The sequence below is a fragment of the Pseudomonas sp. FBF18 genome, assembly GCF_024261405.1.
Classification (GTDB): Bacteria; Pseudomonadota; Gammaproteobacteria; order Pseudomonadales; family Pseudomonadaceae; genus Aquipseudomonas; species Aquipseudomonas palmensis.
Window position 1 is genome coordinate 290290 of record NZ_QKRS01000002.1, and the last position, 57671, is coordinate 347960.

At 63.4% G+C, this 57671-nt stretch carries 39 protein-coding genes and 2 pseudogenes (2 of these 41 only partly in view); 19 read left to right on the plus strand and 22 right to left on the minus strand.

Annotated features, from left to right (window positions below; translation table 11 throughout):
- Together DN387_RS05140 and DN387_RS05145 are read right to left on the minus strand one after the other, a co-directional pair.
- Nucleotides 1-4950: the 5' portion of a glucoamylase family protein gene (locus DN387_RS05140; RefSeq protein ID WP_054914508.1), read on the minus strand. Its footprint begins 3642 nt before the window's first position; 4950 of the gene's 8592 nt are visible here — the first part of the coding sequence; its start codon is at nt 4948-4950; its stop codon lies beyond the left edge, outside the window.
- Nucleotides 4951-5162: 212 nt separating this feature from the next.
- Nucleotides 5163-6059, minus strand: coding sequence for a LysR substrate-binding domain-containing protein (locus DN387_RS05145; protein ID WP_054914507.1), 897 nt, complete (start codon nt 6057-6059; stop codon nt 5163-5165).
- A 159-nt stretch (nt 6060-6218) separates the two neighbouring features.
- On the opposite strand from DN387_RS05145, the gene DN387_RS05150 reads away from it, so the two are divergent.
- From DN387_RS05150 to DN387_RS05160, 3 genes are all read left to right on the plus strand, one after another.
- Nucleotides 6219-9257, plus strand: coding sequence for an FAD-binding and (Fe-S)-binding domain-containing protein (locus DN387_RS05150; protein WP_054914506.1), 3039 nt, complete (start codon nt 6219-6221; stop codon nt 9255-9257).
- A 37-nt stretch (nt 9258-9294) separates the two neighbouring features.
- The gene (locus tag DN387_RS05155; RefSeq protein ID WP_054914505.1) at nt 9295-10014 is read left to right on the plus strand and encodes a TraX family protein; all 720 of its coding nucleotides are present in this window, start codon (nt 9295-9297) and stop codon (nt 10012-10014) included.
- 78 nt (nt 10015-10092) lie between these two features.
- Nucleotides 10093-10497, plus strand: a complete 405-nt coding sequence (locus DN387_RS05160; RefSeq protein WP_054914504.1) for a DUF2251 domain-containing protein — start codon at nt 10093-10095, stop codon at nt 10495-10497.
- Between the two features lie 174 nt (nt 10498-10671).
- Here DN387_RS05160 and DN387_RS05165 read toward each other — a convergent pair whose 3' ends face one another.
- Nucleotides 10672-11172, minus strand: coding sequence for a DUF4019 domain-containing protein (locus DN387_RS05165; protein ID WP_054914503.1), 501 nt, complete (start codon nt 11170-11172; stop codon nt 10672-10674).
- A 53-nt stretch (nt 11173-11225) separates the two neighbouring features.
- The gene (locus tag DN387_RS05170; protein WP_054914502.1) at nt 11226-11657 is read right to left on the minus strand and encodes an N-acetyltransferase; all 432 of its coding nucleotides are present in this window, start codon (nt 11655-11657) and stop codon (nt 11226-11228) included.
- Nucleotides 11658-12221: 564 nt separating this feature from the next.
- On the opposite strand from DN387_RS05170, the gene DN387_RS05175 reads away from it, so the two are divergent.
- Nucleotides 12222-12680 carry a hypothetical protein gene (locus DN387_RS05175; protein ID WP_236171769.1) on the plus strand — a complete coding sequence of 153 codons (459 nt, stop codon included), beginning with the start codon at nt 12222-12224 and terminating at the stop codon, nt 12678-12680.
- A gap of 628 nt (nt 12681-13308) precedes the next feature.
- Here the strand turns inward: DN387_RS05175 and DN387_RS05180 are convergent.
- Nucleotides 13309-17253, minus strand: coding sequence for a hypothetical protein (locus DN387_RS05180; protein ID WP_236171767.1), 3945 nt, complete (start codon nt 17251-17253; stop codon nt 13309-13311).
- 650 nt (nt 17254-17903) lie between these two features.
- Here DN387_RS05180 and DN387_RS05185 point away from each other — a divergent pair.
- The 3 genes from DN387_RS05185 (at nt 17904) to DN387_RS05195 (ending at nt 22636) form a co-directional block, all read left to right on the plus strand.
- Nucleotides 17904-18221 carry a hypothetical protein gene (locus tag DN387_RS05185; RefSeq protein ID WP_054914501.1) on the plus strand — a complete coding sequence of 106 codons (318 nt, stop codon included), beginning with the start codon at nt 17904-17906 and terminating at the stop codon, nt 18219-18221.
- Nucleotides 18222-18299: 78 nt separating this feature from the next.
- Nucleotides 18300-21827: a hypothetical protein gene (locus DN387_RS05190; RefSeq protein WP_054914500.1), complete on the plus strand. Its 3528-nt coding sequence runs from the start codon at nt 18300-18302 to the stop codon at nt 21825-21827.
- 83 nt (nt 21828-21910) lie between these two features.
- Entirely contained in the window at nt 21911-22636 is a 726-nt protein-coding gene (locus tag DN387_RS05195) for a hypothetical protein (RefSeq protein ID WP_054914499.1), read from the plus strand.
- 43 nt (nt 22637-22679) lie between these two features.
- On the opposite strand, the gene DN387_RS05200 is transcribed toward DN387_RS05195, so the two are convergent.
- Nucleotides 22680-24122 (minus strand): tetratricopeptide repeat protein, encoded by a 1443-nt coding sequence (locus DN387_RS05200; protein ID WP_054914498.1) that lies wholly within the window; start codon nt 24120-24122, stop codon nt 22680-22682.
- 318 nt (nt 24123-24440) lie between these two features.
- Nucleotides 24441-25404: pseudogene (locus tag DN387_RS05205) on the minus strand (GNAT family N-acetyltransferase).
- 120 nt (nt 25405-25524) lie between these two features.
- Here DN387_RS05205 and DN387_RS05210 point away from each other — a divergent pair.
- Together DN387_RS05210 and DN387_RS05215 are read left to right on the plus strand one after the other, a co-directional pair.
- Nucleotides 25525-26556, plus strand: a pseudogene (locus DN387_RS05210) (MFS transporter); the annotation flags it as partial.
- A 133-nt stretch (nt 26557-26689) separates the two neighbouring features.
- Nucleotides 26690-26905, plus strand: coding sequence for a TIGR02450 family Trp-rich protein (locus DN387_RS05215; protein WP_054914496.1), 216 nt, complete (start codon nt 26690-26692; stop codon nt 26903-26905).
- 25 nt (nt 26906-26930) lie between these two features.
- Here DN387_RS05215 and DN387_RS05220 read toward each other — a convergent pair whose 3' ends face one another.
- Nucleotides 26931-27563, minus strand: coding sequence for a dTMP kinase (locus DN387_RS05220; protein ID WP_054914495.1), 633 nt, complete (start codon nt 27561-27563; stop codon nt 26931-26933).
- Between the two features lie 88 nt (nt 27564-27651).
- On the opposite strand from DN387_RS05220, the gene DN387_RS05225 reads away from it, so the two are divergent.
- From DN387_RS05225 to DN387_RS05235, 3 genes are all read left to right on the plus strand, one after another.
- A complete protein-coding gene (locus tag DN387_RS05225; RefSeq protein ID WP_054914494.1) occupies nt 27652-28374 on the plus strand; it encodes a hypothetical protein in 723 nt (240 codons plus the stop codon).
- Between the two features lie 67 nt (nt 28375-28441).
- Nucleotides 28442-29128: a hypothetical protein gene (locus DN387_RS05230; RefSeq protein WP_054914493.1), complete on the plus strand. Its 687-nt coding sequence runs from the start codon at nt 28442-28444 to the stop codon at nt 29126-29128.
- Between the two features lie 140 nt (nt 29129-29268).
- On the plus strand, nt 29269-29439 hold the full coding sequence (locus DN387_RS05235) for a hypothetical protein (RefSeq protein WP_167400189.1): 171 nt from the start codon (nt 29269-29271) through the stop codon (nt 29437-29439).
- Between the two features lie 4 nt (nt 29440-29443).
- On the opposite strand, the gene betI is transcribed toward DN387_RS05235, so the two are convergent.
- From betI to DN387_RS05275, 8 genes are all read right to left on the minus strand, one after another.
- Nucleotides 29444-30091, minus strand: a complete 648-nt coding sequence (gene betI, locus DN387_RS05240) for a transcriptional regulator BetI (RefSeq protein WP_052504246.1) — start codon at nt 30089-30091, stop codon at nt 29444-29446.
- Between the two features lie 166 nt (nt 30092-30257).
- Nucleotides 30258-31700, minus strand: coding sequence for a cytosine permease (locus DN387_RS05245; RefSeq protein ID WP_043861246.1), 1443 nt, complete (start codon nt 31698-31700; stop codon nt 30258-30260).
- Between the two features lie 60 nt (nt 31701-31760).
- Nucleotides 31761-32945: an iron-containing alcohol dehydrogenase gene (locus tag DN387_RS05250; protein ID WP_054914492.1), complete on the minus strand. Its 1185-nt coding sequence runs from the start codon at nt 32943-32945 to the stop codon at nt 31761-31763.
- A 10-nt stretch (nt 32946-32955) separates the two neighbouring features.
- Nucleotides 32956-34452: an aldehyde dehydrogenase family protein gene (locus DN387_RS05255; RefSeq protein WP_054914491.1), complete on the minus strand. Its 1497-nt coding sequence runs from the start codon at nt 34450-34452 to the stop codon at nt 32956-32958.
- Between the two features lie 158 nt (nt 34453-34610).
- A complete protein-coding gene (locus DN387_RS05260) occupies nt 34611-35978 on the minus strand; it encodes an APC family permease (RefSeq protein ID WP_054914490.1) in 1368 nt (455 codons plus the stop codon).
- 268 nt (nt 35979-36246) lie between these two features.
- Nucleotides 36247-37146 (minus strand): proline iminopeptidase-family hydrolase, encoded by a 900-nt coding sequence (locus tag DN387_RS05265; RefSeq protein WP_054914489.1) that lies wholly within the window; start codon nt 37144-37146, stop codon nt 36247-36249.
- A 188-nt stretch (nt 37147-37334) separates the two neighbouring features.
- Complete coding sequence (locus DN387_RS05270) at nt 37335-38411, minus strand: hypothetical protein (RefSeq protein ID WP_196932212.1); 1077 nt, start codon at nt 38409-38411, stop codon at nt 37335-37337.
- 58 nt (nt 38412-38469) lie between these two features.
- Complete coding sequence (locus DN387_RS05275) at nt 38470-39810, minus strand: diguanylate cyclase (RefSeq protein WP_173925049.1); 1341 nt, start codon at nt 39808-39810, stop codon at nt 38470-38472.
- 259 nt (nt 39811-40069) lie between these two features.
- Between DN387_RS05275 and DN387_RS05280 the strand changes: the two genes are divergently transcribed.
- Entirely contained in the window at nt 40070-40996 is a 927-nt protein-coding gene (locus DN387_RS05280) for a bifunctional 2-polyprenyl-6-hydroxyphenol methylase/3-demethylubiquinol 3-O-methyltransferase UbiG (RefSeq protein ID WP_231390587.1), read from the plus strand.
- A gap of 30 nt (nt 40997-41026) precedes the next feature.
- Here DN387_RS05280 and DN387_RS05285 read toward each other — a convergent pair whose 3' ends face one another.
- On the minus strand, nt 41027-41800 hold the full coding sequence (locus DN387_RS05285; protein ID WP_043861240.1) for an ABC transporter ATP-binding protein: 774 nt from the start codon (nt 41798-41800) through the stop codon (nt 41027-41029).
- A 433-nt stretch (nt 41801-42233) separates the two neighbouring features.
- Here DN387_RS05285 and DN387_RS05290 point away from each other — a divergent pair, with 433 nt between their 5' ends.
- From DN387_RS05290 to DN387_RS05315, 6 genes are all read left to right on the plus strand, one after another.
- Nucleotides 42234-42788 carry a phage tail protein gene (locus DN387_RS05290; protein ID WP_054914486.1) on the plus strand — a complete coding sequence of 185 codons (555 nt, stop codon included), beginning with the start codon at nt 42234-42236 and terminating at the stop codon, nt 42786-42788.
- Nucleotides 42789-42817: 29 nt separating this feature from the next.
- Nucleotides 42818-43375, plus strand: coding sequence for a phage tail protein (locus DN387_RS05295; protein ID WP_043861238.1), 558 nt, complete (start codon nt 42818-42820; stop codon nt 43373-43375).
- A 35-nt stretch (nt 43376-43410) separates the two neighbouring features.
- Complete coding sequence (locus tag DN387_RS05300) at nt 43411-43950, plus strand: phage tail protein (protein WP_043861237.1); 540 nt, start codon at nt 43411-43413, stop codon at nt 43948-43950.
- Nucleotides 43943-44488 (plus strand): GNAT family N-acetyltransferase, encoded by a 546-nt coding sequence (locus DN387_RS05305; protein WP_054914485.1) that lies wholly within the window; start codon nt 43943-43945, stop codon nt 44486-44488. The genes DN387_RS05300 and DN387_RS05305 overlap by 8 nt, the downstream gene beginning before the upstream one ends.
- Nucleotides 44489-44608: 120 nt before the next feature.
- Complete coding sequence (locus DN387_RS05310; protein ID WP_254506021.1) at nt 44609-49879, plus strand: putative Ig domain-containing protein; 5271 nt, start codon at nt 44609-44611, stop codon at nt 49877-49879.
- Nucleotides 49880-50018: 139 nt separating this feature from the next.
- Nucleotides 50019-52016: a U32 family peptidase gene (locus DN387_RS05315; protein ID WP_054914483.1), complete on the plus strand. Its 1998-nt coding sequence runs from the start codon at nt 50019-50021 to the stop codon at nt 52014-52016.
- A gap of 56 nt (nt 52017-52072) precedes the next feature.
- Here the strand turns inward: DN387_RS05315 and DN387_RS05320 are convergent, their stop codons facing one another.
- The 5 genes from DN387_RS05320 to peaA all read right to left on the minus strand — a co-directional run.
- Nucleotides 52073-53773, minus strand: a complete 1701-nt coding sequence (locus tag DN387_RS05320; RefSeq protein ID WP_054914482.1) for an AMP-binding protein — start codon at nt 53771-53773, stop codon at nt 52073-52075.
- 56 nt (nt 53774-53829) lie between these two features.
- Nucleotides 53830-54987: a quinohemoprotein amine dehydrogenase subunit beta gene (gene peaD / locus DN387_RS05325; RefSeq protein ID WP_082405698.1), complete on the minus strand. Its 1158-nt coding sequence runs from the start codon at nt 54985-54987 to the stop codon at nt 53830-53832.
- A gap of 31 nt (nt 54988-55018) precedes the next feature.
- Complete coding sequence (gene qhpC / locus DN387_RS05330) at nt 55019-55342, minus strand: quinohemoprotein amine dehydrogenase subunit gamma (protein WP_054914481.1); 324 nt, start codon at nt 55340-55342, stop codon at nt 55019-55021.
- 1 nt (nt 55343) lies between these two features.
- A complete protein-coding gene (gene peaB / locus DN387_RS05335) occupies nt 55344-56774 on the minus strand; it encodes a quinohemoprotein amine dehydrogenase maturation protein (protein ID WP_054914480.1) in 1431 nt (476 codons plus the stop codon).
- Between the two features lie 72 nt (nt 56775-56846).
- Nucleotides 56847-57671, minus strand: partial view of a quinohemoprotein amine dehydrogenase subunit alpha gene (peaA, locus tag DN387_RS05340; protein WP_054914479.1) — the 3' portion only. The gene runs 741 nt beyond the window's last position; 825 of the gene's 1566 nt are visible here — the last part of the coding sequence; its start codon lies beyond the right edge, outside the window; the stop codon is at nt 56847-56849.

The following is a 57671-nucleotide window of genomic DNA, read 5'->3' on the forward strand; positions in this document are numbered from 1 at the left end:
GAACACGGTTTCCTGGCTGTGCGCGCGATGCTGGGTGGGCTGGTAGGTCGTGGACCAGAAATGCCCGCTGGCCACGTCGCGCAGGTAACAGAAGGTGCCAAGGCTGTCGCTGGCGATGTCTTCGCGCCAGCGCGTTACCGCCATGTCGTTGCAGCGGCTGTAGCCGCCACCGGCATTGCTGACCATGACGTGGTAGCGCCCGTTGGACAGCAGTTGCACGGCCGGCCGACGACGGTCCGGGTCGGTGAACACGCGCAGCTTGGTTTCATTGCCCTGGCTGGCATCGTCGACGGTAGGCGCCTGGGCTGCATGCAGGTATTGCGTGGCGCGTTTGGGCACGCGCTCCTGCAGCAGCAGGGCACAGGCCTGGAAGGCCGGCTCGGCGGCAAAGCGCCGCTGCATGGGCTGACCCAGCAGCAGCGAGGTCAGGGCCAGCAGGCTCATGCCCTGGTGGTGTGCCATGAACGAGCGCACCACGGCGGCATCGGAGCCAGGGGGCAGGCGTGCCGGGGTGTAGTCGACCGCCTCGTACAGCCCGAACCGCCCGGCCACCCCCTGCCTGGCCAGGCGCCGCAGGTTGTGGCAGGCGGCCGCGGGCGCGACCATCAGTGCCAGGGCACTGGCGTAGGGCGCGACCACGTTGTCCTCGCCCAGGCCACGCTTGAGGCCCAGCCCCGGCACGCCGAAGGCGCGGTACTGGTAGTTCAAGTGCGCATCGACGGTGTTGTAGCCGGACTCCGAAACGCCCCAGGGCGTGCCCAGCTGGCTGGCATGCTCGATCTGGCGGGTGACGGCCGCCTGGCAGGTCTGGTCGAGCAGGGTGCCTTCGTAGCTGGGCATCACCAGCATCGGCATCAGGTACTCGAACATCGAGCCGGACCACGACAGCAGCACCGGCACCCCGGCATTGCTGGTCAGCAGGCGCCCCAGGGCAAACCAGCTTTCCTGCGGCACCTGGCCCTGGGCGACGACCACGAAACTGGTCAGGCGAACTTCGGACGCCAGCAGGTCGTAGAAGGCGCTGTCCAGGCGTCGCTCATCGACGTTGTAGCCGATCACGAACAACTCGCGGCGGGCATCGTAGAGAAAGCCGAAGTCCATGTCGGCCATGGCCTCGACGCGCTGGGCAAGCTGGGCCGCCTGCTGCATGCGCTGGCGGGCCAGGGCCCGTACCTGCAGCACCTGCGGGCGATCGGCAGCGCACCACTGCTCGGCGTCCAGCCGCGCCAGGTCGCGCCAGCAACCGGTCGGCGGCCGCGTGCCCGGTTCGTTGGTGGCAGGCAGGGCAAAACGCAGCAGTTCGTCGCGCTGCTCGGTGCACTGACGTTGCAGGCTGTCGAACCAGAAGCGCGCATCCGGATCGTCAGCGGGCGCCGGCAGGTCGAGTGCGTCCTGCAGCAGTTGCACCAGATCGTGTGGCTGAGGTGCCTGCAGACGCCGGCATAACGCCTGTACCTCGTTGGCGGGCAGGCCGGCACTGGTCAAGGCCTGGCCGAAGACGTCCAGGGTATCGAGCAACCCCTGGGCCTGGCGCGGGTCATCCAGCGGTGTGTCGGCCAGGCCCAGCAGGCCGGGCTTCAAGGTCAGCAGCAGACCGGCGAGATTGCCGCTATCCACCGTGGAGACGTACAGCGGTGGCAGGGGTTTCAGGGTGAGGGTGTCGTACCAGTTGTAGAAGTGGCGCTGGTGACGCTCCAGCCCGTCCATGCTGTCGAGCATGGACTGCAGGCGTTCGAGCAGCCGCCCGCCGCCCAGGTAGCCGAAATCGTGGGCGGCCAGGTGGGCCAGCAAGGCCATGCCCATGTTGGTGGGCGAGGTGCGGTGGGCAATGCGGGCAACCGGCAGTTCCTGCACGTTGTCGGGGGGCAGCCAGTGGTCGTCGGGGCCGACGTATTGCTCGAAAAACGCCCAGGTCTGGCGCGCAAGGTTGTGCAGAAAGCGCAGGTCTTCGGCAGTGGGGTCGAAGTGCGCGCGCGGGGAGGGGCGGCTGATCCACCAGGCCAGTGCCGGGCTGGCCAGCCACGCCAGCAGCAAGGGCGCCGCCAGGGCCAGGGTCATGGGGCTTGGCAGCAGGCACAGGCCCACGACCAGGGCCAGTATCGGGGCGCTGCACATGCTGCGGTACAGAGCCCCCAGACGATTGACACTGGTGCGTTCGACTTCCCGTGACGGGCTCCATTGCAACAGGCGCTGCTTGCTGACCAGCATGCGCCACAGCGTACGCACGATAGCGTCAAGGCTGTAGTAGGCCTCATACGGCAGCCAGGCCAGGTGCAGGCCGGCGCGCGCGAAATGCAGGGCGCAGCCGCGCAGCGCCGCCCACAGGTGCTGCGCTAGGGGTACGTCGACAGGCTTGCGCAGCATCTCCAGCAGGGTGCCGAGCACCGCGTGGGTCAATACCAGCAACAGCGCGGCAAGGGTCCACAGCCCGGGCCGGCCCGAGGCCAGCCAGCCCCACAGCAACAGGCACAGCAATGCACCGGGCTCCAGGCTGCGGCGCAGGTTGTCGAACAGCTTCCAGCGGGCCAGGGCATCCAGCCGGTTGCGCGCATAGGTGCCGCCAGCGGTGGGCGCCCAGGGCAGCACCCACGGCAGCAGTTGCCAGTCCCCGCGAATCCAGCGGTGGCGGCGCTTGACGTCGGCGCTGTAGCGGGCCGGGTACTCTTCGAACACCTGAACATCGCTGAGCAACCCGCTGCGGGCGTAGCAGCCCTCGATCAGGTCATGGCTGAGGATGCGGTTGTCCGGCAGGCAGCCTTGCAGCGCCTGCTCGAACGCATCCACGTCGTAGATACCCTTGCCGATGAACGAGCCTTGTTCGAACAGGTCCTGGTACACGTCCGACACTGCGCGGGTGTACGGGTCGACGCCGGCGTCGCTGCCGAACAGTCGCGCATACAGCGAGCGCGCCGCGCTGGGCAGGCTGATGCCGACCCGCGGTTGCAGGATGGCGTAACCGCTGCCGGCCTGGGCGCGGTTGAGCGGGTGCTGCATGGCCCCGACGAACTGGCGGGCCGCATTGCGCGGCAGCTGGGTGTCGGTGTCCAGGGTGATGACGTAACGTACCGCCTCCAGCACCTGGACATCCCCCACCTGCAACATGAAGCGCCCCTCACCATGCCCGCGCAGCAGTGCATTGAGATCGGCCAGCTTGCCACGCTTGCGTTCCACGCCCATCCACACCTGCTCGGCGGGGTTCCAGCGCCGCGGACGGTGCAGCAGCACGAAGCGCGCATCGTTCGGGTACTTGTGGTTCAGGCCCTCGATCAGGCTGGCGGCCAGGGCCATCAGCGCGGCGTCTTCAGGCAGGGTTTCGCTGGGCGCATCGAGAAAATCGGTCAGCAGGGCAAAGTGCAGGTAATCGTCACGATTGGCCAGAAAGCGCACTTCCAGCCCCTCTGCCAACTCCTCGATATCGGCGGCATTGGCCATCAGCGTGGGCACCACCACCAAAGTACGCGCCTCAGCGGGCAGGCCCTCGCTGAAATCCAGGCGCGGCAGCAGGCGGGGCGTCACGCTCAGGGTCACCAGCCAGTTGACCAGGTCGATGGCCAGGCGGCTGGTCATCACCAGCGTGGGCAGGGCCAGCGCAAGCAACACTGCCAGTGGCCAGCCATCGCGCAGCGTGGTGTACAGCAGCGGTGCGCTCAGGCCCAGCGTGAGCAGCGCCACCGGGCCGAGGAAGAACGTGAGTGGCGCGCGATGCAGCAGGCGCCGCCAACGCTCGCCCAGCGCCACGCCGGCGTGCACGCGGCGCTCGAGCTGCGCTCGCCCGGCGCCGACCAGGTAGAACCCCACATGGGTGGTGGCGCTGGCGTGTGGCAGCGGGCTGGGTGCACCGGCGGCCAGTTCGACGGCGGCGCGGGCGATTGCCGCCTGCGACTGTGCGCTGTGCCGGGACAGGCGTTCGATGACATGCCGGTAATGATCGCGGCTGGCGAAGTCCATGGCTGGGTAGATGCCGGCAGGATCGCTGCGCAGCACCCGTTCGACGTGGCTCATGTGCTCGACGAATTCGCGCCAGTCGCTGGTGGCGAGCAGGCGCAGGCTGGCAATGCTGTTGCTGACCGAGACCTGGTCGGCTGCCTGCTGCTGGGCATCGAGCTGCACCTGACGCTCGATGCTCAGGCCGGATTCGGCGAGCATCTGCTCCACCCAGGTCAGCGGCTGGATCAGCGCGGCGCTCTGGCCTTGCAGGCGGCGTGCGAGCTCGGCGACGAAGGCGGCGGTCATCGGCGGCTGCGAGCGCGCCATGTCGGCCAGCACCAGCACCACGCTCTTGGCGTCGCGCCCGGCGGTCTCGCGCAGGCGGTCGGCCCAGTCGTTGGCCAGGTTGCGGTCGGCCCAGCTGGCCATGACCCGCGAGGCGACCCGGCGCAGGTTTTCGATCAGCGCCAGGCGCAGCATGATCGGAATGGCCCACAGCTCGCCCAGCGCCAGGGAGGTGACGCTCTGGTAGGCCTCGACGAAGTGGCTCAGGCTGTCCACGTCGACGCGTCCATCGCCATGGGCGATGGTTTCCAGGGCGATGTCATAGACCCGCGGCAGCCTGCTGGACACGCCGTTGGCCAGGCGTGGCAGCTCGCGGCTGTAGCCTTTGGGCAGGTGGGTCTTGGCGATGCGGATGTGTTCTTCGACCAGGTAGTAGTTGTCCAGCAGCCATTCGGCCGCCGGCGTGACCCGTCGCGCGGTGGGCTGTTCGGCGATCAGCACCGCGCAGCTGCTGGCCAGGGTCCGTTCGTTGTCGGCCAGCCGTGCCAGCAGGGTGTCCTTGCCGCTGCGGGGGCTGAGGGCGTGGTGCTGGGCCAGAAAGGTGCCGTGGGCGGCCATCTGCTCGGCGCTGAACAGTTCGGAGCGCAGGATGGCTTCGTATTCGAACTTGCGGGGTGTGGTGCGCCAAAGGCCTGCGTTGCGCAGGCTGGCGCGTGCACGGCTCCAGTAATTATCCATAAAGGCCTGTAGGTGCTCGCGTCGCGGGGTCTGGCCCCCAGTGTGGCGACACATGGCGCAGGCGTCTGTTCGCTAGCGAACACAGTGGGCTTTGTGCCCTGCAACCCGGTAGGCGCTGGCCTGCCAGCGAAGAGGGCAGCGCGCACCTTGTGGCAACGGCGTCGGTGCCTTCGCCGGCAAGGCCGGCTCCTACATGGCGCCGGTAACGTCGCTCAGCTGTCGGGAAACTCGACCGACAGCAGCCACTGGGTGAACGCCTGCAGCGCTGGCAACTGCTGATAGCGCGTGGCGTAGGTGAGGTAGTAGCCACGCCCGCTGTCCACCGGCTCGAACAACGCCACCAACTCGCCGCTGGCGATCTCGTCCTGCACCAGGATGCGTGGCACCAGCCCGATGCCGATACCGGCCACCGCCGCCTGGATCAGGTGGGCAGTCAGCTCGAAGCCCGGCCCCATGCGCATGGCCCGGTGCTGCAGGCCGTTCTGTTCGAACCAGTCGGCCCAGGCATGGGGGCGTGACACCACGCTGAGCAGGGCCTGCTGCGAGATGTCCGCCGGCGTCAGGCTGGCGTAGCCGGGCAGGGCGCCAGGGCTGGCCACCACCACCAGCGTCTCGGACAGCAGCCGATGCGCCACATGGCCGGGCCAATTCCCGGTGCCGACACTGATGAAGGCGTGCATCTGATCCTTGTCCTGCTCGGCCGGGGCAATGCGCGAATGCATGTGCACCAGCACGCCGGGGTGGCGGCGGTAGAAGTCATTCATGCGCGGCAGCAGCCACTTGGAGCCGAACGTGGGCAGCACCGCCAGGTGCAGCGGCCCGTCGCCGGCCTTGTGGGCGATGGTCTGCAGCGTGGCGTTGCGAATGCGGGCCAGGGCCGCGGCCAGCTCGTGGTGATACAGGGCGCCGGCGGCGGTGAGCTCGATATGCCGGCCCACGCGGCTGAACAACGCCACCTCCAGTTGCGCCTCCAGCGCCTGCACCTGGCGACTGACCGCACTCTGGGTCAGCGCCAGTTCTTCGGCCGCCTTGGTGAAGCTGCCATGGCGCGCCGAGGCCTCAAACGCGATAAGCACCGACATGGAAGGGGTGAGTCGTCTTGGATTCATTCATAAAGCTCATGCAAAAGTCACACGAAATTCAGTTGTAGGCCCGCGCCGCACACGGGAACATAGCCCCATAAAGCATGCGGCAGACCTTGCCTGGCTGCCAAGCATACGTGTTTTGAATGTGACGCTGCGTCATATATCGCCTCAGGATCCCTTGTCATGATTGCTCTGCTTGCCCCCGACCGTGTCCCCGCCAGCCATTACCAGCGTTTTCTCGATGCACTGCAGAGCGAGGGCTTCAGGGGCGAGGTCGCGCGCGACATGGGCCTGCGTACCGTGCTGTCCACCGACAACTCCATCTACCAGCGCCTGCCCCAGGCGGCCGTGTTCCCCCGTGACGCGCAGGATGTCGAGTTGCTGGCACGCCTGGTCGCCCAGCCGCAGCATCGCTCGGTGGTGCTCACGCCGCGTGGCGGCGGTACCGGTACCAATGGCCAGTCGTTGACCGACGGGATCATCGTCGACCTGTCGCGGCACATGAACAACATCCTCGAGATCAACGTCGAGCAGCGCTGGGTGCGGGTGCAGAGCGGGGTGGTCAAGGACCAGCTGAACGCCGCGCTCAAGCCCCACGGCCTGTTCTTCGCACCGGAACTGTCCACCTCCAACCGTGCCACCGTGGGCGGCATGATCAACACCGATGCCAGCGGGCAGGGCAGTTGCACCTATGGCAAGACCCGCGACCACGTGCTCGAACTGAGCACCGTGCTGCTGGGCGGCGCTCGCCTGGACACCGCACCGATCGACAACCCGCAGTTGCAGGCCTGTACCGCCCGTACCGACAAGGTCGGCGAAGTCTATCGCTGCGCCCAGGCCATTGCCGACGACAAGGCGGCGCTGATCGAGGCGATCTTTCCCAAGCTCAACCGCTGCCTGACCGGCTACGACCTGGCGCACCTGCGCGAAACCCCCGACAGCTTCAACCTCAACAGCGTGCTGTGCGGTTCGGAAGGCTCGCTGGGCTTCATCGTCGAAGCCAGGCTCAATGTGCTGCCGATTCCAAAACACTCGATCCTGGTCAACGTGCAGTACGCCGCGTTCATGGATGCACTGCGCGACGCCAAGGCGCTGATGGCGCACAGCCCGCTGTCGATCGAGACGGTGGACTCCAAGGTATTGATGCTGGCGATGAAGGACATCGTGTGGCACGGCGTGGCCCAGTACTTCCCGCCGCACCCCGACACCCAGACCCTGGGCATCAACCTGATCGAGTTCAGCGGCGACGACCTGGATGCCCTTGAACAGACCGTCGACGCCTTCATCCAGCACCTGCAGCGCGACACCTCGGTGGTGCGCCTGGGCCATACCCTGGCGGTGGGTGCCCAGGCGGTGAACCAGGTGTACACCATGCGCAAGCGCTCGGTCGGTCTGCTGGGCAACGTGCAGGGCGAGGCACGCCCGCAGCCCTTTGTAGAAGACACCGCTGTGCCGCCGGAGAACCTTGCCGACTACATCTTCGAGTTTCGCGCCTTGCTCGACAGCCACGGCCTGCAGTACGGCATGTTCGGCCATGTGGATGCCGGCGTGCTGCACGTGCGGCCGATCCTGGACATGAAGGACCCGGCCCAGGCCCAACTGATCCGGCCGATTTCCGACGCCGTCGCGGCGCTTACCCACAAGTACGGGGGCCTGCTGTGGGGCGAGCACGGCAAGGGCCTGCGCTCGCAGTACGTGCCGGACTTCTTCGGTGAGCTGTACCCGGCGCTGCAGGACCTCAAGGCCGCGTTCGACCCGTTCAACCAGCTCAACCCTGGCAAGATCGCCACCCCGTCGAGCGTGCCGGCGGCGCGCCTGACCGAGGTGGACGCGGTTACCTTGCGCGGCGACCTGGACCGCACCATCGACGAGCGCGTGTGGCAACACTATGAAAGCGCCGTGCACTGCAACGGCAACGGCGCGTGCTACAACTTCGACCCCAACGACGCCATGTGCCCGTCGTGGAAGGCCACGCGCAACCGCATCCACTCGCCCAAGGGCCGTGCCTCGCTGATTCGCGAATGGCTGCGCCGCCAGGGCGAGGCGGGGGTGGACGTGCTGAACCTGGCGGGAGCGGGCAGGGTAACCGGTGTAGCGCAGCGCACCTGGAACTCCCTGGCGCGCCTGGTTGGGCGCAAGGACTTCTCCCATGAGGTGTACGAGGCGATGTCCGGTTGCCTGGCGTGCAAGTCGTGCGCAGGGCAATGCCCGATCAAGGTCAACGTACCGGAATTTCGCTCGCGCTTTCTGGAGCTGTACCACAGTCGTTACCTGCGCCCGATGAAGGACTACCTGATCGGCTCGCTGGAGTTCAGCATCCCGCACCTGGCGCGCTTGCCGCGACTGTACAACGCGATCATGGCCGCCACACCGGTGCGCTACGCGCTGCAGCACATGGCCGGCATGGTCGACAGCCCGCTGTTGAGCACCCATGACTTCGAAGCCGAGTGCAAGCGCTGGAACGTCAAGCAGGCAAGTGTGGGCGCCCTGGCCGCGTTGTCCGACGAACAGCGCAAGCGCAGCGTGATCCTGGTGCAGGACGCGTTCACCCGTTTCTTCGAAACGCCTCTGGCAGCCCAGTGGCTGGAGCTGATCAGCCGCCTCGGCTATCAGGTGTACCTGGCACCGTTTGCACCCAATGGCAAGCCGTTGCAGGTGCAGGGCTTTCTGGGGGCGTTCGCCAAGGCTGCGCAGTTCAACGCCAAGTCGCTGCTGCTGTTGCAGGCCTCGGGCGTACCCCTGGTGGGCCTGGACCCGGCGATGACCCTGGTATATCGCCAGGAATACCGCAAGACCCTGGGCAACGACGGTGCCCCGACCGTGGCCTTGCCACAGGAGTGGCTGGCGTCGGTGCTGCCCGAATCGGCAGCGGTGGTCGACGAAGAGGTCTACCAGTTCCTGCCGCACTGCACCGAAAAGACCAACGAGCCGGCGGCGATCGCGCTGTGGCAGAAGGTGTTCGAACGCATGGGGCTCAAGCTTCAAGTGCTTGCGAGCGGTTGCTGCGGGATGTCCGGTACCTATGGTCACGAGACCCGCAACGTGGCCACCTCCGCGATCATCTACCAGCAGTCCTGGCAACCGATCGTGGCCCGGCATGGGCAGGGTGGCCGGCTGCTGGCCGATGGTTATTCGTGCCGCAGCCAGGTCAAGCGCCAGGAGGGGCAGGGGTTGCAGCACCCGCTTGAGGTGTTGCTGGCGCGGGTAGCCCGGCAAGTGTGATGATGGCCTGGCCTTCCATTGACCCAAACGAGGAGCCATGACTGTAGCGACACGGCGCGATATCCCGCTGGACCTGATCAAGTGGCTGGCCATGCTGACCATGCTGTTGGATCATCTGCGCCTGTTGTGGCCCGACGCCCACGCCCTGTTCATACCCGGACGGCTGGCGTTCCCGCTGTTCTGCCTGGCGATCGCCGCCAACGTCGCGCGTTCGCGCCCTGGCCAGTTGCTCAGCCAAAGCAACACGCGCTACCTGGGCTGGATGCTGGTGTTCAGCGTTATATCCGAAGGGGTTTACCGCCCCATCAGTGCGCTGGGCGCCCTCAATGTGATGTTCACCCTGACCCTAGGGCTGCTGATTGCCTGGGGCTTTCAGCATCGCAACACGCTCAGTGCTGCCTTGGCCGTGGGCGCCGCTGTCGCGGCCGCCTGGCTGGACGAGCGGCTGATGTACGGATTTCTCGGCTGCCTGCTGCCGGCGGCCCTGCTGTTGGCCATCAAGCGGCCGGGGCCGGTATGGCTGGTGCCGGCCTTGCTCAGCGTGGCGGTCAACACCCGCAGCAGTTTGTGGGCGAGGGCGATGGAAGTGGACGCCTACTCACTGGCGGTACTCGGCACCGCGTTCCTTGCACCGCTGTTCGGCCTGTGGCTGTTACGCATGCCTCTCACCACCGGCATCTGGCCGGTACGCCATTGGGCGTACTGGTTCTACCCGGTGCATCTTGGCGCGCTGCAGGTCATACGCAAACTTATGTGAGTGCCGGGCCTTGCGAGCACTACGCAAGGCTAGGCATCATTCGCGCCTTCTTTTTATTCGGTGACAAGGACCGTTCGCATGCCCATCTACCTCGCAGCAGAGCAGGAACTCATCGTAGGCCAAGCCACTGTAGTCGAGGCGCCCGCACAGGAGGGGGCCTTTGTTGTGGTGTTCGAGGACGACGAGGAGACCGGCTACTTCTATGCACTTGACACCACCGCTACCGATAACCCGATTCAGGATGCGTTGCACATCTACAACGTGGACGAGGTAACTGATCGGCAAGAGCCTTCGACAGTGAAGGTCGGCTGGTCCATGGACCATAGCAAGGCGGTATTGCTGATCAACGATCGCCCTCATGCCGTGTTTGATTTCACGGGCAAGCAGGGCTATTGCCATACTGCATTTCCACCACCTGTGGGTAACGGCTGGTCGGAGCAGAGCCATGAGTGGAATGACGATGCGCTGAAATTGTTTGCCTGATGAGGCAGCAAATTGACCAGGAGGGGGCAGGGTACAGGTAGGCGTGACCAGCTGCTTTCCACATTTCAATATAACTCAACTAAATAGTCCTTTAGTTGAGTTATAAGAAAAGGCTAGTTTAGCGGGGAGCAGGGGCATCCTTGATCCGCTGCGAATCCAACCTCACGAACGCTACTAGAAGAGCCGCAATTTTGCAGCAACTTCGACGGTTTTACTGAGGTTGTAGCCGACAACGCGCCACTGTTCGTTTTCTTCAGCCAGCAGCACAGCCTCGGTGACGGTGAGGTTCGAAAAGGCCGATTGGGTCTGAACTGCAGCGTAATGCCCAGGCGGCGCATCAGGCAGCTGTTTGGTGAAGGTGATCTGTGCTCGATCACGTTGCTTCAGCTCGCCCAGGCCCATGCGCAACGTCCCGATGCCTTTTACCCAGTTCGACTCGGTCGTGGTTGCCTTGAGCGCGGAGCCCGCTGTGGCCCAGGTCATGTCGGTTCTTCCGGCATCGAGCAACATCAGGAACTGCACAGCGGTATCGACCACCAGGCGTTGCTGTTGCGCAGAGCCTGGATCGGATACTACGACTGCGGACGCCTGTGTACCGCTGGCGTTTGTGTTGAATGAAACATCGCAACCGGCAATCAGTAACAGGCTGCTTAGAACGGCGAAACATTGCTTCATGCAAAAACCTCGAAGGTTGAGGGGTCCAACGGACGAATGTGGTGTCCAGACGTTTAAAGGTGGCTCTTGTAGCTCATCAGGTACTCGGCATGGCCTGTCTGCGGATCGATCTGCTCCTTGATCACTGTAAAACCCTGAAACTGGTAAAAAGAGATGCTGCGTGAATTCTCCTTGTAAACCCCCAGGCTCAATTCGGTGCGCAACGATTTGACGTGTTCGAGCAATTGACGACCCAGCCCACGGCCTTGCTGGTCAGGGTCCACGAACAGTGCCGCCAGTTGGTTGTCCAGCAACGAGCAAAATCCCTGAACCGCCGATTTGTCTTCGATGACAATTGTCTGTGATGCAGGGATGTAGAGTTCGCGCATTGCCACGACATTGGATTGCCAATACGACGCGTCGATAAAGTCATGGGCCTTGATCGAAGCGCGCAACCAGATGTCGAGGACGCGTTCCATGTCTTGCGGTTCAAATGTTCTTACCATGTCGTCCCTTGAAGTGCGTGCAAGCGGTACAAAGCTTGTGAGTATGCCGCAAAGCGATTCGTGGTGGGAAAGCACGGGGGCTCAGGGTTGAAATCTGGCCTGGCGTAGTCTTGAGCGGATGATACGGCAGTACGCATAATGTATATTATGTTAAATCGTGTGTAGCGTTGGTAAGTTCATGTTGTCCAATCCCACATACCTCCGGTCAAATCCCACAAACCCCCGTTTCCCAGAAATTCAAAAGCTTGGGCTCCATTCATAATCCTATCTCTGCGCATGGCCCTTCACTAACCTCCGGTTGATCCCATCCGATCCTCAACCCACTCGACCATGACACCCACCATGGCGACGCTGCAGCTTTCTGCTACAGGTTAAAGGAGCCATTACTCATTCTAGCCCTCTGGTTCTGTCATGACTCGGCCGGATTTTCCCTCCCTACGTTTACTGGAGGCCAAATCAGCTTCAATCTTTTCCTACGAATCTAGCTGTGGCTGATCGGCTAGCCCAGATAGACCCGGCAGCCCATCCCTTCATCAACATCTGGTACGTCGACAGGTATGTGAATTGGATTGCTCACAATTGGGCACAGAAAATCCTCACCGCCAGTACCACAGCTGCATTATGGGTCTGGAGAAAATGCTCAATTGGAGCTTTGCTCATGGCCTGTCACTCGTTGACTGGCGCCGCAACGATTTTGAGAACTACGCAGAGTTTGTGCTCAACCCGCCAAAAGCTTGGACTGTGTACGGCAAACAGGCTCGCTTCGTGCAGGAACCCGGCGTCGCATTTGAGGGCTGGTCTATAAACCCAATCTGGCGCCCGTTCCTTGATTCCAGATCAATTGGTGATGACGGCGAAATCGAGAAAAATGTCTGGAAGCGAGAGATTCGCTGCGCGACGCAGTTTCTGGATTTTCACCTCAAGGATACTTCAGCCTCACGTGAAAACGTTGCCGCACAGCCCCTTGCTGATCTTGCTTTCAAGCAACCCGAAGTCACTCCCAAATTTCTTGGGCGTGCATGAATTCCGAATAATTGAGATGTACCTGAGCATGGCTAGGTACTCGGGCCGCCGGCTCTGGAGCGTCATGGGAAACGCCAGGTCGCCCAGCCATCTCGATCAGTTCAATCATAGGTCGGACGGACGCTCGGTTGAGCTTCGCTCAGCCAAGGATGGCTGGCTGCCGCTGTCACCTCATTTCGATGAAGTCTTTGGTCGTTACCTGCGTTACCTGAATATTGATCCGCTCCACCCTCTCCCATCGATTCCAACTTTCCCCAAAGACGATCGGAGTTCTTACTATCCCAAAGCGCTGGGACGCATCCTTGTTTCCATCAGATGGTGGTTCGGGCCTGCCATGGATGCTAAGCGAGCGCAAACGGGCTCAGACTATTCCGGGAGAAATAGTCCTAGGGCGTCAGGGCTGAGGGGCCTATCGAATTGGTTTGTATCCACGCTACAGCTCCAGCATCGCCCGCCTGCTGGCACAAGAACAGCCCCATGCTTCACGTCTGCACTCCCCTCGCCCATGCTGTTCTTACGAGCAGCTAGAGAAGCCATGTGCGAGGGTCAGGTTACCGCCATGCGGTCAGCATCAAGCCCTATCTGGCGCTCTACGGTGGTCGCTAAGCTGCTACCTTCGGCGCTCAGGCTAGAGCCATCCGTTCTCAGATGCCATTGACGAGGGCCTGGTGGTTGCGATGATGACGTCGTCCTCAGTGGTCACCGTTGCCAAGTACCCTTCATACTTCATCGCGTTGACCAACCTTCGATTTGACTCGGTGTTTCTCACCTTGATCTTCTTGACCTTCGCGCTCACGGTTTTGAAGTCCTCATCGTCGAGCAACCCTAGAGCTGCAGCAATGTCCGGCCACTTCATCCCGAGAAGACATTGTGTCAGCATTTCAGAGCGCTGCTCCGGGGTGAGGCTCGCGTTGCGAACCAGATGTCGCAGCACAGGCATCAGCGAATCAGCAAACCTTTCGCCAGCTTGATTGGCCAGCATCGATACACGGCCGAGCTCTGGAACCGCTTCCGGTTTGCTTTCAATCGTCTCCAGGCTAAGCCCTGACCACATCTGAATTTTCTGTGTGAGTGACAGCGCTTTGCTTCTGCTGAGCGTGAGCATCGTGTCAAGCTGGAGCGAGCTCATATCAATCTCTGCTTTTGCTAGATCCCACCGTTCAACCAGGTACTTGCCTTCGAAGTGTGGGCAAGTATTCAGTACGATCTCCCTGACTTCCGAGCTGTATGGCAAAAATGATGAGGCTACCAGCATGCCCCAGCGACCCTCAGGTAGCGTTGTTTTTATCATTGCTAGGTCTTGAAGCACGACGCCATCGAGCAATACCTGGAGCACGTCATTACTGATACCGGTGGAGCCCAGAAGATACTGTTGCAGCGACCAGTCTGCGCTCGTTGACTGCCACAGCGTGCCTTTGAGAGGCGAAGCATTCCGAGCGATGAAGCCGGTGAATACGGCTGTGGGTTCCGATCCGATTTCTTCGTCCGAGACGTTGCCGTCTGGCCCAACGACTTTCTCAAAAAAAATCCACACTGCGTCAGCTTTGGCCACCAGGCGATCACTCTCAAGTGCCTTTGCCCAAAGATATCTCGGGGCGTCAGTGAGTGTGTGTAGGTCACAGGTCGTGTGATCGAAGAGTCTATTTGTCAGATCGTGATCTGCGTCCACTTCTGCTAGTAAGCTGGTCAAGGAGTCGCTTGATTCATCCAGGACAGCAGACTGATCTAGCAATGCGCTACCGAGCTCATCGGCGTGAGAGAGCAGATAATTACCGAGCCCATTGATGCCCAAAGCCTGCAGCCTACGCAAGGACACGATGCCCACATCTGCAGGTTCGGATTTGGCGTCTTTAGAATCCTGCCCAGCTTCTGACTTCGCGCATATCAGCGATAGCATAGGCAGGTTGATCTTGATGCAGCCCCAGTCGATCAGCCTTTCGAGGTCTGCGAGACTCATCGTATGGCCCAGTGAGGCAAACTGGACTGGGCACGCCCTGAGCCACGCCCATGCTCCCACATTGCTCTCTAGTCCTGACATCAGCCGTGAAGCATCTTCCAGCCCATCGATTGTAGGCACCAGATCCGTCGAGGAATCACCGGCCAGGGTCTTGAAGTCGGATTCCGGCAGGTTGTCGACGATTGCTTTGACGAAGGACTGACGGGCCTCGCTTCCTTCAAAAACGCCACCAGCGTCCCCCGTTTCCCTAGCGTTGAAAAGGCTATTAAACAGTTTGGGTTCGAGGCGGTACACGGCGCGAATAAATCCAGCCGCGTCTGTTCGACTCAAAAGCTCGCGCACTGCGATGGCCATTCGTTCGGTGTGCTCGTTCAGACCGCTCCTCAGTATATGGCCTAGCTGTGTGTCTGCTGAGCCAGCCGCGAGCGAGGTTGGTCGGGCGCTGAGACAGGCGATCAAATCGACGATGATCCCCCTACCCTCGTCGAGCTCGTCGCTCTTGAGCTTCTCCAGCACGGTACTCGGGCTGTCGACAGGCGTGGATACTTTAGGCAGCACGCCACGTCTCAATGAAAGGATCAGATCTTTGTCACCAGGCGTCAGCGATCCCTGATAGAAATAACCTAGGTAGTCGGTGTAATCGGCATCGAGAAAACCATGCTGCATCAGATAGCTCACGACATCCAAGCCTGGAAGATTGCTCCTTACGACCTCTCCATACCCTTTCTTGACGGCGGTCGTGAACGACATCCTGATGACCTGATCCGATTGTCTCTGCACCGCTGCGATTTCGTCCGCGATTGTACTAAGTCGCCGCCCAAGCAAAGCATGGCGCCGCTCATAGGATGTAGCGGTGAGCAGCTCAGCCTTAGAGATATTTCGAGGTGCGTTTCTGACCCGTCCATATCGATCCATGACAACCATTGAGAGGAGCGCGGCTTGATTCATTAATACGTCGAACACCTCGTCGGTCACGAATTGCTGCGGCGCATACTGGGTACCATTGATTAGGGCATGGGTTGCCGTGTCGATTTCGGTCAATCGAAGAAGCGTGAACCAAACGTAGGCCCTCAGCTCAGCGACATTGTTGGCCAGTTCGGCGACTCGCTCATCACGCTCACGCCGCAAGTCATCAAGTCGCTTGGCATTGGCGCTGTTCTGCTGGATTTTCCAGGTATCGAGGCCCTTGATAACGCCATAGATCGCCCCCCTCCGTTTGACCAGGTCGGCATACGCGCCGGGATGGAGATTTCGGATGGCGACAATCGCAAACAGCTTGTCTGGCTCCAGGCGTAGGCCGCTGGCAAGGATATTTGAAAACATATCGAATTCATTGACGATATTTTTCACCAGCCGGAGGTCATCGATGTAGTAGCAGACCGTCTCCACCAGTCGACGGTCGAGGTGTTCGCCCAAGGGTTTCGATTTGAAGGTTCGAAGGTTCAGAAGCTCCATCATCTTTTCCTGGGAGTTTTCCGAGTTGATGACGGGGATCACAGGGACGATGAGGTCAAAAAATTTGGTTTTCTCGCCGACGACGAACATCTCATCGCGCAGCGCGTAGACGAAATAGACAGGTCGTTTCACCTGAGGTGATTGCTTGATGATGAAATTGATTTCCCGCAATCGGGTGAACACGTCATGAATGCCGAATCGGTCGAGATCCTCAATGATCACCACGTCAATGCTGCTTCGCTCAAAGCAGTAAATGATCTCATCGATATTTTTGTGCAGAACGGAGCCATGGTGAGTGGTCTCCAGTTTGCCGCCTTTGAGCGTCAACCCATCGATACTAAACAGCGAACCCAGCCTCAGACACGTGTGTAGCAGGTGTATGCATCCTAACGCGGCGATCCCGACGGCTAGAGGGCTCGGGATCAACAGCAGCCATTCCATGAGCCAAGTCGGCTCGATCCTTGGCAGCTTTTCCGCCACAGGAACGTAAAGTCTCAGCGCTGCCAAAATGAGGGCGCCATAGCAGAGCGTTTTCCACCAGATCTTCAGGCCGGAAGCCTGATCGATTCTCTTAAGGCGGGTCTTGGGAAGCGTCTTTGCTGGGACGGCGTACAGGAGCTGCTGGACGATCGTCTCCTCGATCCTAGCAACGAGATCGGATTCAGCCTTGTTTGCCTCGGATTTAAATTCCTGACCTGCTTTGGTGGAGGGTTCGGAGGGCCGCGAAGAATCCGAGGCCACGTCGGTATCGCTGACAAGATCAGACGCCCCGGAGATTTCGTTATCCTTGCCGAAGGTAGCCAACGAAACAAACGCGTAGACAAACTCCGGGTGGCGGTGGACGAAGGTGCGAAGCACGCTGCTCTTCCCTGCCCCGTACTCCCCCGTAATAGCGATGTTCCTGACTTGATCGTTCCTCAGACCGTTTAATAACTCACGCTCATACCGCTGTATCTTCTCAGGCTCAATGAGCACAGGGGTTAGCGGCTGGAACAGATTTTCATGAGTAGGCGTGGCCAAGAACGCATAAGCGGCCTTGTAAGCAGCGACGACCGCGCAAGGGTATCGTTGTAGGGCGGCCAGCTTGCGGCGAGTCTCGTTGTTCCAGACGAGATAGGCATGTACTGCCCGGTGATAGATGGCGCGCAAGCGAATGAACATCCGTGTCTCCAAGCAGGCTGGTGGCTACCAGGCATTCATCTGCCGAAGACTGAATGATCGATCTTGGGTCTAGCGGGAAGGTGAACTTCCGGTGAGCCTGATATGAGGATTGGGATGATAGCTCACGGCCATCTTCGCCTGCGAACCCTTTGTTCACCAGGCAAGAGCTAGGCGCTAGCTTACCTCTGCACGATCCGCTGCATGAACAGGCCGGGAGAGGATTAATCAGGCTGAGAAGAACGCTATTTGGGCCGGCCTAGCCGGTGCTGCCGGATCGAGAATCTTGGGAGCTTGGACTTTATGTGCATACGGAGTACCGGTCAGCCGCTAGCCGCCAACAAAAATTACCATCACCATGCGCGGGGCCGCGCATACCCTCGCCTGCAAAATATGTGAGTTCATCTTGGAGGCTTACGACTGATGTCTGAATCGCCCCGGACTTTATAGACACATTCTTTGCTTCGTGGCCGCCCCCGGAAGTCCACGAGCGAAGCAATGCCGCGCCCGCAACGCACCTGCAGCGAGGCAAAAAAAGATCGTGGCCATTTGCTATATCGCCGAGTGCCTACTACTTTTCCAAGCGCCACCGTCGCGTCACCAGGAAGGTGGCCACCTCCCCCCCCCAGTCCATGCAGCAAGGAGCTCTCAGAATGGGTATCAGTGCCAAAGTAAATGCTGAGTTTTTGATCGACAACAAGACCTACAAAGCTTCGCTCAACATCCCCAACTCCGCACCGACTGCCGATAAGCCGTTCATCTTCACTGTCACCTCCAAAGGCGAAGCCGCAGACGCGGTACTGCAGACACTTCTCGAAGTCGCTGTCGGCGCCACCGACCAGGTATACGTTGCAGTTGCACCCCCCATGGACCTGATCTCCGACGCCATTGGTGGTGACGCCAAGGTCGTCCAGGCGCTCAACGTTGAAGTCTCCGAAGGCAAATACAAAGACGGGAAATTCGAAGTCTAGGCCTGACTCCTCCACGGTGGGGCATGTCACTATGCCCCACCGCATTGATGTACCTGCCTGCGGGAGGGCCCCTCGCCCATGGATATCCGCGTTACGGCGCACTTTGCCTGGTCGGAGATTTTTGGTCGCAAGATCGCCGCCCGAAGCAAGTGCCAGCTGGACCTGTCACGCCAGTACAGCCTGATCTATGCAGACCTGGGAGCAGAGGATGCGCAGGGGTGGAATGTTCTCGCTGAACTCAACAAAGCCTTCGATATCGAGCTTCCGGCCGAATATCTGAGGGTGATGGATGCCGGGTTCTTCACATTCAGTCATTTCGGCAACGGGGCGGTCCCCCCGAACACCTCTTTGCACAAGATTTTCCCGCAATCGCCGGTTCCACTCAGTGTCTCCAGTGCCACCGAGCCGATGACCAATACAGCGGGGTTTTGGCTGACGGTAAGCCTCGACGATATCAAGCTGTTCGGCAGCCTGATCGAAATAGGGTACGCCTCGCCCTCTGGCGACGGTGACAAGCTCTCACTCTCCGCGGTGCTGGCTAGAGGGACTGTCGCCGGCAAGGCGGTGAGTGACGCGATCTACTTGGCCAGCTTGCCGAGCTTCCGCTTGTTCAAGCTGTTCGGCTTTGAAGAGGTCGAGGTTCGATATCGCTTCAAGGAAGCCAGACAGCTCAATGTCAAAGGCAAGCTGCGTGTGTCCCTTTTTGATGAGAAGCAGTATCTGTTCGAAGGGGTACTGAACTCGGACGAGGTCAACAGAACCTTCTCAGCCTGCTTGAAAAGTGCCGAACCCGATCAAAGCGTTACCAGGCTCTTCGGCGACCAGATGCGTGGCATTACCTTCCAGCGCCTGGTGTTCGGGATATTCGCTCGCTATGGCGACAACGATGATCAACGAACATTCCAGGTCCAGGGTACGGTCAGAGTCGGCTCAGCCCAGCTGACCGGGTACATCTACCTGCACAACGGCAAACCCCAGGTGGCCAGCATAAAAGTCGACAAGGCACTGTCGATCGGTGATGTGTTCAACCAATGCATCCCGGGGGCCCCGTGGCCGACCTCGCTCATCGACATCACCTTCAAGGCAGGCAGCGAGCTGTATTACCGCTCGGCCGCTGGAAGCCAACTCGCAAGACTGGAGACATTCTCATGCCCTGCCGAGGGGGACCTGCCCGATCGTCAACTTAGCGCCAGCATCGACTACCAGAATGGGTTCAACATAAGGGCGCTGTTCGACCTGACACTCGTCAAGACCCTGGAAGTGGTCGGCACGATCCAGATTGCCGAGGATGGCGTCACTGCCGATATCAGCCTGGGCAAGCCCATCGACCTCTTCATCGTGACCATCGCGGCATCACGCGCCTCACAGCCCATCGGCGGGCCTGCGTTCGAGCTGTCTACCGTCGAGAAGAAATCCTCTATGGGTTTCGTTGGCAGCCTATGGTTCATGCAGGAACAATTTGGCGTCGACGTCCGCGTGAAAGCCACCAGAAACGCGAAGGGAAACACCCAGGTCGACGGTACGCTCACGGCGCTCTCGAACTACCCACCGTTCCTGCCCGCTGGCACATCCCTGGGGCTTCGGTACAGCAAGGACGGTGGCTTCCAGGTGACGAACTGGCCAAGTTTCGAGTATCTGACCAACGCCATCGATTTCATCAAGACACTGCAGAAACTCTCCGACCAGGGCAGCGCCGGGTGCGGCAAACTCGTCGGGTTCGCCTTCGAGAAGCTTTTACAGTCGAAATTCCGCGTGAGTGTCTCGTTTGGTACCCAGGAAAATGATGAGGGGGTAACGCTGGTCCTCGATGGGTCCTATACGCTCTGCGTCGCGCAGACCTCCCTCACCGCGGTAGCGATTCCATTTCCAGGGTTGGTGTCGATCCCCCTACCCAACTCGATCAGCTTTTCCGAGTTGGGCAACTACATCGAACGTGCTCTGGCTGCAGCAGCTGAATCATTTGTCAAAGCCCTGGTGAAAAACCGAGAGGCCATTGCTGCCGTCATTGGCCTCACGGCGGGAAAAGCCGCGGCCTCCTATGCCGCTACTCTTGCCTGCCAGGCCTTGATCGACGGTGTAGCAGCAGATGCTGTTGTTGCGACAGCTGCAGAGACCCTTGCCGCAGCCACGGCCGCAGAGGCGGGGGCCGGCGCTGCTGGGGCCCTGGTCGCCGGGGCCGTAGTCGCGGTTGCAGATTTCTTTGCTGGCACAGGCACAGGGACTGGCACTGGCACTGGCGGCACAGGAACAGGAACAGGAACAGGCACAGGAACCGCGACACAGAGCCCGCCTGTTGATCCGCGAGTCACCATCACCAACCGTGTGGTCACTCTGACCTGGGGGGGTGGCCAGGGCAATGCGCGCTATCACGCGCAATTGCTCGACAGTGCCGCGACCATCCTGCTGAACAACCCGGACCTGGCGGGTGCGGCCCGGCAGACCCAGTTCGAGTTTGGCCCAGAGTGGCCTTCAGGCCCTTACACGGCCCAGGTCCAGGGTGTTCATGAACAATCGGCCACCCGCTGGGCGGCGGCTCCCTTCAACCGGCTGACAGCGCCGGCCCAACCCAGCGCTCAAGCAGACACCACGGTCCCGGCGCCAGCATATGGAGTGCAGCTGAGTTGGCCACCGATTGTCGGGGCCTCCTCGTACGAGCTCTCTACCCGCCTGCCCGGGAGTGCGACCGATAGGGTCCAGATCGAGCCCGGCGCAGATCAGTCGCTCCCACCTGCGGCATACGCATTCATTTTCGAAGAGGCTTCCCCAGCGGGGGATTATCGCTTCAGCGTAACGGCCAAGGGTGGGCATGCATCCGTAGCGAGTCCAGACAGCGAGCCGCTGACGCTTGTACGTCCAGGCCAGCCCCAGGACTTCCAGGCCAGCAGTATAGGCAGCAATGTTGCGTTGCGCTGGCGTTCGGTTGCTGGTGCATCGCGCTACCAGGCATTGGCGCAGAAGAAAGGGGCTGCCCCTCTGGTTATTGAGCTGCACGCCCGGGAGGAAAGCGGCGTCGAGCATGCAGACTTCGCTCTACCCTGCCCTTCGCATTCGCCTTCCGTTTACCAGGTGCAGGTCTGGGCGCTGCCTGGCGCTGACCAGGTGAACTACGTAGCGGGCGTGCCGTCGGCCGTCGTCGAGGTGACGATTACGCCCTATGCAACCGCATCAGAAATGGCCACCGCGCTGCATGCCCTCACTATCGAGGGGAGCGCGTGCGGTACACAGTTGATAGCGGCATTCCCGAACCTGACACCGGACACTTTGGCCATCGCCATGGCGCAAGGCGGCTACCCGGCCATTGAGACCAGCAATGGCCTGCTTGCTGTGTGGCCTGATACCCCACCTCTTGAGCTGGCGACCGTACTTGCCCTGGCGTATCCCGATCCGTTGCAGTTTGCCGCCTCCCAGCGTGACCAGGGCGTGCCTGGAGAGCTGTGCGCAGTCAATCTGTTGAAGGCATTCCCACAGCTTGGCGTATCAGAGATGGCGCGCGCCATGGCAAAGGCAGGTTACCCCGCAACGGACACCGCGACAGGCCTCAAGGTGGCGTACCCCGCCATCTCGCCTGTGGCGCTATCAACTGCGCTGGTGCTCGCTTATCAGTGACGCCCCCATGCCGAGCAAGAAGATCCACCGTTCAACTGCGTCATTCACCCCATTACAAACAGCGACTACGAGAGGTAAACAGCATGAGCACCGAAACCCTGATCAGCATCCTGCAGTCTCTTAAGCAACAAGGGCTGAGCCCCCTTGAGGCGGTCAAAGAGGCACTGGCCCAGCTCCAGTCACGTGCCCGAGGGGCTACCACCGACAACACCGCAGTGGCCGAAGCCGTGATCGAGGTTTTCTCGCCCCTGACCGCGACCCAACTCGCAATCATCCTGCACACCACCTATCCGGACCTGACCGCGCTTGACGTCGGGAAAACCATTCTCAACCCGAAAGTGCTGCCAGCCACACCGGCCACCGAGATGAATGAAGCCCTTGGCAAGGCGGGTTTCGACGCCTCCAGCGTCAGTGATGCAGTGAACATCCTGTATCCGGTTACCGTGACCATTCAGGCCAATCAAGCCTGGCAGCAAAGCGGCCTGACAGTGACTGGCCGCCAGGTCACCCTGATTGCAGCGCAAGGCTCCTGGACTTCCAACCCGGCGACAGGGAAAACAGGCCCGGCCGGCAACACGAACTATCGCGCCAAGCAAGGCTATACCCTGCCAGGCCAGTTCGAGGGGGCCCTGATCGGCCGCATTGGCGACAACGCACCGTTTCTGGTTGGGCCTCAGGTCAAGGTGCCGGCAGGACAGTCGGGGGCCTTGCAACTGTGCATCAACGATGACCTCAACGGGATTTATGGTGCGGGCCTGACGGACAACGTCGGTAGCATGCAGGTAGACATCCGCACGCAAGGCGAATAGCCGATGCTGCCAGCCCGGTGGCTACCTCACCGGGCTGGCAGCCTCATTGCCCCGGCGCGCTGCCACGCTCCCCGAAGAGCAGCGTCACATTGACCCGTTGATTGAGGTAGCCCGGCCGGAAAGCCAGTGGCGCGGTGGCATGGAACAGATCTGAGTTGAAAATCACAGCGCGATTGCACCTGTAAGGGATGACTGTGCGCCGGGCTCCAGCCTCCTTCAGAAAGGCAGCAATTCGATCACCTTGGCGATTGTAGGTTTCGAAATCCCAGTCAGAGGGCGCCTCGACGTCGTAGACCACAAGCCCTCCCGAGTCGCGGTCAAGGTTTGCCTCGTCCGGCGTGATCCAGAAGTTCACGTTCACAGCGGCAAAGTCTGCATGGGGGTGTGTCGCAGGCTGGTCATGCTGGTACTTGAACCCCCACATCTGAAGCAATGGGTGATGCTTGCCGATAAGCTGGGGGAAGCAACGCCGAATCTCATCGGCAACCTGCAGCAGAAGCGGGCAATTGAAACCCTCCCTGAAGAACGCGCCGAGCCGACCATGAGCATATCGGTCGGTATGCCAGATGGTGGACTGCAAACAGAACGCCTGCACAAGCGCCAGTGCATCAGCAGACAGGAAGTCGTCGATCACGACCAGGCCCAGGGGGCTCTCCAGGTAATCGCGTTCAGCTCGCAGCAGCGCCTGGCTCATCTTCAAGGCCCCTTCTTGCAGTCGCGGAGCCTGCAACTGGTGCACATTACGCCCGTAGCTCGGGGGCAGCGCAGCGACGTTGGCCGGGGGTGTTGCCAAACTGTTGGGCCGTTCGAATGGTTGGAGAGCTGCCTGATAGCTAGCAATCTCCGCCTCAAGACGCGGACCAATCAGCTGGTGGTCTCGCAGATAGCGTAACTGCTCCAGGTCGTGGGCCAGCTTCGCCCGCGAAGCCCTCGGTACAGCGCCACGCCCTTCGCAGGCACCGGGTTGAGACAGGCTGCGCTCGTCACCACGAACTACAGAGGCATAGTGCGCAGCCCACAGGCCCGCAGCGTCAAGGTCGTGAGTACGCAATGAAGTGCTGACGAGTTGCTCCAGGATCTCTGGATCGCGCGGGTACAGTTCGCCGAGGACCTCCCACATGCCACGGGCCGAGTCGTGCTGGCCCATGTGGCCATACAGCGTGGCCAGCAAAAAGGCCAGGTTGGCCCTGGCCAGGTCGAAGGCAGGCTGCAGGCTGATCGCAGCCTTGTAGCTCGAAATTGCGTCCTCATTGCGCCCCGATTGCTGCAAGGCCCAACCCAGGTTGTTATGGCCAACAGCCCAGTCAGGACACTGCTGCACAACGGAACGAAAGCATGCCTGTGCGGCATCGAACTCGCCCTGATCGCACAGGGTACAGCCCTTCTCCAGCAGCACCGATACGGTCTGCTGCGCGCAGCCATTGCCTGCAGCTTCTGGCGTGGTGCGCAGGGCACCATATTTCGCCATCCAGACTTGCGCACTCACGCAAAGCCTCTGAACGGGTCAAGGGCAGCCTTCATCTTCATGGCGCGGCCGAAAGCGTCCTTGTCGGTACTTTCAGCAGCCTCATTCCCGTCATCGTCAATCGCGGCGCTCGCACCGCCAGTGTCATTCAATGCAGCCCAGGCAGGCTCGGTCTCAAGAGACCTTGCGCCGTAGGCTCGAATCACACCGGTTATGTTTGTACTATCCCTTTCAGCGTGCATGGTCCGTCCTTGGAATCGAGCATCAGGTGGCTCGTGGAGCCGGGTTGCGAAACGCCAAGCATAGCCACTGTATAGCCACCATCCACTGAAAGTGCAGCTACAGGTGGAAATGCCCCGCAGCCTCGGGCTGATAGAGCACCTTCCGGATCTCGATCCGGCGGGTTCGATCAGCGATTCGCCAGTCGATGGCGTCCCCCTCCTGATAGCCCAGGATGGCGGCGCCGATGTCGGAACACACCGAATGCTTGCCGGTGCTGCTGTCCGCGTCTTCGGGGTAGACCAACGCCACTTCGATCTCCTCGTCGTCCAGCTGCAACAAGGCCCTGGAGTTCATCGTGACGACATTGCGCGCCACCTGCTGCGGCTTCACGACGATGGCCCGCTCGAGCTCATGCTCGAGTTCCACCACGGTCGGGCCTTCCTCTAGCGCGATCAGGCCCTCGAGCCTGGCCTTGTCGATTTCTGTGATGTAGATCCCGGTGGAGTCGCCCACGGCACCTTCGCGCAAGAACGTGAGGTAGCGCCCCATCGTCATGGCAAATGACTTCAATGTCGGGGTTTCGCTCTCCAGCACAAAGCCGCTGCGTACAAAGGCTTTCAGCGAGCGCGTGTTGTCCGGGTGGATCTTGGCGATGAGCTTCTTGGCCCGCATGTCGAGGAAGGCCAGTTTCATGCCTTCGCGAATCGTACGGGCGCCAAGGTTTCGGCCCCACTTGTCGCTGTCTCCGATGACCAGGACGATCTCGCAGTTGGAGCCAGTCTTGACGAGGCGGACAAAGCCGACGGGGGCGTCATGTCGGTCATAGGCCATGAAGAATCGGCCGCCCCGATTGAATAGATGGGTCAGGATCGGCAATTGAGTCCGATCGATGGCTTGTTCGATGGAGCGAGAAACATCACGCGAATCACTCAGATAGCAGGTAACACGTTCGTCTTCCAACCAGTCCATCAACGTCAGCGCATGTGCCCGGGTAATTTCAGGGCACAGCGAAATGAAAGGCCTGTTCATCTTCACCACACTTGATATGCAAAGGATGAAAGCCCTTCATGGCGATTGCCATGACGGTTCTTTCGGCAACCGGCCATCTTAAGACATAACGCCAGAATGGCGAACAGTTTGCGCACTTTCCTCCCCCCTCACCGCCTGCGTCCCAACGTCGCAGCAAAGTGACTTGGCAAATGACACCTGGGGCTGGTTCGTGCTGCGTCTGATCAACGGCTGGGCCACCGTCGGCGTGTTTCTGGTCATTGAAAGCTGGCTGCTGCTGGCCGGTGACGCAAAGATCCGCGGGCGCCTGCTAGCGCTCTACATGATCGCCCTGTACGGCGCTGGCGTGCTGGGCCAGGCAACCCTGGGCGAGATCACCGGTTGGGGCGACACGGCGCCATTCATGGTCGCCGGCATGCTCGCGTCCTTGTCGGTGCTGCCGATCGTGATCCTGCCGCGGGTGTCGCCGCTGCTCGACCAGGTCGAGCCGCTCAAACCACGACAGCTGCTGGGGGTGACGCCTACCGGCTTGGTGGGTTGCTTTGGCTCAGGGGTGGCCATTGCCGCCGTGTATTCGTTGCTTCCGCTGTACCTGCAGCGTATCGGCCACGATATCGGCGAAGTCGGCAGCCTGATGGCCTGGACGATTCTCGGGGCAATGCTGCTGCAGTATCCCGTAGGGCGCTGGTCCGACCGCAGGGACCGCCTGGAAGTGCTGACCGTGCTGGCGGGGGTATGCAGCGTGCTGTCGCTGGCCGTGGTACTGCTGCCGCTGTCCGCGACGCTGCTGGCCGCACTGCTGTTCCTGCTGGGCGGCGGCGTGTTCGCGCTCTACCCGGTAGCGGTCAGCCATGCAGCAGACCGCGCGTCGCCCGAGGCGCTGGTACCCATGATTCAGGGCCTGCTGCTGATCAACTCGCTGGGCTCTGCCATGAGCCCGCTGATGATCTCGCCGGTCATGACATCGCTGGGCGAAAACGGGCTGTTCTGGGCCTTCGCGGTGGTCAACCTGAGCATGGTGACGTTTTTCGTCTGGCGTCGCGGCAAGCGCCCGGTACCGGTCAATCCTGCGCCGTTCACGGCCTCGGCAACCTTTTCGCCTACCGGTGCCGAGTTGCGCCTGACAGAAGACCTGATGCAGGCCGTGCAGGATCACCCGCCGATGCCCGATGCGGTCAACGGCCAGGCCGCCCCCAAGCCCGCGCCACACTGCGAGCCTGGTTGAAAGAGGCTACAGTGGAGCGTCCCGAGACCCCGAACGCGTTGATCGAGCGTTCACCTTGGGTCGAGAGGCACTGCTTCAGCAGTCGACAACCTCTTGGGCAACTCGCAATCTGCTCGAAACTGCCGGAGGACGCATGAACCGTTTCAATCCACGAAAGCTTGGGCTGTCAAAGTGGACCGCCTGCCAGCCGGTCAACCGTGAAAAGCACTTCCTGGTCACCGAGTTGATTTGCGATGAGCACGGCACACCCCTGCAGATCGAACTGCAGGCCGTGCACAGCGGGCGAAAACAACTGCTCGACTGGCAGGAACTCAGGGATAGCCAGCGCTGGAAAATCGGATGGTGCTGAACGGCACATTCTGGGTATGGGACGATCAACCGATCGCCTTGTGAATCCTTTGACTGGCAGCATGGATCTCGCAAACCAGTTGCCTCACCGCCTCCTCAACCGTGCCTTCATTACGGCACAGCACCCACCCGTTATCCGCAACCGCCTGCTCGAATGCCTGCGTGGCAGCAACCTGCTCCTCCAGGCTGAACATAACGGTACTGCCCAGCCCTCGCGTTCTGGCCGCCGCCCTCGCCCACGAAATCTGCGGGCTGGTAACCACCCCTACGTGCAGGTCCGGCACACTCACCTCGCGCTCGAGGTTCAACCGCAGAATCTCGGCAAACGGCACTATCCGGCGAAACGCCGCATCCGATGGATACCAGCGGTCGATCAGGATGATGCTGTTGGGCGGCTGCCTGGTCAGCACCTGGCGGGAAATCCAGGCCCGGCTCTCGGCAAGGCGTTCGCAAACCGCCCACTCCAGCGACCGGCTGGGGTTTCTGACCAGTGCGTTGACGAGCGCCATCGTCTCGCCCCGGCCGGGGTCGCTGTTTTTCTCGGACAGCCGTACCACCTTTCTGCCGTCAGCCCGCAGTGCCTGGGTCAGAGCTTCCAGCAGCGTGGTCTTGCCGGTTCCCTTGGGGCCATCCAGCGAAACGAAAAGCGGACGGTTCATTGTTGTTGCGCCTCTGGTTGTGTCCATCAGTCATGAGCCGGCATTCTTGCACACCCGCTCCCCAGCAGACACCGAGGCACCTCCGTCAATGGACCCGACACTCACCCAGGCCCTTGCGCAACTGCGCAGCGCCCTGCCCATCGGCCTGCGTCACGCCCGGGCCCTGCTGCAACGCTGCGCCGGCAACCCGCAGCAGGCCGCCGAGCTGTACAAGGCCGAACTGCTGCAGGTGCTGATGGAAAAATCCGGGCTGCCACACCACCAGGCCCGCCAGTACCTGCACAGTGCGGGCTACGACCTGAGCCGCGCCTTGACCGCCCTGGACGAAGCGCGTTTCACCCTGACCCAGCGCATTCTGCGCCACCATCACCAGGACAAGCCACGCGCCCTGGACCTGATCGCCCAGGCCATCGAAACCGCCGAACAGTTGCCCCGCCAGTACTGGCTGGATTTCGAGCGCCTGGATCAACTGCCCGCGGCGCTGCGCTGCTTCATGGTGATCCACGAATGGCTGGCCTTCGAGCAATGGGAAGGCTTTGACAGTGCCCTGCACTTTCACCTGCCCCAGGCCATCGCCCAACTCAGGCACCTGCAGCTCGATGCCCTGGCGCACACACTGGAGCAGGCCGATCAGCGCCAGCAGCACCTGCGCCAGGCCCATGCCGATGAAAGCCACGTCGAGCTGGCCATACGGATCCAGCAGGACCTGCTCTTCGACGCCTGCCAAACCCGCTTCAACCAGCAGCGCACGCAGCTCGACGAGCAGCTGTACGCGTGGGTGGAGCGGCACATGGCGCAGTTTCCCACCTGAGCCGCGCCCCTGCAGCGCGCAAGCCGGTAGACTGCCGCCCTCCCCGACGGACCTCGGATTCCCCCTCATGGAACTGCACTACCGCATCACCCCCGACCACCTCCAGTCCTGGATCGCCGAACCGCTGAAGCAGGAACTGCTCAAGCAGGACGCGCAACAGGCCCGCGCCCTGGCCACCTTCGCCAGGTGGCAGAGCCGCCTGATCGGCCCGCTGATGTTCGCCCTGTGCCTGATCGGCGCCCTGTTGGCGGTGTATCTCCCGGAGCGACGCATCACCCCGGAGAAAGCCATCGCCCTGCTGCTGTTCACACTGGTGTTCATCCCGCTGTGGTGGCGCTTTTCCGGGCGCTGGGTCGGCCACCTGCAAGCGCGGATCGCCGCCAACCACGCCAAGCCCCGGGCACCGGTACGCGGGCTCAACCAGCGCCTGATCGAGGCCAGGCTTCGGGCACCCCTGAAATCGGCCCAGGACACGTACAAGCTGAGCTTCGATGATCAGGGCTTCACGCTGGACAAGGCCCGGGGCGGCAAGACGGTCCTGGCCTGGGAGCAAGTCGTACACCTGCTGGAAACGCCGGACTTCTACCACGTGGCGAGCGCAGACATGCGCGCCAAGGGCATGGCCTGCCTGATTGCCAGGCACAGCGAGCTGATGCCGGCGCAGGACTATCAGCAAGGTCTGCAGGCGTTTCTGAGCCACTGCCCGGTCACGGCTAGCGCCCCGGCCACGTCTTGCCCATCAACCCCGAAGTAGCCCTCGGCCGGCCTGGGCGCAGGTGGTAATTCGGCCAAAGCACAGGGAAGCAATGCCATGGCAACGCGCCGGTGCTGCATGCAGCCACGGCGAACGTATAAGGTAGGCCGCACAACAATCCAACTGCCAAGGAGACAGCCATGACCCTGTTCTGCCGGCTTAGCCTGCTGTTGCTGATCGTGGGAATGCTGCTGGGCGAGATCGTGCTCGCCAGCGTGGGGCTGGTGGGCGTGTGCGGCGCGGCGCTGTACATCAGCATCCGCGAGGACACCCCGCAGGCGCCCCCCGCCGAGCCGGAGTTTCTCGCCTAGCCGTTCAAGGCTGCAGCGGTTCGGCGCCCTTGACGAACATCTGCGCCGTGACAATGCAGCACTTCTCGGCTTTTTTCGAACTGAAGGCCTTGTGGTCGAGCGCCCATTCCAGCCAGAAGCCGTCGATCAGCGCGGTGATGGTCAACGCCGCGCTTTTGGCGTCTATCTGCGTGCCCTGTGCCTTGCCGATGGCCTTGAACACCGACTCCAGTTCCTTGCGATAGTCGGCATAGAGCTTCTTGTTCAAGGCGCGCAGCTGCTCCGACGATACCGCCGCCCCCCAGAACCCCAGCCAGGTGGTGAGGATGAACTCGTTGAAGATCTGCCCGCGAAACGAGGAGCGGATGATCGCCAGCAGACGGTCCTCGGGGGTGCCGCCCTGCACCGCCAGGTACTTGCGGGTTTCTTCGCGCAGCTGGTCGGTGAGTTCCTGGTAGGTCGACAGCATCAGCTCTTCCTTGCTGGAAAAGTGATGGCCGATCAGCCCGATGGACACCCCGGCCTGCGCGCAGATGCGCTCCAGGGTACTGCCACTGTGGCCATAGCGGGTGATGCACTGCATCGTCGCCTCGATGATGGCCTTGCGGCGCGTCTCGGGGTCGATGCGGGTTCGACGCTTCCTGGGTTGGGTTACTTCGGGCTCACTGCTCATACGTCAACAACCTGTGCACTGCGGGGCATGGCCCCGGTCTCCGGACAGCGGCTACATCTCAGTCGCCAAGCGAGGCGACAATTTAGCAACTTTTGCCCGGGCAAGTGACAGGAAATGGCGATTGCCCCGGCGTGCGTCGCGCACGCCGGGGCAATCGTCGACAGGCTCAGTTGGCGCTCAGGCCGCGCTCCAGGTCCTTGTCCAGTTCATCGATGCGCGACAGCTCCGCCGCGATGTCCTGGGTGCGGCACAGCCACCCGTAGACCAGCGCCGACACCACCAGCCCCACCAGCATGCTGATGTCGGCGCCATCGAGCAGCGTGGTCACGTAGCCGGTATACAGCCCGGTGCTGGAGAACGGCAGCATGGCCACGAAGCCTGCCACGTAGGCGCCGATGCCGCGCCAGTTCCAGCGCCCGTAGATCCCGTTGGGCTTGAAGATCTCGGTAATCGAGAACTTGCCGTGGCGTACCTTGTAGAAGTCCACCAGGTTGATCGCCGTCCACGGGGTGAACAGGTACAGCAGGATGGCCAGGAAGTCGCCGAAGTCCTTCACGAAGTTGTCCGAGGCGGTCATCGCGATGGCGATCGCGGTCCCGCCCACCAGCAACATCGAAACGATGCGCTTGAACAAGGTGGAGGTCTGGGTCTTCACCGTGTCGGCGATACTCAGCAAGGTGATCGAGGCGCCGTAGAAGTTCTGCGCCGCGCTGGTCACCAGGCTCAGCACCGCCAGGATCAGCAGGCATTCGCCGAAGCCGCCGAACAGTGTGTTGCCCAGCATCACCAGGCCCTTGGCCAGGTTCTGCCCCGGGCTCAGTGCCGCGGCCAGGGCGCCGATCAGCATCATCCACACCCCGCCGATCATCGCGCCCATGTAGGTCCACCAGAACGACGAGCGCACGCTGACGTTGGCCGGCAGGTAGCGCGAGTAGTCCGACACGTAGATCGCCCAGCTCAGCTGATACGCGGCGGCCACGAAGAACTGCGCCAGGAACGGCGTTGCCTTGAAGTCCGAGACGCTCAGCTGATCGGCTGGCAGCTTGACGAAGAAGAACAGCCCCACGGTGAACACCAGCATCACCGCGATCAGCACGAACGCCAGCAGCCGCTGCACCTTGTGGAAGGTGTTGTAGCCGGCAATCGCCATGACGATCGCCAGCAGCGAGAAGGCGATGGCCGAGCCGTTTTCGGGAACGTCGAACAGTTCGTGCAGCGTCTGGCCCACCAGCAACTGGTTGAAGGCGTTGTAGCCCACGTAGGTGGCGATGGCCACCACATACACCAGCAACGCGCCCAGGTAGCCGAACTGCGGGCGCGACTGGATCAGTTGCGGCAGGCCCATCTGCGGGCCCTGGGTGGAATGGCCGGCCATGAACAGCGTGCCGAAGGCGCAGCCCAGGAAGATCGCCACCGCCGACCAGAACAGGTTGGCGCCCATGCCGACCCCGATGATGCCCACCGCCAGGGTGGTCAGGTGCGCTTCCCCGCAGAACCAGATGGGCCACAGGTGCCACGCCTTGCCGTGGCGCTCTGCGAGCGGGACGTAATCGATGGAGCGTGTTTCAAGGTTCAGGCGTCCCTTGGACGCCGAGTGGGAGGCAGACATGGCAGTTGCACCTTTTTTTATTGGTCTGGTTGCACGGCTAAGCGGAAAATAGCGGGTTCATCAATCGCGGGCGTGGTTGATCGCCTGGGTCAACAGCGCCTCCAGTTGCGCCTGGGTGCTGTCGCGCGGGTTGGTCAGCCGCGCCGGGTCGCCCATGGCCTTGCGTGCCACGGCGCCGACATCGGCCTGGCGGACCCCGAGCTCGGCCAGCGACCTGGGAATCTCCAGGCGGTCGAGCAAGGCGCACACGGCGTTGTAGAAGGTCTCGAACTCGGCGTCCGGCAAGCCCAGGGCCTGCGCCACCGGCATCAGGCGCGGGGTGATCTGCGCCTGGTTGTAGCGCAGCACCACCGGCAGGATGACCGCGTTGGTCAACCCATGGTGGGTGTTGTAGGTGGCGCCCACCATATGGCTCAGTGCGTGCACCAGCCCCAGGCCCTTGAGAAACGCCACGCCGGCCAGGCACGAGCCGATCAGCATGTTGCCCCGCGCCTCCAGGTCGTGACCGCGTTCGACGGCGGTGTCGATCGAGCCCCACAGCAGCGTCAATGCCTGCAACGCGGCGCCATCGCTGAGCGGGTTGAAGCTGGGCACGAAGTAGGCTTCCAGGGCATGGATGATCGCATCGCACCCGGTCCATGCGGTCAGGTTGGCCGGCAGGCTCTGGGTCAGCTCCGGGTCCAGGATCACCGCCGCCGGGCGCGCCCGTGGGTGCCACACGCAGCCCTTGATGCCGCGCCCGGTGTCGGTGAGCATCGCGGTGCTCTCGGTTTCGGCGCCGGTGCCGGCGGTGGTGGGAATCGCGATCACCGGCGCAAAGTCCGCCGCACTGAAACCTGCCGGCACCGGCTTGTCGAAGTCGAAGGCCCACAGCTCGCTGCGCTGCTGACGGGCGACCAGGGCCACCGCCTTGCCGCCGTCCAGGCCACTGCCGCCCCCCAGCGCGATGATGCCGTCGGCGCCCCAGGCCCGATAGGCTGCGGCACCGGCCAGTACCGACTGGTCGGTGGGGTTGGGCTCGATGCCGCCGTACAGGCCGCAGGCAAGCCCCGCCTCGGTCAGGCTGCGCTGCAGTTCATCCACGAAGGGCAGGCGCAGCGAGCCCTGATCGGTGATGATGATCGGTCGGCTGATGTTGAAGTCCCGGCACAGCCTGGCCAGGTGATGACGCGCACCCGGGCCGTACTCGATGGGCAGTGGCACGGTCCATTGTTGCGGGTTCAAGGCTGAAAGCGTGTTTTGCATGGGGTTGACCTCAACGGCAGCGCAGGATGGTGGATTTCAATTCGGTGTACTTGCCCAGCGCATGGGCCGAATTGTCCCGGCCATTGCCGGACTCCTTGAACCCGCCAAACGGGAAGTTCATGTCCACCAGTTCGTCATAGCAGTTGACCCACACCGTGCCGGCCCTGAGCTGGCGGGTGGCGCGGTGAATGGTTCCAAGGTCGGATGACCACACCGCCGCCGCCAGGCCGAACTCGGTCTGGTTGGCGATGGCGATGGCCTCATCGAGGGTGTCGAAGGGAATCACCACCAGCACCGGGCCGAAGATTTCCTCGTTGGCGATACGCGCGGTTGCGTCCGGGGCAAGGAAGATCGTCGGCTCCAGGTAGGCGCCTGCCCCCACCGGCGAGAGCGCCTGGCCGCCCTTGAGCAACTGCGCCTCGTACCGGCCTGTTTCGATGTAGCGCTGGACGCGCTCGAACTGCACCGCGTCGATGATCGCACCCGTGACGCTGGCCGGGTCCAGCGGGTGCCCCGGGTAATAGCTGTCGGTGGCCACGAGCAGTTCGCGCAGCAGCGGCTCGATCACCGAGCGCTGCACCAGCAGACGCGACCCGGCGCTGCATACCTGGCCCATGTTGGCGAAGATCGCCGCTGCTGCCGACTGCGCGGCCTGGGTGATATCCGCGCAATCGGCCATGACGATATTGGCCGACTTGCCGCCCAGCTCCAGCCATACACGCTTGAGATTGGAGGCGGCGGCGTTCTGCGCGATCTGCCGCCCCACCGCGCCTGAGCCGGTGAAGGCGATACAGTCGACGTCGCCATGCAGGCTCAGCTCGCGCCCTACCGCGCCATCACCGGGGAGCACGTTGAACACCCCAGCCGGAACACCCGCTTCCATCGCCAGGGCGGCGATGCGCAAGGCGCTCAACGGGGTTTTCTCCGACGGCTTGAGCAGCACGCTGTTGCCGGCTGCCAGGGCCGGGGCGAACTTCCAGGCGGCCATCAGCAGCGGGTAGTTCCAGGGCACCACCGCCGCCACCACGCCCAGCGGCTGCTGGGTAACGGTGCCGAAGAACTGCGGGTCGGTGGCCGGCACCTCACCGTGCACCTTGTCGATCAGTTCGGCAAACCAGCGCAGGCAGTAGATCGTGCCCGGCAGGTCGGCACCAATGGTATCGGCAATCGGCTTGCCGCTGTCCAGGGTCTCCAGCAGCGCCAGCTCGTCGGTATGCGCCTCGAGCAGTGCGGCCCACCTCAGCAGCACCGCCTTGCGCTCGCGGGCCGCCAGCTCGCTCCACACGCCGGCCTCGAAGCTGCGCCGCGCAGCAGCCACGGCCAGGTCCACATCGGCCTTCGCGCACTGGGCCACCGCCGCGAGCACGGCGTCGTCAACCGGGCTACGGGTGCAGAAGGTCGCCCCGTCTTGCGCGTCCACATAGCGCCCGTCGATGAATGCCCTGCCCTCCAGCGGCAACGTTGCTGCCTTGTCGAGCCAATAGGCCCTGTCTTTGAGTCGTGTCACTGCAATACCCCGTCTTGTTCTTGTCAGGCTGGGGCAATCCTAGGCGATACTGAAAATATCTTCAATAATGATCAAGGCCGTTACTGAATTTATTTTCAATAAAAAATGCCCGCATGAGCGGGCATTGTTCCAGGCGATGCATGGGCAGCAGCGTGCAGTCAGTCCGTCCAGTTCAGCGAGGGCGCCCCCCGCCGGCGCATCACCCAGGCAATCAGCAGGCCGCCGAGCATCCAGGCGGCGCCCAGCACCTTGGCGTGCACGTTGGTGCTCCACAGCGCATAGCTCAACAGCAGCACGCCCAGCACCGGGGACACCCCATGGCTGAACAGCTGCGCCTGGCCGATCTTCCTGAAGTAGATCATCACCGACACGTGCAACAGGATGTAGGCGGTCAGCGCGCCGAACGTGACCAGGGTCACCATCACATCCAGGTAGCCGGCCCCGGCGAATGCCACCACGAACGAAACCAGCGCAACCGTGACGATGGCGTTGGCAGGCACGTTGGTGCGGGCACTGATGCGGCTCAGGTACGCGGGCAGGCGCTTGTCCCGCGACATGCTGAACAGCACCCGCGCCGTGGTCGCCTGGGACACCAGGGTGTTGGCCATCAGCGCGATGATGCCGCTGGTCAGGGTGATCACCGGCAGAAACCAGGCCCCGACGATCTCGGCACTGAGGGTATAGAACGCGGTGTCTGCAGCGGCGCCCTGGTACACCGTGCCCAGCGGCACGAACACTGCCGCCAGGTACACCTGCCCCACGAACAGCACCGTGACCAGCACCAGCAGCATCATCGTGGCCCTGGAGACCGTCTCCCCGCCCCCCTTGGCCTCTTCGTTCAGGGTCGACACCGCGTCGAATCCGATGTAGCTGAGGGCTGCAATCGGTACGGCGGCGAACACCATGGCCATGGAGAAGTCGGAGCGGTTGTAGAATGGCGCGATGAAGTGCTCCAGGGTCGGCTTGAGTTCGATGATGCGAGAGGTGGCAAAGGCGGCGAACAGAAACAGCACCACCAGTTGGATCAGCAGCAGCACCTTGCTCAACCTGGCATTCATCTCGATGCCCATCAGGTTGACCGCCGTGGGCACCGCTACGAAGGTGACCAGCCACACCGTGGTCGGCACCTGCGGGAACTGCGCCGACAGCGCCGCCGCCCCCAGCACCGCCAGCAGTGCCGGCAGCAGCAGGTAATCGAGCAGAATCGCCCAGCCGGCCACGAAGCCCAGGCTGCTGTTGGTGCCGTGGGTGACATAGGAATAGACCGAGCCGGCCAGGGGGATCTTCCTGGCCATCTGGCTGTAGCTGATGGCGCTGAAGATCATCGCGACGGCGGCCACCAGGTACACCAGCGCCACCATGCCGGCGGAGGTGTTGTAGATAAGCCCGAACACGCTGACCGGGGCGATGGGCACGAAATACAGCAGGCCGTAGGCGAGCACATCGGAAAAGCTCAGTACCCGTTTGAGCCCTGCCTGCTCCGGGTCTTGTGTACTGGGGGTGTCTGACGCATTGGCAATCGACATGGGCAATCTCCGAAGCAATAGATCGTCGAGGCGCAACCCCCTGCTTCGCCAGGGGCCTGGGTCGACTTGTTTTTTATAGTTTTATCCATGACTTCAAGGGTCGGTACAGCGCGCGCGGGCTGCGTGCGCTGTACCGGGGCTGCTTCCTGCAAGGGGCAAGTATCAAAGTGGGCCACCAGGCGAACAAGCGACCATTGCGCATGCAATCAGTCGTCGGCGGAATGATCCCCAGCGGTGCCGCCCTGGCTGTGCATCGACCCGACGGCATTCAGGTGCGCGGGGTCGCCTTGGCAATGAAGGCGCGCAGGTGCCTGAAGAAGGGTTCGGGGTTTTCGATATGCGGCATGTGGGAGGCCTCGGGTATGCAGCAGAACTCGGCGCCCCTGACCATCGCCGCGAAGGCCCGGCCCGATTCGGGGGTGCCTTCGTCGTGGGCCCCGCACATGAACAGCGTGGGCACCTCGATCGACGCCAGCTTCGGGGTCAGGTCCAGGTCCGCCAGTGTGCCGGTGCCGAAGAACTCGGTGGGGCCCCACATGTAGCCGTACAGTTCGGTCGCGCAATTGTCCATCGTGTCGACCACGATCTGCGGCCAGGGCTGCACGCGGCACAGGTGACGCACATAGAACGCGTTGACCGCCTCCAGGTACTCGGGGCTGGTGAAGTCGCGCTGCGCCTCGCACCGGCGCATCACCGCCTGCAGGTGGTCGGGCAACTGCGCCTTCAATCGCTCGCAGTCCGCCATCCAGCGCTTGGCATCGACCAACGGCCCCGACAGCGCCAACGAGCACAGCCCGGCCGGCTGCCGGGCCGCATAGTTGATGGCGATGCTGCAGCCCCACGAGCTGGCAAACAGATGCACCTGGCCCAGGCCCAGGTGCTCGCGAACGGCATCTATCTCGTCGGTAAAACGCTCCAGCGTCCAGTTGCGTGTGTCGCCCACCCGCTGCGAGCGTCCGCAATCGAGCTGGTCGTACAGCACCACGCTGCGGTCAGGCACCAGTTCCAGCAGCGGCAGCAGGTAGTCATGGGAGTTGCCGGGGCCGCCATGCAGCACGATCAGCGGCACGGCACCGCTGTTGGCCGAGCGGTTGAGCCGGTACCAGACCTTCCCACCCGGCACATCGATATGGCCGCTTTCATCTGGCACAGCAGCGTAGTCACTCACGAGCACCTCCAACCTTGTGATTGTTATTCTGTTGGCGCACGCCCCCGAACCCGCAAGCCCGGTACTGACGCGGGAACAGGCGGTCGTCGCCCTGCTCGAGTCTTAGGGCACGAAGGGGCTGGCACAAGCGAAAAAAAATGGGCTGGTCCTGAATTATTTTCCTGACCTGCCGTGGCGCTGCGGCACGCTCAGGGCGGCGGCGCGAACAGCACGGGCCGCGCTGCATCGGCGCCCAGTACACAGGCCACGTCATGCGCGCAACCTGGCACGATGACCATGCGCCTGGGCGTGCGCGGCTTGAGCACGGCCTGTTCATAGGCGGCATACGCCAGCCCTCGCTGCAATCGGAAAGGCCCCTGCAACATGGCCGCGCAGGATTTGTCGAGAATCGGATAGAACGTGCCCTTGTCGGCACTGCTGTCGAGGGCACCTTCCAGGTAATCGACCTGGGCCGCCGCATAGTGTGCGCGGGCCTGCGCGCCGGTACGCGGCAGATAGCCAGGCAGCGACTGGGTGCCGTACTTCCAGTGGTCATAGGCACAGGCCGGGGACGTCGCCGGCACGTCGAAGCGCCAGGTGCAGCCCCCCGTACCACAGGCCTCCCACGGCACCGTTCGCTCGCCCCGCAGGGGCACGGGGCGAACCGGGTCGAAGTACAGCCAGCTGCCCGGGTCGGCGATCACATAGCGCAGCGCCACACCCGCCGGCGGGTCGGCGGCAAAACCGATGCTGTGCTGGAGCATCTGCGCACCGGCCGAAAATCCCACCAGGGTCACACTGCGCAGGCTCGGCCACTGCCGGGCCAGTTCGCCCAGCAAGGCGTCCAGTGCCGCAAAGGCGCCAAGCGGATGGGCGCCCAGCGAGGGAGCCCCCGCCAGCCAGCCGGCACAGCTCCACAGCGCGTCGCCCGGTTGAGCGCCGGGCGTGTCCGGCATGCTGCAACGCCCGGCCTGCGCCGGCGCCACCTGATACAGCGGCGCCACCACCAGGGTACGCGGCAACCGGCCCGCAGCACGTGCCGCCTGCAAGCCGGCCTCGAAGCTGCGCCCGACATCGCGCGGATGCCCGTGCAGTATCAGCAGTGCCGTCTGCGGGCCGTGGGGGTCGCCGGGCCTTGGCGCGCGCGATGCGTAGTAATGCATCTGGCCTGCACCTGCCGGCAACGCGAAGCTGTGCAGGCACTGCGGGCCGGCCTGGCGCCCGCAGTGGCCGCGCTCGGCGGCGAGCGCGCCACTGGCCGTCAGCCACAGCACTGTCAACCACATAACGCTGCGCCAGAGGCGCCTTGGCGTGTGCATCGTCGCCTCCATCAGGCTTGGCCTGTCACTCCGGCGAGGTCAGCTCCCCGTACGCCACCACCCGGTTCCGGCCGCCCTGCTTGGCCTGGTACATGGCCTGGTCGGCCTGTCGCAGCAGGTGCTGGTAGTCGGGGTGGCCGTTGTAGGTGGCCATGCCGATGCTCACGGTGACCTGGTGCCTGCGGCCTTCGGTCAGTTGCAGCTTTTCCGCTTCGACCTTGCGCCGCAACTTCTGCGCCACCTTCATGGCGTTGGCGCTGTCGATGTCCACCAGGATCATCAGGAACTCCTCGCCCCCCATGCGGAACACGTAGTCCCCCGCGCGGCTGTGGCTGCTGAGGATCTCGGCGATCTGCTGCAGAATCGCGTCGCCGGCTTCGTGACCGAAGTTGTCGTTGATCGACTTGAAGTTGTCGATATCCACCGAGAACACCGAAAACGTCTGCCCGGTCTTCTGCGCGATGGCGATCTCGTTGCCGATCACCACCGGCAGGAACTTGCGGTTGAGCATGCGTGTGAGCACGTCGCGGCCGCTTTCCAGCTCGTTGGCGGTGTTGAACAGGTTGTCGAGGTTGAACATCAGGCTCTTGGTCTGGTCGCGAATGTCGCGCAGCAGGCGCATGCGCGTCTCCTGCTCGTGCATCGAGGCAAGAAACATGGGCAGCAACACGTCATCCATGTGACGGATGATCTTCAGGATCTGATCGCTTTCGCTGGTGTTCTGGAAGGCGTAGGCGCCCTTGTGACGGAACCACAGGCCGAAATCGGAGGCCGCGAGCCTGGGCAGGTTCACACCGTTGGAGCCCATGGCCAGGTCGAACATCAGGCTGTTTTCCCAGTCCAGCAAGGCGCCGCGCTGACGCTCGCGCTCGGTGCTGATGTTCTGCAGCACCGAGAACAGCCGGTAGCCTTCCTCGTTGCGCGAGTTGCGGTCATGGGACCGCGAATAGGCGTGGCTCATGATTTCCATGGCCAGGTCCATGGTTTCGCTGGCCAGGCGCAATGCCTGCGCCTCGCTGGCCCACTGCTGTTCGAGAATCAGCTGGAACAGCAACTTCTTCAGGTGCCGCGCACCACTGAGCACCAGGTGCAGCGGCACGTCGATGCGCGCATGCACTTCCCCCACCTGCTTCTGCAGGGCAACCAGCGGCATGCAGTCATCGGTGGGCGACACCGAATAGACCCGCACCAGCCAGGCCTGCATCGAACTGCCCAGGCGGCTCTTGACCTCGTCGTGGGACAGGATCAGCGAAGCATTGGGGTCGGCCAGCATGTGTTCATAGAACCGCGCGGCCAGCATGACCTTGTTGCGCTCGACAAGGCCCTGCAACGATTGGGTCAGCGTGCATGGGTACTGGGAAACCATGCTGTGCCATTCTTTGGCTTGTACTTCCGGGGAAACGCTTGGCATGTGTGGCCTATTTTCAATTCAGCAAGAAGCCTGATGCCTACACGAATCACAAGAGGCTTCGGCACTGGACGAACCAACCGGGTTCGCCCGCCGGGTATTCTATTGCACGCTGCGCGGGAAGTCTTTGAACGCGAGCGCTGCGTACCCGGCTCAATACTTGCGCGGCCCTGCCGATAGCCTGCGCAAGGCATTTTTTCAGAGGGAGCAAGCGTCGATGAACCATAAAGGCATGGCCTTGGCCAGCAAATACTGTCAGGGCCGCGGCCTGGAGATCGGTGCCGCCGCGCATAATGCGTTCTACCTGCCGGACTGCATCAACCTGGCCCCCTGCGATGGCGAGGCATTCCTGTACCCGCAGGACCTGGAAGACTACACGCACTACAAGCAGGAACAGGCCAACTACCACGCCGAGCCCGCCAGGGTCGACGCGCTGGGCGACTTCCTGGATATCCCCTTTGCCGACCAGACCTTCGACTACCTGATCACTTCCCACGTCATCGAGCATGTGCCCAACCTGCTGGCGGCCTACGTGGAGTCATCCCGGGTGGTGAAGGACGGTGGCGTGTTCTTCTGCATCTTCCCCAACCGCAACGCCGAGCCCACCGACCGCATCCGCGCGCTGACCACCCTGGAACAGATGATCGACGCCTACGAAAAGCGCGTCGACATGAGCACGATCGACGCGCACCTGTGGCGTGGCCATCACCTGGTGTTCTCCCTGCAGAGCATGCTGCGGGCCGTCAACCTGATCAACAACGTCGGGCTGGGGCACTGGCTGGTCGAAAGCGTCGAGCAGACCGACTCCAAGGTCGGCAACGGCCATACGGTTGTACTGCGCAAGCAGGTCGGCCTGGCGAACCTGATGATCAAGGATGGCGCCCAGTTGAATCACGAGATCGGCACGCGCCTGCGGGCCCAGGACCTGACCGGCGCCCTGCACCTGGTGAAGGTGGCGCTGTCGTTCGACTTCTTCAACGCCTATCACCTGTACCTGGCCTTTGCCCTCAGCTGCCAACTGGACAACGCTCGCGAGGGGCTGGAGTTCCTGCGTCAGGCACTGATCATCGACCCGGAAAACGAAGAGTACCGCCAGCTGTTCGTGCAGTTCACCGGCGGCCCGTTCATCAACCCTGTGCCCTGACCCCGCCGAGCCGGCCGCACGCAGGCCGGTTCAGGCGTGCCAGCAACGGTACCAGCCATCCTGTTCGCTGATGCGCAGCTGCGTCTGGTACAGCTGCGACAGTGCCGCGCTGGTCAGCACCTCGGCCTTGGGCCCGTCGGCCACGATGCGCCCCTGGCTAAGCAGCACCACACGCTCGATCTCCGGGATGATCTCGTCGATATGGTGGGTGGTGATGATCATGGCGTGCTCCTCGGCGCAGAAGCTGCGCAGCAACCTCAGCATGCCCAGGCTCGCCCCCATGTCCAGGCCGTTGGCCGGCTCGTCGAGAATCAGCGCACTGGGCCGGTGAACCAGCGCGCGGGCCAGCAGCAGGCGGCGCTTCTGCCCGGTGGACAGGCGCTGGAACATGGTGCTTTCGTACCCGGCCATTTCCACCTCGGCCAGCAGCGCACGCGCCTGCGCCAGTTGCTCGTCATCGGGCTGCAGATGGCCATGGGCACCGATGGCGCCGAAAAAGCCCGACGCCACCACATCCAGCGCCTGGGTGTGCGGGGTGTAGTCTTCCTGCAGGTCCTGGGACACGAACCCCAGGCGACTGCGCAGTGCCCACAGGTTGACGGTGTCGCTGCCGAACAGCTTCAGGTGGCTGCCTTCGCGCTCCACCGGGTACAGCTCGCGGGTGATCAGCTTGAGCAGGGTGCTTTTGCCGGCCCCGTTGGGGCCCAGGATGGCGACCTTCTCGCCGGCACCGATGTGCAGGGAGAAACCGTCCAGCACACGGTTGTGCTGCTGGTAGGCGGTGACATTGTGGAAATCGATCATGGCTTGCTCGTCAGTGCGGCACGGAAAAGAACCCGGATCTTTCCACAGCACGCAGCCACTGGCTACAGGGCACGGCCAGGTGCCCATGAATGCCGGGCGCGACGTGTGTCTGGCGCCAGATTACCGACAGCCGCCCCGCGTCAAACAATCGTTTGAAAAAAATCGTCGAAATACCCATTTTCAGTGATGGCAATGCGTCACTACCTCGCCTAGCATCAACCCACCTCCCGAGGGCCGCTTCGCCGGACCCTCTGCCTGTTATCGCAACCATGGAAGGAACGCTCATGAAGAAGCGCAGATGGAAGCTGGAACGGCCACAAGCCGTGATCGATAACCGCCTTACCTAGCTAGTCAGCTCTGCCGTGATTGTCACTCACTTGCCTGCAAGTGGGTTTTTTTTGGTGCCTGAGAAACATGATGGAGGTTTGTTCATATGGAACCTTTCGTGGGTGAAATCCGCCTGTTCCCGTACAACTTCGTGCCCAAGGGTTGGCTGCCGTGCGACGGACGCCTGTTATCCACCCAAACCAACGCTGCACTGTTTTCCTTGCTCGGCACCCAGTTCGGCAGCTCCGGCAACAACCTGTTTGCCCTGCCTGACCTGCGCGGGCGCACCGCGCTGGCCCGGAACAGCACCGGCACCCCTGACCCCGGCCTGAGCAATCATACCCAGGGCCAGTCAGCCGGCACCGAGAAAGAAACACTGCCCGCCGCCGCACTCGCCCAGCATACCCATGAGGTCTATGTATCCGATGCCCTGGGCAACAGCGGGCCGGCCGGTGCGTTCCCGGCCACCAGTGCCAACCTGGCAACCCCACCGGTCGCTTCGCGCAGCACCTACGTCAAGTTCGACAGTAGCAAGCAGCAAGCGCTCAACCCGGCAACGATTCAGCCCACGCCACCCCAACAGCCCCTGGACAACATGCAGCCTTCGCTGGTGCTGCAGTACTGCATCGCCAGTGTTGGCGTTTACCCACCGCGCCCGTGAACACGCTCCTTCACATCAAGGAATGAACCATGTCTGAAGCCTTTATCGGGGAAATCCGTCTGTTCGCAGGCAACTACGAGCCACAGGACTGGGCACTGTGCAATGGCCAGCTGTTGTCGATCCAGCAGAACCAGGTGTTGTTCACGCTGTTGGGCACCACCTATGGCGGTGATGGGGTCAACACCTTCGCCCTGCCCGACATGCGCGGCCGGGTACCGGTAGGCGCCGGCGCAGGCCCCGGCCTCACGCAGCGCAACCTGGGCCAGGCAATGGGCAGTGCACAGACCACCATTGGCGTGCAACACATGCCCGCTCACTCGCATACCTTTTACGCCAGCACGCAGTTGGCCGATGCCGCCTCGCCGGTCGACACCCAGGCACCGGCCTCGCGCACACTCGGGGTGTTCACCGCGCAAAGCTCGACCAAGGGGCTGTACAGCAACGGCGGCACCAACCCCAACGTCACACTGAACTCCGCAGCAGTGTCGGTGGCGCCAGGCGGCGGGCAACCACATGCCAACCTGATGGGCAGCATGGCGCTCAACTACATCATCGCGCTGGCCGGGATCTACCCGTCGCAGCAGTAAGCCCACCCCTCTCTGAATCAAGGAAAGAGCATTCCATGGACGCTTTCTATGGTGAAATCAGGCTTCTGCCCTACAGTTTCGTGCCGCAGAATTTTCTTCCCTGCGACGGGCGTTCGTTGTTGATCCAGCAGTACAGCGTGCTGTTTTCGGTGATCGGCAACCGATTCGGCGGCGATGGCAAGACCACGTTCATGCTGCCCAATCTTAATGGTCGTGTGGTGATGGGAGCCGGCCAGGGTACCGGGTTGCCAAACGCAGCCTTCGCCAGTACCGCTGGCGCCGACAAGGTAGCGCTCAATTCCTTGAACTACCCGCCACACAACCATGGGTTCACCGCGCGCGATGGTACCGAGCCGGACCAGAGGGTCGACATCCCGAGCACCACCACCTACCTGGCCCAGCCACGCAACATCAACCTGTACAACACTGTGGGCACCACGCAGACGCTGGCCGAAGGCAGCATGACTGACGCCGGCACTGGCAACGGCAACATCGAGCGCAACCTGATGCAACCCTACCTGGCGCTGGCGTACTGCATCTGCGTCGAAGGGGAGTACCCGATCCGCAATGACTAGCCTCGAGCGCCTGGCCCGCCTGTTGCCATCGTCGTTCGATCCCGGCCTGCGCCTGCAGGCCGAGGCGGATGACGGGTTTCTGCGCGCGCTGTTCGTGACGCGCCGCTGGGAAGAGGTGCGTGCCGCACCAGGGTGGACCGACGCGCAGCGGGTCGCGTTTCTGCACGCCCAAGCCGAGCTGCAGCAACGCCACTACGCCCTGCACTATCGCTCGGCCGAATTCCTGTTGCTGGAGCACCAGGGGCAACCGATCGGCAGGTTGTGCCTGCAGGTGGACGCCAGCGAAGTGCGGGTGGTCGATATCGCCTTGCTGCCTGCCTGGCAGGGCAAGGGGCTGGGCAGCACCCTGCTGGCTGCGGTGCTCGCGCTGGCCGACGGCCAGCACACGCGCTGTGCCCTGAGTGTGGAGCCGTTCAACCCGGCGCGCCGGCTGTATGCGCGCCTGGGCTTCGAGGTAGTTGGCGAGCAGGGCTTGTACCTGCAGATGCAACGGCCACTGACGCAGACCTGTGCCGAGGGTGCCCACATGGAACCCTGACCACGCCGCCGTTACCTCCACGCTGCAAAACCCGCACTGCCAGTCACGGCATACGGGTTGTTCCGATGACTCTTGACCCGCGCCGCAAGCGAGTAATACCGCTACCTGGCAGGAAGCCCCATGAACAGATCCCTGATTGACCTTCGTCACCGCATGGCCCGCAGCATTGCATTGCTGGGCCTGATGCTCGTCTCGCTGCTGCTGTGCGGCCAGGCCAGTGCCGCCCCGACCCTTGACCCCGCCAGTGGCACCGCCCTGCTGGATGTGGCGGTCAACACATCGATGCAACCTGTCACTATCACCGCAACCGGCGACGCGTCGATCTTCGAGTGGTACGAATGTGATCAGGATGACCCCAGCATGCCGACCAACTGCCTGCCGCCCGGTCTGGTTCTGGACACGTCGCCTGGAAGCGCGACCACCACCCTGCATGGCACCCCCACAGCCATCGGCAGCTACGATTTCTGGATTTCGGCCCTTGACAGCAACGACGTCGTGGGCAAGGCCCGTTACACCCTCAAGGTCACAGGCGCAACACCGCCCCTGACCCTGACCGCCGTATCGCCCGGCAGCGGCCCCGCCATCGGCGGCACCTCCGTGACCCTGACCGGCACCAATTTTGTCGGCGTCACCGACGTGACATTCGCTGGTGTGCCCGCTACCAACATCACCGTCGTTTCCCCGACCTCGATAACCGCCACCGTCCCCGCCTACACGGCAGGCCCGGTCAACGTGACGGTCACAACGGCAAGCGGTACGAGCACGCTGACCAATGGTTTCACCTACCTCGCCGTACCGACCCTGACCATCGCTACGCCCAATTCCGGCGCCACCACCGGCGGCAATCAAGTGTTTATCTCAGGCACAGGCCTGACCGGCACCACCAGCCTCACCTTTGGCGGCACGCCGGCAAGCAGCTTCACCGTCAACAGTTCGACATCGATCACCGCCATTGCGCCCGCGCATGCCGCCGGGCCCGTCAATGTCGTGGCCACCACGCCGGGGGGCAGTGCCACTTCGGTCAATGCCTATACCTACCTCGCCGTGCCGACCCTGAACACCGTCACCCCCAACTCAGGCCCCATCGGCGGTGGCACCAGCGTGACCCTCACGGGCACCGGCCTGACCGGCGCCAGCAGCGTCACCTTTGGTGGGGTATCGGCAACCGGCTGGACCATCAACAGCCCCACCCAGATCACCGCCACAATCCCGGCCGGCAACGCCGGCGTGGTCAACGTGAGTGTCACCACTGCCGCCGGCTCGGCGTCGTTGACCAATGCCTTCACCTACATTGCACCGCCGGTTGCCGGCCCGGTCAGCGCCTCTGTCGGCCACAACAGCAGCGCGAACCCTGTCACACTCAGCCTCTCGGGGGGCGTCGCCAGCAGCGTGGCCATCAGTACCTCAGCAAGCCACGGCACAGTAACGGCCAGCGGCACCAGCGTCACCTACACACCCACGGTCGGTTTTGCAGGCACGGACAGCTTCACCTATACCGCCACCAACAGTGCAGGCACCTCTGCCCCGGCGACCGTGACCGTTACCGTCGGTTCCCCGACCATCAACATCGCCCCTGCATCACTGCCTGCGGGTACTGCCGGTATCGCCTATAGCACCACCTCGCTGGCTGCCAGCGGGGGTAACGCGCCCTACGCCTTTTCGCTTGCATCTGGAGCCTTGCCCAGCGGCCTGACCCTGGCATCCAACGGCACGCTCAGCGGCACGCCGACCAGCAGCGGCAACTTCAGCTTCACGGCCAAGGTCACCGACGCGTTCAGCTACACCGGCACGCGCAGCTATACACTGACCATCGTTGCCGGCAGCATGGCCATCACCCCGGCGACATTGCCGGCCCCCATTTACAGCAGCAGCTACAGCCAACAGCTCACCGTCAGTGGGGGTGTCGCGCCCTACACCTTCAGCATCAACGGTGGCAGCCTACCGACCGGAATCGCCCTTTCCAGTACCGGTACCCTGACCGGAAGCCCCTCCAAAGCCGGTACTTACACCTTCAGCGTCACGGCGGTCGACAGCTCCAGCAACCTCACCAGCGTCAGTCAGACCTATACCCTCACCATTGCCACGCCCTTCATAGACATCACGCCGATTACCTTGCCCGCAGCTACGGTGGGCACGGGGTACAGCACGTCGATCAGCGCCAGCGGTGGGGTTGCACCCTTCGACTACGGTATCGCCTTCGGCGCGCTGCCTGCAGGAATGAGCCTTACCAGCACAGGCACCCTGAGTGGCACACCAACCACCGCCGGTACGTTCACTTTCGGGGTGCGGGCCAGTGATACCAACAGATTCACCGGAGTGCGTCCCTATTCCTTCGTGGTTGGCCAGCAAGCGCCGGTAGCCGCCAATATCAACCAAACCCTCGCAGCCAACAGCGGCGCCAGCACGATCAGCGCAAGCCTCAGCGGGGGGCCGACCACCAGCCTGGCCGTGGTGACACCCCCTGCACATGGCACCGTCAACATCACCGGGGCCACGGGTTTCACCTATACCCCGACCCCAGGCTATGCCGGCGTCGACAGCTTTACCTATACCGCCACCGGCCCGGGGGGGACTTCGGCGCCTGCCACCGTCAACCTCGCCATCACGCCGCCCACCGTGGTTATCGGCACGACCACACTGGCCAACGCCACCCAGAACGTGCCCTACACGGCCAGTATCAGTGCCAGTGGCGGCACCGCGCCGTACAGCTACACCATCGTTTCGGGCGCCCTGCCGTCCGGCATGACCCTGGCCCCGACCGGCAGCCTGGCCGGTACGCCAACCGCACCCGGCACCAGCAGCTTTACCGTCAGGGTGACTGACAGCCAGAATTTCCAGGCAAGCCAGGCGCTGAGCCTGACAGTCGTGGCGCAGGCGCCCGTGGTCGGCAACGTGTCGGCCAGTGTGGCCGCCAACAGCAGCAACAACCCGCTGACCCTGAGCCTGGGCAGTGCCCCGGTCACCAGCGTGACCGTGGCCAGCAACCCACAGCACGGTACTGCGCAGGTCAGTGGCACCAGCATCACCTACACCCCGACTGCCGGTTACTCGGGCATTGACAGCTTCACCTACACCGCCACCGGCCCGGGCGGCACCTCGGCACCTGCCACGGTGAGCGTTACCGTTACCCCGCCAACCCTGGTGCTAAGCCCAGCGTCAGGCTCGCTGCCGCCAGGCACCGTGGGCACCGCCTACAGCTTCGGCCTGGGTGCCAGCGGCGGGATGGCGCCGTACAGCTATGCCATCGGCGGCAGTCTGCCCAATGGGTTGACACTCAACACCTCGACCGGGGTGATCAGCGGCACGCCGACCGAGGCCGCCAACGCCACGCTGACCGTTACCGCCACCGATGCCAACGGTGCCACCGGCAGCCGTACGCTGAGCCTGACAGTCGTGGCACAGGCGCCCGTGGTCGGCAACGTGTCGGCCAGTGTGGCCGCCAACAGCCGCAACAACCCGCTGACCCTGAGCCTGGGCAGTGCCCCGGTCACCAGCGTGGCCGTGGCCAGCAACCCACAGCACGGTACTGCGCAGGTCAGTGGCACCCGCATCAGCTACACCCCGACTGCCGGTTACTCGGGCATTGACAGCTTCACCTACACCGCCACCGGCCCGGGCGGCACCTCGGCAGCCGCCACGGTGAGCCTCACCATCACCCCACCGACGCTGGTAATGAGCCCGGCCTCCGGCCCACTGCCGCCAGGCACCGTGGGCAGCGCCTACAGCTTCGGCCTGGGTGCCAGCGGCGGGATGGCGCCGTACAGCTACGCCATCGGCGCCGGCAGCCTGCCCAATGGTCTGCAGCTCGACCCGGCGACCGGGGTGATCAGCGGCACGCCGACCGAGGCCGCCAACGCCACGCTGACCGTTACCGCCACCGATGCCAACGGCGCCACCGGCAGCCGCAGCATTACCCTGGCGATCGCCGCCCAGGTGGTCACCGTGGTGTCATCCAGCGAGGCGCTCAGCCCCGGTGCTGTCGCCAGCGTCGACCTTACCCGTGGGGCCACCGGAGGGCCGTTCCTGCGCGCCCGCGTGCTGTCGTTGAGCCCAGCGTCAGCCGGGCATGCCAGCCTGACATCGGTGGCCCCTGCGCGAGCAGCGCGTGCCGCCCTGTCCGGTTTCAACCTGCGCTTCGTGCCTGCCGCTGCCTTTGCCGGCACAGCAGTGGTCACCTTCAGCCTGGAGAGCACCAGCGGTGCCAGCGCGACCGGCACCGTGACCTTCAGCGTGCAGGCACGTCCCGACCCCAGCAAGGACGCCGAAGTGATCGGCCTGCTCAACGCGCAATCGCGCGCAGCGGATCGTTTTGCCAGCACCCAGATGGACAACTTCAACCGGCGCCTGGAGCAACTGCACCGCCCTACCTGTGACCGCAACTCGTTCAACGCCAACGTTCAACATGGCCGCGACAACCTCGGCCTGGGCAGCCTGGGCAAGGCGCTGCGCGACGAGCTCGAAGGCAACGGCAAGGGCAATGACGACGAGGACGCGGACGACACCCGTCGCAAGCAGCGCGACACCGCCCGCGCCACCTCCGGCGAGTGCGTCGAAGAGGCCGTGGCCTACTGGACCGATGGCTTCATCAACACCGGTTCCAACCGCGCACGCGGCGCCAAGGACAACAGCTTCGTCACCTACGGACTGAGCGCCGGCGTCGACTATCGCCTGTCGCCAAGGGCCGTGGTGGGCATCGGTTTGGGCTACGGCAACGACCGCGCCGACATCGGCGAGCAGGACACCCGCAGCGAGGCTGACGCCCTGGGCCTGGCGGCGTACCTGAGCGTCAACCCGCTGTCGGAGATCTACATCGATGCACTGCTGGGCTACAACCGCATCCGCTTCGACTCGCGCCGCTACGTCACTGCCGACCCGTCCAACGGCTATGCCCATGGCTCGCGCGACGCCGACCAGCTGTTCGCCTCGCTGACCGCCAGCTACGAGTACCGCGAAGGCGCCCTGTCGCTGGCGCCGTACACACGGCTGAACGCCAGCTTCACCAAGCTGGACGACTTCAGCGAACGGGGCGGCGGTATCTACGGGCTGTCGTACGAACAACAGCGCCAGCGGACCTTCACCTCGTTCCTGGGCGTGCGCAGCGGCTACGACATCCAGACCGGCGCCGGCGTGCTCACGCCGCGGGTCGGGCTGGCGTGGGGTCACAACTTCAGCCACAGCGACGACTACCGCATGCGCTACACCGACCAGACCAACGACGGCGTGCTGTATCACCTGTCACCCGACCCGATGGACAGCAACTTCGTCGACCTGGACCTGGGCCTGGACTTCAGCCTCAGCCAGAGCTGGCGCCTGGGCTTCTCGTACAAGACCGCGCTGGCCACCGACGAGCGCAACGAGATGTTCCGCATCGGCCTGGACGGGCGCTTCTGACCCCTGCCCTGGCGCCCCTTTGCCGGCCTCACCGGCGAAGGGGGCTGGTCAATCTGCATGACGCCTGTCGGCAAAGGTGCCGACAGCGCGTTGCGCGGCTACAATGCGCGGCTACCGTGACCAGCCAGACTAAAAAGACATGTCCCTACCCAAGCATCACCTGGAATTGCTCAGCCCCGCCCGCGACGTGGCGATTGCCCGCGAGGCGATCCTGCATGGCGCCGATGCGGTGTACCTGGGTGGCCCGAGCTTCGGTGCCCGCCACAACGCCTGCAACGAGGTGAGCGACATCGCCGGGCTGGTGGAGTTTGCCCACCGCTACCACGCGCGGGTGTTCACCACCATCAACACCATCCTGCACGACAACGAGCTGGAGCCGGCGCGCAAGCTGATCCACCAGCTGTACGACGCCGGCGTCGACGCGCTGATCGTGCAGGACCTGGGGGTGATGGAGCTGGACATTCCGCCCATCGAGCTGCACGCCAGCACCCAGACCGACATCCGCACCCTGGCACGGGCCAAATTCCTCGACCAGGCCGGCTTCTCGCAGCTGGTGCTGGCCCGCGAGCTGAACCTGCAGGAAATCCGCGCCATCGCCGACGAAACCGACGCGGCCATCGAGTTCTTCATTCATGGCGCGCTGTGCGTGGCGTTCTCCGGGCAGTGCAACATCTCCCACGCCCAGACCGGACGCAGTGCCAACCGTGGCGACTGTTCCCAGGCCTGTCGCCTGCCCTACACCCTCAAGGACGAAAAAGGCGGCGTGATCGCCTACGAGAAGCACCTGCTGTCGATGAAGGACAACAACCAGAGCGCCAACATCCGCGCCCTGGTAGAGGCTGGCGTGCGTTCGTTCAAGATCGAGGGCCGCTACAAGGACATGGGCTACGTGAAGAACATCACCGCCTACTACCGCCAGCGCCTGGACGAAGTGCTCGAAGACCGCACCGACCTGGCCCGCGCCTCCAGCGGCCATACCGCGCACTTCTTCGTGCCCGACCCGGACAAGACCTTCCATCGCGGCAGCACCGACTACTTCGTGAGCGAGCGCAAGATCGACATCGGCGCGTTCGATTCGCCCACCTTCACCGGCCTGCCGGTGGGTGTGGTGGAAAAGGTCGGCAAGCGCGACCTGCAGGTGGTCACCCATGCACCGCTGTCCAACGGCGACGGCCTCAACGTGCTGGTCAAGCGTGAGGTGGTCGGCTTTCGTGCCAACATCGCCGAGGCCAGGGGCGAGTTCGACGAAGACGGCGAAAAGCGCTACCGCTACCGCGTAGAGCCCAACGAGATGCCCAAGGGCCTGCACCAGCTGCGCCCCAACCATACGCTGAGCCGCAACCTGGACCACAACTGGCAGCAGGCGCTGCAGAAGACGTCGGCCGAGCGCCGTATCGGCCTGGGCTGGGTCGCGCAGTTGCGTGAACACGGCCTTGAGCTGACCGCCACCAGCGAGGAAGGCATCAGCGCCAGTGCCACCCTGCCCGGCCCGTTCGGCCCGGCCAACAAGCCGGAGCAGGCGCTGGAGCAACTGCACGACCTGCTCGGCCAGCTGGGCACCACCCAGTACCACGCCACCGGCATTCGCCTGGATGCGCCGCAGGCGTACTTCATTCCCAACTCCCAGCTCAAGGCGCTGCGCCGCGACGTGATCGAGAGCCTCACCGCCGCCCGCGTTGCCGCGCACCCGCGCGGCAGCCGCAAGGCCGAGACGGTGCCGGCGCCGGTATACCCCGAGTCGCACCTGTCGTTCCTGGCCAACGTGTACAACCAGAAGGCCCGCGACTTCTACCACCGCCACGGGGTCAAGCTGATCGATGCGGCCTACGAGGCCCACGAAGAGCCCGGCGAAGTGCCGGTGATGATCACCAAGCACTGCCTGCGCTTCTCGTTCAACCTGTGCCCCAAACAGGCCAAGGGCGTCACCGGCGTGCGCACCAAGGTTGCGCCCATGCAGCTGATTCACGGTGACGAGGTACTGACCCTGAAGTTCGACTGCAAGCCGTGCGAGATGCACGTGATCGGCAAGATGAAGGGGCACATCCTCGACCTGCCGCAGCCGGGCAGCGTGAAGCACATCGTGGGCCATATCAGCCCCGAAGACCTGCTCAAGACCGTGCCGCGCGGCACGCACTGAGTGCCGCACGGGTGGTCATGCGCCCTGCATGACCGCCCGCACCCGGCGGCGCAGGCCTACCCCCTGCCCGCCAGCCGGCCTTGCCTGGCCAGGGTCAGTTCCTCGATGCTGATCTCGCGCATGCGAAACTTCTGCACCTTGCCGGTGACCGTCATGGGGAACTCGTCCACCAGGCGAAAGTGCCGCGGCACCTTGAAGTGGGCGATCTGCGCCCTGGCCCATTCGCGCAGTTCGTCTTCGCTGGCACTGTGTCCGGGGTGGAACTTGACCCAGGCCACGATCTCCTCGCCATAACGGCTGCACGGAATGCCGATCACCTGTACGTCGGCGATGGCCGGGTGGGTGAAGAAGAACTCCTCCAGCTCCCGCGGGTAGATGTTCTCGCCACCGCGAATGATCATGTCCTTGCTGCGCCCGACGATGCGCACATAGCCCTGCTCGTCCATCACCGCCAGGTCGCCGGTGTGCATCCAGCCCTCGTGGTCGATGCTCGCGGTGGTGGCCTCGGGGTTTTCCCAGTAGCCGAGCATGACACTGTAGCCACGGGTGCACAGCTCGCCGATCTGCCCGCGGGGTACCGTGAGCCCGTCGCTGTCCACCAGCTTGCTCTCCAGGCACGGCTGGGTACGCCCCACGGAGGTGACGCGCAGCTCCAGGTCGTCCTCGGCAGCGGTCTGCAGCGACACCGGGCTGGTCTCGGTCATGCCATAGGCGATCTGCACCTCGCTCATGTGCATCTCGTCGATCACCCGGCGCATCACCTCGATCGGGCAGGTAGCGCCGGCCATGATCCCGGTGCGCAGGCTCGACAGGTCGAATTCATGCCGCTGCGGGTGGTCCAGTTCGGCGATGAACATGGTCGGCACACCGTAGAGCGCGGTGGCGCGCTCCTCGGCAACGGCGCGCAGGGTGCTCAGCGGGTCGAAGGCATCTCCGGGGTAGATCATGGTCGAGCCATGGGTCAGGCAGCCCAGGTTGCCCATGACCATGCCGAAGCAGTGGTACAGCGGCACCGGGATCACCAGCCGGTCGTGCTCGGTCAGGCCCAGGCTCTCGCCGACCATGTAGCCGTTGTTGAGGATGTTGTGGTGGCTGAGGGTTGCCCCCTTGGGAAAACCCGTGGTGCCGGAGGTGTACTGGATATTGATGGGGTCGTGCCAGTGCAGGCCGGCCTGGCGCTCGGCCAGGGCCTGCACGGTCACCGCCTCGGCCATGCCTTGCAGGCCCGCCCAGGGCAGAAAGCCTGGGGGTGGTTGCTCGGCCAGGCTCACCACGCCGCGCAGGGCTGGCAGGCGCTGGCAGTTCAGGCTGCCGGGGGCGACGCTGGCCAGCTCCGGCACCAGGCCGAGGAGCATCGCGTGGTAGTCGCTGGTCTTGAACGCGTCGGCGCAGATCACCCAGTTGCAGCCGGACTGCTTGAGCGCGTATTCCAGCTCGCTGCTGCGATAGGCCGGGTTGATGTTGACCAGGATCACGCCGACCTTGGCGCTGGCGAACTGGGTGATGCACCACTGCGCGCAGTTGGGCGCCCAGATGCCCAGGCGATCGCCGCGCTGCAGCCCCAGGGCCAGCAGGGCCCGGGCGTGGCGCTCGACCTCCTCGGCCAGTTGCTGCCAGCTGTAGCGCAGGCCCTGGTGGCGCACCACCAGCGCTTCACGCGCGGCGAACCTGGCCGCGGTGGCGTCGAACGCCGCGCCGATGGTCATGGCGAGCAGGTCCTTGTCCTGACGCCCCTGGGTATAGCTCGGTTGATTCATGGTTGCCCCTTGTGATTGTTATGGGCCGGCGCAGGCGGTTGCCCGCCTGCGTTGAGTCAGCGGGTGAATACCTGTGCGGTACCGGTGGCCATGTCGCCGCCTGGCAGCTTGATGTTCGCCACCAGCTCCAGGCTGTCCGGGTCGTACACCGCCACGTCGTTGAAGGTGCCGGTCAGGTACAGCTTGCTGCCGGCCTTGTCGAAGCTGATGCAGTAGTACGAATGCGCCAGGTTCGCGGCCTTGATCAGCTTCTGCTGCTTGATGTCGTACTTGGCCAGGCGGTTGAGCACGCCGAACATCTGGTTGGGGTCCTTGGGCGAGCGCATGCCGGTGAAGTACACCTCGGTGACCGGGGCAAAGTCCTGAACCTGGGTCTTGCCGGTGGTCAGGTCGACGCTGACGTAGCCGTAGACGAAGTCGGCGGTGTCAGCGTCCTGTTTCTCGTCCTTGTACTTGGCGGCGGTGTAGAGCAACGAGAAATCACGCCGGGCGGTCTGGTGAGACCAGATGTAGAGCAGGTCCGGCGGGCTGTACAGCGGGCGCTTCCAGCTGCCGGTGGGCAAGGCCACGCTGTACTGGCCGGTCTTCACGTCCAGCTTGTAGATGTCGCGCCCGGCCATGTACAGGCTACCGTCGTCCGCGGCCTGCATGATCGAGATCTGCCTCGGCACCTCGAAGGTGCGCAGCGGCTGGGCGTTCAACCCGGCGTCGGTGGCGTACACCTGCAGGCGCGGCGCCTGCACCGCATAGTGGTCGTTGAGAATCTGCGTGGGGTTGGCCACGCTGTACAGTTCCTTGCCGTCCGGGCTGACGGCGAGCGACAGCATCGACTTGGCCTGCTCGCCCGGCTTGAACGCCAGGCGCGCATGGAACACCGTCTTGCAGGTGTCCAGCTCGATGCCGTAGATATCGCCGTAGTGGTTGTTGAGCACGTAGGCGACCTTCTTGTCCGGCGCCACCTGCGCCGCGCCCGGGCCGAAGGCGTCGGGCATCTGGCAGGTCTTGTACAGCGTGTCGCTGGCCACGTCGATCAGGTGCAGGTTGTTGGGGTAGTTGGTGGCCAGCAGGTATTCCTTGCCCGGCTTGAGCGCAGGCCCCGACGCGTTGGCGGGTACGTCGCTGGCGGCGAAGGCCAGGCCGACACCGGCAGCGGTGCAGATGGCAAACAGACCCAAGCTCGTCGCGGCCATGCGGCCGATGAACTGAAGCTTCATAGCGGTATCCTTTTTTATTCTTGTCGTCAGGTCACTTGTCGTTCGGAAACACGGTGGTGAGGTTGCGCCAGCCCTCGTCGGAGCTTTGCGCGTCCTTGTTCCAGTCGGGGAAGGTGCTCATCATGTCCGGCACCTGGGCCGGCCACCAGCACGGGTCGGAGCAGCCATAGAGGTCGGCCTCCATCGGCTGGCACAGCGACGCCACCCCCCCGAACACGTCCACCTCCCAGCCCGGGTCGGTGGTGGCGGTGCACCCGGCCACGCTGCTCATTGCCACCACTTCCTCAAGACGGTCTTCGGCAGCGGCCTGTTCCAGAATCAGTGCCTTGTTGTTCAGCGGCTTCAGATGTTTCATGTCAGTGCGCCTTCCGCGGGGTGATGTAACTGCTGATGAAGGCCGGGTTGGCGGCCATGATGCGGCTGTAGACCTCGATGCCGAAGTCCACCCAGTCGCGCATCAGTTCGCAGTAGTGGTAGGTGGGATGGGTAGGGTCGCCATAGCGGGCGTAGCTTTCGTGGTAGCAGCCGCCGGAACACAGGTTGCGAATGTGGCAGGTGTCGCAGCCGGTACCGCTGCGGTCCAGGCGCTGGGACAGGAAGTCGTTGAGCTCGGCTTGCTTGACCTCGCCGTGCACGTTGCCGAAGGTCGGCAGGCTGGAACCGGTGAAACGGTGGCACAGGTTGAGCTCGCCCTTGTGGTCGACCGCCAGCATTTTCAGCCCGGCCCCACAGGGCAGCGCCTTCTTGTGGCCTTCGTGGATGTCGGTGACCAGCTGGTGCAGGTTGGAAAAACCGATGTTGCGGTGCTCCAGCGCCGCCTCCAGGTAGCGCCGGCCCAGGGCCTTCATGTTGGCGAACACCTCCACCAGTTCGTCGCCGGTGAGGTTGAAGTCGGACATGTCGCCCGAGGTGACCGGCGCAAAGCCGACCTCGGCAAAGCCCAGCTCGTTGAACAGGTGGTTCCAGATGGTCTCCACGTCGGTGATGCCACGGGTCAGCGTCACCCGCGCGCCCACCGGGCGGCTGCGGTAGCGCGACAGCAGCAGGTCGACCTTGCGCCGCACCACGTCGTAGGTGCCCTGCCCGCCCACCGTGATGCGGTTGCGGTCGTGCACGGTCTTGGGCCCGTCGATGCTCACCGACAGCCCGAAGCGATGGGCATTGAGGTAGTCGACGATCTCTTCGGTGAGCAGCGTGGCGTTGGTGGTCATGATGAATTCCACCTGCTTGCCGGCCTCGGCAAAGCGACGCTCGCAGTAGTTGACCATGTGCTCGATCAGCGGGCGGTTGGACAACGGCTCGCCGCCGAAGAACACCACGCTGTAGCGCTCCTCGTCGGGCGACTCGCGCAGCAGCATCTCCACCGAGGCCTCGGCGGTGTCGGCGCCCATCTTCTTGCCGGCCGAGGGTTTGTCCAGGTCTTCCTTGTAGCAGTAGGTGCAACTGAGGTTGCAGCCGGTGTTGACGTTCAGCACCACGGTGTTGAGCGCTGTGCGCTCGACCCGACTGATGCCCAGCTCCGGGGTCAGCGGCGAGCCGTCGTTGACCACTTCCAGCGCGATCAGCTCGCGCAGGGTCTCGTTGACGTCCTGCCCGGCGAAGCGTCCGGCCAGACGCAGCACCAGGTCTTCGCTGGTGCAGCTCTGCACGCGCAGGGCGTCGATGATGCCGCCGGTAACGTCATCGGTGGCGAACAGCGAGCTGCTGGGGATGTGGAACAGCATGCGGTCGTCGTCCACCCGCACTTCGTGCAGGTTGCGTTCGACCAGATTCAATAATGCACCCATGGTGACCTCCGCAAATGTGACGATTCGTCGTGGCAAAGCCGGGCGAGACGCGCTCGCCCACCGCCTTCGCGGTCAGGGCAGCGGCGGGCTGTTCCAGCGCTGCACCGTGACGATCAGTTGCCCTTCGCCTTGCAGGCCACCCTCCTCCAGCTGGGCGATCACCTTCAGGTTGCCGACGTTGTTGGCCATCATCCTGCGCTGCGGGTTCGGCCCGGCGCCGGCAGGCAGGAACACCCCGTCGCGCTGCATGGTGCCGGCGAACTTCACGTCCTCGTCGTCCCTGGCCTGCTCGTTGAACGGCTCCACCGTCCATTTGGCCGGCAGGTAGCCGATGCGGTAAGGCTGGCCATCGGCGCCCTTGCCCCACGCCTCGGCCTCGAAGCGGCCCTGCACCTTGGGCGTGGTGCCGCCGTTCTCGCCGATGCGCGCCACCGAATACACCGGCACCACCTTGACCTCGGCGACCTCGGTGTACACCGCAAGGTCCACGCCCTTGAGCGCACCCAGGGCCACGTTGCGCAGCCCCGGCGCGGCATCGGCTGCCGCCTTGACCTTGACCCGCAGCAGCTGCGGGGTACTTTCCAGCACCTTGACCACCTCAACGCCTGCGCCCAGGTCCGGGGTGCCGGACAGGCCGCTGCCCACCAGGGTCAGCTCGGCCTCGTTGCCGGCGCGGATGAACGCCGGCTGTACCGCCAGCAGGCGGGGGTTGTCCTGCCTGGCCGCGCTGAAGTCCAGGCCGCGCTCGTCATGCTCGGTCTCGAACATGCGCCCTTTCATCTCGCCGTTCAGGGCCGCGAATACCTGATGCATGCGCACATCGCCGATCTTCAGGTTGCCGCGCCATTCGTAGCCGTTGTATACGATGGCCGAGCCGCTGCCATTGAACGGCGTGCC

Coding starts and splice junctions, on each gene's coding strand:
- DN387_RS05300 (WP_043861237.1), top strand. CDS start 43,411: ATGGACGCTTTCTATGGTGAAATCAGGCTTCTGCCCTACAGTTTCGTG.
- DN387_RS05145 (WP_054914507.1), bottom strand. CDS start 6,059: ATGAATCCAAGACGACTCACCCCTTCCATGTCGGTGCTTATCGCGTTT.
- DN387_RS05290 (WP_054914486.1), top strand. CDS start 42,234: ATGGAACCTTTCGTGGGTGAAATCCGCCTGTTCCCGTACAACTTCGTG.
- DN387_RS05215 (WP_054914496.1), top strand. CDS start 26,690: ATGAACCGTTTCAATCCACGAAAGCTTGGGCTGTCAAAGTGGACCGCC.
- DN387_RS05245 (WP_043861246.1), bottom strand. CDS start 31,700: ATGTCTGCCTCCCACTCGGCGTCCAAGGGACGCCTGAACCTTGAAACA.
- betI (WP_052504246.1), bottom strand. CDS start 30,091: ATGAGCAGTGAGCCCGAAGTAACCCAACCCAGGAAGCGTCGAACCCGC.
- DN387_RS05285 (WP_043861240.1), bottom strand. CDS start 41,800: ATGATCGATTTCCACAATGTCACCGCCTACCAGCAGCACAACCGTGTG.
- DN387_RS05230 (WP_054914493.1), top strand. CDS start 28,442: ATGGAACTGCACTACCGCATCACCCCCGACCACCTCCAGTCCTGGATC.
- peaB (WP_054914480.1), bottom strand. CDS start 56,774: ATGGGTGCATTATTGAATCTGGTCGAACGCAACCTGCACGAAGTGCGG.
- DN387_RS05165 (WP_054914503.1), bottom strand. CDS start 11,172: ATGAAGCAATGTTTCGCCGTTCTAAGCAGCCTGTTACTGATTGCCGGT.
- DN387_RS05280 (WP_231390587.1), top strand. CDS start 40,070: ATGAACCATAAAGGCATGGCCTTGGCCAGCAAATACTGTCAGGGCCGC.
- qhpC (WP_054914481.1), bottom strand. CDS start 55,342: ATGAAACATCTGAAGCCGCTGAACAACAAGGCACTGATTCTGGAACAG.
- DN387_RS05185 (WP_054914501.1), top strand. CDS start 17,904: ATGGGTATCAGTGCCAAAGTAAATGCTGAGTTTTTGATCGACAACAAG.
- DN387_RS05310 (WP_254506021.1), top strand. CDS start 44,609: ATGAACAGATCCCTGATTGACCTTCGTCACCGCATGGCCCGCAGCATT.
- DN387_RS05305 (WP_054914485.1), top strand. CDS start 43,943: ATGACTAGCCTCGAGCGCCTGGCCCGCCTGTTGCCATCGTCGTTCGAT.
- DN387_RS05180 (WP_236171767.1), bottom strand. CDS start 17,253: ATGTTCATTCGCTTGCGCGCCATCTATCACCGGGCAGTACATGCCTAT.
- DN387_RS05195 (WP_054914499.1), top strand. CDS start 21,911: ATGAGCACCGAAACCCTGATCAGCATCCTGCAGTCTCTTAAGCAACAA.
- DN387_RS05225 (WP_054914494.1), top strand. CDS start 27,652: ATGGACCCGACACTCACCCAGGCCCTTGCGCAACTGCGCAGCGCCCTG.
- DN387_RS05275 (WP_173925049.1), bottom strand. CDS start 39,810: ATGGTTTCCCAGTACCCATGCACGCTGACCCAATCGTTGCAGGGCCTT.
- peaD (WP_082405698.1), bottom strand. CDS start 54,987: ATGAAGCTTCAGTTCATCGGCCGCATGGCCGCGACGAGCTTGGGTCTG.
- DN387_RS05170 (WP_054914502.1), bottom strand. CDS start 11,657: ATGGTAAGAACATTTGAACCGCAAGACATGGAACGCGTCCTCGACATC.
- DN387_RS05235 (WP_167400189.1), top strand. CDS start 29,269: ATGACCCTGTTCTGCCGGCTTAGCCTGCTGTTGCTGATCGTGGGAATG.
- DN387_RS05295 (WP_043861238.1), top strand. CDS start 42,818: ATGTCTGAAGCCTTTATCGGGGAAATCCGTCTGTTCGCAGGCAACTAC.
- DN387_RS05150 (WP_054914506.1), top strand. CDS start 6,219: ATGATTGCTCTGCTTGCCCCCGACCGTGTCCCCGCCAGCCATTACCAG.
- DN387_RS05270 (WP_196932212.1), bottom strand. CDS start 38,411: ATGTGGTTGACAGTGCTGTGGCTGACGGCCAGTGGCGCGCTCGCCGCC.
- DN387_RS05250 (WP_054914492.1), bottom strand. CDS start 32,945: ATGCAAAACACGCTTTCAGCCTTGAACCCGCAACAATGGACCGTGCCA.
- DN387_RS05155 (WP_054914505.1), top strand. CDS start 9,295: ATGACTGTAGCGACACGGCGCGATATCCCGCTGGACCTGATCAAGTGG.
- DN387_RS05190 (WP_054914500.1), top strand. CDS start 18,300: ATGGATATCCGCGTTACGGCGCACTTTGCCTGGTCGGAGATTTTTGGT.
- DN387_RS05220 (WP_054914495.1), bottom strand. CDS start 27,563: ATGAACCGTCCGCTTTTCGTTTCGCTGGATGGCCCCAAGGGAACCGGC.
- DN387_RS05260 (WP_054914490.1), bottom strand. CDS start 35,978: ATGTCGATTGCCAATGCGTCAGACACCCCCAGTACACAAGACCCGGAG.
- DN387_RS05315 (WP_054914483.1), top strand. CDS start 50,019: ATGTCCCTACCCAAGCATCACCTGGAATTGCTCAGCCCCGCCCGCGAC.
- DN387_RS05320 (WP_054914482.1), bottom strand. CDS start 53,773: ATGAATCAACCGAGCTATACCCAGGGGCGTCAGGACAAGGACCTGCTC.
- DN387_RS05160 (WP_054914504.1), top strand. CDS start 10,093: ATGCCCATCTACCTCGCAGCAGAGCAGGAACTCATCGTAGGCCAAGCC.